Consider the following 57671-nt stretch of genomic DNA (forward strand, 5'->3'; position numbering starts at 1 on the left):
AGCTGCTTATTTACAAGCTCTTTGGAGAGATTTCCATCATGGATCATTACAATCTGCCCGTCATAATAGGTGGAAGGACTGCCCGGAAAAAGCTGTTGCAAACGTTCTCTTAAATAATCATCATAACGGCCTGAACCTTCATACCAGGTAAGATCGAACAGCAGCACAAGCAGCTGATTCCCGAACTTTAGTCCTGCACTCCGCATCCTGTCCTGAATAATCCGGTTGTCCTGAAGCTGTTCCTCTAGCAATGCGCAGATAAAATCTTCAACTTTTATATTTTTGGCGTTGCGATAGTAGCTATTTTTGCCCATCTCTTCGGCAAGTATGGTAGCGGTGATGGACAGCAGCTCGTTATCTCTGGCGCGAAAAGGATTTGTGCATCCTAGAAGCAATACATTGCCGATTTGTTTGCCGGCTACTTTTATTTTGGAGATCAGTTTGGAGTTTGATGTTTCCTCGCAGGTTACCTCATAAGATTCATCGCTTTGTTTCCCACGCTGGACACTGTTCATTTTGCTCACAGCCGCAATGAAGTCGTAAGAGCAATAACCTTTGCGGATATTATCACTCCATATGTAATCGTCGATATCGGAAAGGTCAGAGTGAGCTACAATTTTGAAGCTGCAATCAAATACAATGACGGGATTCTGCAGTAGCTCGGCAGCTGTCTGTACGATAGCTGAAAGGCCTGCACCTGAAATGTATGCAGTAAACAAAGATGCGGTATAATGCTCCATTTCGATTTTACCTGATACTTGCTCATTTAAGGAAACATCCATTCATATCGCCCCCTGTTTCAATAATAGTGCAATATGCACTATAAAGAAGTGATTTTTGGTGCTTGTAAATATATTCACAAAGTATTGGACGCCTTAAACTAAAGGTGGAGGTGCTAAGCAGATGAAATATGAAAAACTGTTTGCAGCAGGTAAAATTGGACGCCTTGAACTTAAGAATAGAATTGTATTGCCGGCTATGGGAACGTCACTGGCTGCGGCCAGTGGTGAAGCATCGGATGAAATGATTGCTTTTTATGAGGAACGTGCCGCAGGTGGCTGTGGTCTAATCATTACGGAAATTACGCGTGTGGATAATGAGACCGGAGTAGGTACACCGAACCAGCTGAATGCAAGTGACTTGCTGTTTGTGCCGCGTCTGGAGAAACTGGCAAGAGCTGTGCATCGTCATGACAGCAAAATATTCCTTCAGCTCCAGCATCCGGGCCGGCAAAATCACGGACGGCTTATTGGAGGCAAACAAATTGTTGCTCCTAGCGCAGTGATGTCTTCAGCGATTGGGGAAATGCCCCGGGAGCTGTCTACTGAAGAGGTAGAAGAGTTAGTTCGTAAATTTGTGTTCGGAGCTTATATAGCTAAAACAGCAGGTATTGATGGTGTGGAGATCCATGGTGCCCACGGCTATCTCGTAGGACAGTTTCTGAGCCCACTTACCAATCTGAGAACTGATAAATATGGCGGTTCACTGGAAGGTAGAATGTCATTCCTGAACGAAATTGTGCTTGGCATCAAAAAGACCTGTGGCGCAGGATTCCCTGTATCGGTGCGAATCGACGGCGATGAATTTGTCTCAGGCGGGATTACACTGGATGAGGCTATCCAGACTGCGAAACATCTGGAAAGCATCGGAGTGGATTGCATAAATGTAAGCTCCGGCACTTATGAATCATCCAATACGATCATTGAGCCGATATCCTACCCGCAAGGCTGGAAAAAACATCTCTCCGCAGCCATTAAGCAAGCGGTGCAAATTCCAGTGATTGCTTGTGATGTGATCCGTAAGCCTGAATTTGCTGAGAGTCTGCTACAGGAAGGAAATACGGATTTTGTAGCCCTTGGAAGAGCCCAACTGGCCGATCCGGAGTGGGGTAACAAAGCGGCAGCAGGCAAAGAAGCAGAGATAAGAACCTGTATCTCTTGCCTGTACTGTATTCAGGAAGTGATGGAGTGCAAGGTAATCAAGTGTGCTGTCAATGCCAGAGTGGGCCGTGAGCTTGAATTTGCAGAACCAACAAAAGATGGCGCTGGCAAAGTAGTAGCTGTGATCGGCGGGGGTCCAGCAGGTATGGAAGCAGCACGGATTCTGGCGCTCAGAGATTTTAAACCTGTATTGTTCGAAGCCAGAGATGTGCTAGGCGGCAGCGTGGAGCTGGGAAGCCGGCCACCATTGAAGGAGAAGCTGAACTGGTTTATTGATAATATGCAGCATCAGTTAGAGGATCTGGATGTTGATGTCCGTCTCTCTACGAAACCTACGCTGGAACAACTGAAGCAACTGAACCCTTATGCGGTATTTGTTGCTGCTGGGGCACAGCCTATAGTGCCTGTTATTCCGGGAGTAAAGAAGGCAGCGGTCTGCACCGTTGTTGACGTACTTAGTGGGTCAGTTGTGATTAAGAACAAGCAGGCTGTGGTCATCGGCTCCGGCATGACAGGGCTGGAAACGGCTGAATATTTAGCCGATATGGGAAATCAGGTCACGGTGGTGGAAATGCAGCCGCGGGTTGGTCCAGATGCCTATCTGCCAAATCTGATCGACATTGTGACTAGACTGAAAAAGAACGGCGTGGAGCTCTTAGCATCAACCAAGCTGGTAGAAGTGCAGGATGGCGCGATTGTGCTTGAGAATACGTCCACGGGGGAAACTTCGCTGAAAAAGACGGATGCTGTTGTATTATCCATTGGTGTTACACCCGATCGCTCATTTGTTGATGAGTTGAAGCAGGTACTGCCTAATGTGAAGGTGATCGGCGATGCAGGCAAGCCAGGCCGAATCGGACAGGCCATTCAATCTGGATTCGAAACGGCTTTTGTGCTGAACTAAAGGGTTACTAATCTAAGGAGGGTTCATTCATGGTGAGTTTTGTGAAAAGTTTCGCAGATATGCAGAAATACGGAGGCAAGCCAACCACCTTTTATGATGCAGAGATGCTGACGGTGTATTGGGAGACCAAACCAGAGATTATCGAGCGTTTGTTGCCGAAGCCACTGAAGCCAACAAGCCGGCCGCTGGTAAATGCTTTTATCGCCAATTACCCAGCTACGAACTTTTGTCCACCTTATCGTGAAGCTGGATTGTTCGTTCTAGCGGACTATAACGGACAATTAGGCAACTACTGCCTGTCGATGCCTATTACAAGCGATATCGGGATGGCTATGGGCCGGGAAGTATGTGGGCTGCCTAAGAAAATGGCCGATGTGCGTATGAACACCTCAGAAGATGGCATTGATGGGGCAATCGGCCGGCATGGCATTGACTTTTTCAACGTAAAAGCCACTATGGATGGACACTTCAATGACAATGGAGCCGAGAAGATTCTGGAGGAATATTACGGCAAAGATATCCCTTTGTATAACATCAAATATGCCAATGCAATTGACGGAAACGGCTTCGATCTGATGCCAACCTTGGTCACACAGCGTTTAGTAAGTGAGGTTAAAGTCTATAAAGCGGCTGAAGCCTCTATCACCTTCCAAGACTCCCCGCATGATCCTTGGAGTGAGCTTGAAGTTGTGAATATGCTGGGCGCGGTTTACACCGTCAGTACAAATGTGCTTGAAAAAGGTAAAATTCTGGAGCCTCTGAATCCAATGGAGTATCTTCCATACTGCTATCTCCGCTGGGACTGGTGGGAGAACAATTTGCAACCTGTTTCCTCAGTATAAGCCTACGTGTTTGAAGTGAGTTTGTGCGAAATGAAACCGAAGAAGGATCGGCTAACTAAACATTAGGAGGAATTAGAATGACTAACCTTTTTGATTTGACGGGTAAGACAGCTATTATCGCAGGAGCATCCAGTGGGATCGGGGTACAATTCGCAGAGATGCTTGCTGAGCAAGGAGCAGACATTGCTATTTTGGCCAGAAGATATGACAAGCTTGTAGCAGTAGCCGAGGATATCCGGGCTAAATACCCTGAACGCAGAATAATTCCTATCGAGTGTGATGTAAGAAAAGAGGACCAGATTATTGTGGCTGTTCAAAAGGTTATGGAAGCCTTTGGCAAAATTGATATTCTGTTGAATAATGCTGGTGTGGTGGATGCGGTTCCGATTGAGGCGCTGGAAGAAGAAGCTTGGGATCGGGTACTGGATACGGATTTAAAAGGTGTTTTCCTGATGTCGAAACATGTGATCCGGCATATGAAGGAACGGAATTACGGCAAAATCGTCAATACAGCCTCAATGCTAGGCCTTACAGCTTCTGCTTCGGTTCCTACGCATTCTTACAATGCTGCTAAAGGTGGAGTGATCCATCTGACAAGAGGGGTGGCGGCAACTTACGCTAAGCATGGTATCACTGTTAATGCGATTGGACCAAGCTTGTTCAAAACTGAAATGACTGAGAATACGTTATTTGCAGAAAAAGCGCTAAAAATGTACAACGCAGTGTGTCCGATGGGGCGCCCTGGTAATCCGGGAGAATTAAACGGCGCCGTGCTCTACTTTGCTTCAGATGCTTCCAGCTACACTACAGGTCAGACTTTGTTTGTAGATGGCGGCTGGACAATTATATAGAGTTCATCTGGGTGCGTTCTGGGTCCGTAAGCTCAGGGAATCATTGTAATTCCAAAAAAAGGGTATCTCAAAAGCCATGAAAGGGTGGCTGGGATACGCCTTTTTTTGCGTTGTACGATGAGCGGTGCTCCGCCAGTAACAAGAGAATTGCTGAATTTATCAGAAATTGTCGTTAATTTGCCTTAAAAAGTAGACATGACTACCTATGAGTGAGAAAATAGCATGTAGAGTTAGTAATAACTAAAAAGGACGGGATAACATCATGACAATTCGTTTCGGGGTCATTGGAACAAACTTTATTACAGACCGCTTCGTGCAAGCCGGCTTGGAGAATGAGGAGTTTATCCTGACAGCCGTGTACTCTCGCACAATGGAGAAAGGTCAGGCCTTTGCTGCTAAATATGCGGGAGCTACAATTTATACGAATTTGGAAGATATGGTGAAAAGCAAAGATGTAGATGCTATATATATTGCCAGCCCAAATTCTATGCATGCAGAACAAGCGATTATGTGCTTAAATCACGGCAAGCATGTGCTCTGCGAGAAACCGGCTGCATCCAACAGTACGGAGCTTAAAGCTATGATTGAAGCTGCGCGCACAAATGATGTGCTACTGGTAGAGGCGATGAAATCGACCTTTATGCCGAACTTTGGAGTGATTCGTGATAATTTGTATAAACTCGGCCAAGTTCGCCGTTATTTTGCAAGTTACTGTAAGTACTCCTCCAGATATGATGCCTACCGGCAGGGGACTGTGTTAAATGCGTTTAATCCCGCTTTTTCCAATGGCTCGTTAATGGATCTTGGAGTGTACTGTTTGTATCCAATGGTAGTGCTCTTTGGCAAGCCTCAATCAGTACAGGCAGTGGGTGTCATGCTCTCGTCAGGTGTGGATGGTGAAGGAAGTCTCATTATGAAGTATGACGATATGGATGCGGTAGTTATGCACTCCAAGATTTCCGACTCCTATCTGCCAGCTGAGATTCATGGAGAGAACGGTACGATGGTGATCGACAAAATCAATGAGCCTTATCAGGTGAAAATTTACTATCGTGATGGTACAGTTGAGGAGCTTACGTTGCCTCAGGTGTTTGAACCTATGTATTATGAGGTGGAAGAATTCATCAACTTGATTAAGAATGGTGAACGGGAGAGCAGAATTAATACTCATGAGAACTCCATGGCCGCAGCAGAGATTATGGAGGAAGCCAGAGCACAGATCGGTCTCCGCTATGCCTCAGATTTATAATAAATAGAATGGGGAGCAGGACTTGAAGACTTTTAAAAAGGTTTATATTGAGATAACAAGCGTCTGCAACCTCGCCTGCAGCTTTTGTCCACAAACCGCCCGGACGAAAAATTTCATGAAGCTTGATACGTTTAATACGATATTGGATGAAATTAAACCACACAGCAATCATATTTATCTTCACGTCAAAGGGGAGCCGTTGCTGCATCCCAAGATCGGTGAACTGTTGGATGCTGCTCATGCCAAAGGGTTCAAGGTTAATATTACAACCAATGGCACGTTAATTCATAAAGCCGGACCTAAAATTCTTGGTAAGCCCGCACTGCGTCAGATGAACTTTTCTCTGCACAGCTTTGATGGGCATGAAGGGTCAGAGAACCGTGAAGGCTATCTTTCAGAGATAATTTCTTTTGTACGGGAAGCCTCAGCGCAAGGGGTTATTATTTCTTTCCGCTTGTGGAATTTGACGGAGGATAATCTGACGAATCTGGAGAGAAACCGTAACCGTGAAACCCTTGCCCTGCTGGAGGAAGCCTTCAACTTGGATTTCAAGATCGAAGAAAAGGTTGTGCCTGGCAGTGGTGTCAAGATTGCCCCACGCATCTACCTTAATCAGGATCATGAGTTCCGTTGGCCAGCGCTGAATGAGCCGGAAGATGACGGAAAAGGGTTCTGTCATGCCCTGCGGAGCCAAGCGGCAATCCTTGTGGATGGCACGGTTGTGCCATGCTGTCTGGATGGTGAAGGAGTAATTAACCTAGGCAACATCCATGAAACTCCGTTCTCAGAGATTGTAGAGGGGGAGCGGGCGAACAATTTATTCTATGGCTTCTCACGTAGAGAAGCGGTGGAGGAGCTGTGCCGCAAATGTGGGTATCGGCAGCGGTTCGGAACCTAATGATTGGAATGCAAACAGAACCGGGACATGGCTATTTCATGAGTCCTGGTTCTGTTTTTTAATTAACGGGATTGTATATATATAATAATAGGTCTTTATAGTCTCCACTTTGGAGCGAAGGAGGAGCATATGCTGAAATCACTGGAAGCCATCGCCTTATACCGTGAAGGTGTGCAAGATCATTTGGAGGATCACCTCTGGCTGAAGCTTATTGTCCAAGCGGAGGAGCAGATTGTAAATTTGGAACGTGTGGAATCTCTGGAGGAGCTGGATCGCAGGAATCCCGTACTGGACTATGTGGAACGTAGCTTGCAGATTCTGGACCAACTTCCCCGTTCTATTTGGATAAAAGAGCTGGTGGAAGAAACGTTAATTTGGTCAGAAACGGCTAAGGGAGGTACAGCAAAGGAGCGGCTGGTTTGGCAGGAGGAAGGGATCAATTGTTTTGTACATAATTTAGGTTCCGCACAGTTATATGAGAGATATTTAGGGAGGGCTGTCTCCGAGAAAGGTGCGATGATTCAGCGGCTTATTGAGACTCATGGACTTATAGGACAGCAAATTCGCGGAGAAGTGCCGCCGGAAGTCAATAAGCCACTCCATGATATAGTGGAAGATCAGCTGCTGACCGCGGAGGAACTGGAACGCCTGCTGACCGTGCTCAATCATTGCATCATCGGAGCTGTGTCTCCCGAGTTATGGCAGAATGTGCAGCATGAAGTGAAGCAGCTTATTGAGCTGATTTCTTCAGGCAATCTTGCTAGTCCTATGCCGATGAAGGAACGGCTGCGCAGAATGCGGCTGGGTCCGATCTCTAGAGGAGAGGATTTCACTACGGAATGGGCTAAGCTGACGCAGGAAGGTTTCCATGCTGAACGGTTGGAGTCATTAAGTAAGATTACCTTCTGGTATGTGGAATCTGCACTACAGACCTTTTCGCTGGAGCAATTTCTGAAGGTGATGGTGCTTGCTGCCCAGAGGGCGCAGAATCAATCCTTAAGCCATATCAGCTTCGAGCATGTCATGAACAGCATTTACTACGATTACAAGGGTGTTAAGAAGACCAATGTTTATAAGAAGCGGATTATCGAAAAATATTTAGCGGAGCTTACATGGAAGGATATCGAGCAAGGGACTTTGCCTGCTGAGAACCCTCACCTACTCTTGCGGCAATATTCTAAGGAACATCTGCCAGACACGGTATTTTTTCAATTCCAATTCTCGGCAGCGGCAGAGAAGCTGATCGAATTTTGTATGGAAGCTGAAAAATCACCCTTGTATGAACGTGCTGTATTGCTGTTATTCGATCTATTCGAGCTGCGCAGGGATGCTTTTGACCGTTTTCATAATGAAGATACCTACTTAAGCCAAATGAATAATACAGCAGATTATAAAGCTGTAATTCTAGATCATGTCACTGGACAAAAAGTGCTGGATATCGGTCCGGGCGGCGGTGTGCTGCTGGATTTACTGGAAGAGCGTATGCCCGAGGTTACTCCTATCGGCATTGATATATCAAGCAATGTAGTGGAAGCCTTGCGACAACGCAAGCAGCGGGAAGGTCGCCACTGGGAGGTGCTGCAGGGAGATGCGTTGAACCTTAAAGATTTCGTGGAGGCCGGAACGGTGGACACGGTAATTTTCTCTTCGATTTTGCATGAGCTATATTCTTATGTGCCGCTAAATGGTAATAAGTTCAATCACGACACCGTCTCCGCAGCTCTGCGAAGTGCCTTTGCTGTATTGTCAGCTGGCGGGGTTATCATTATCCGCGATGGGATCATGACTGAACCTGCATCATTGCTGCGGAGAGTTCGCTTTCTGGAAGAGGATGGTCTGGTGTGGCTGGAGCGTTATGCGAAGGATTTTGCTGGACGTCAGATTCAGTTTCAGAGATTAGGGGAACAAGAAGTGCTCATGCCCGTTAATGATGCCATGGAATTTTTATATACTTATACCTGGGGCGAAGAGGCTTATATTCACGAAGTCCAAGAACAGTTTGGTTATTTCACCCCTACGGAGTTTGCCTCATTTATTGAACAGATTTTAGGAGAGCAGGCAAAGATTGAGGTCTTGCGACATTACTTGCAAGAAGGTTATACCGAAGCTCTGCGTGATAGAGTAAGGTTCATGGATGAGAGCGGACAGGAAGTGGCGCTGCCGGACAGCACCTGTTTTATTGTGATTCGGAAGGAATAGCCGAAAAATACATCAGCTGCATCTAAAAAAACAATCGGCAGACCCTCTGATGCGGAGGAGATCCGATTGCTTTTTTATATAGAGATTCTTGCCCTTGTTAGATTAGCACTTCTAGCTGCGACTTATCAGATTCTTCGGCTAAACGTTGAATTTCTTGATAGGTAGCTAATTGTTCTGTCCGCTCATTGGTGTTCTCTTCAGAAGGTTTAATTTCTGTTGATCCTGCTTTATCGATCTGATCTTTAATTTTATCTCCCGTGTCTTTCATGGCATCGCCTAACGTTTCGTTCATTTCCGATAGTTTAGTTTCGATTTTGGATAACTGCTCCCGTTTGGCTGTTGCGGAATGAGTAGAACGAGCCTCATCCAGCTCTATTTCCTTGGTCAGAACTTTTGCCTCGCCACGCATCTTAGTGTGGGTAGAAGAAACTACCTCCATTTGGCTAACATCTTGGCTTACAGAAACAATCGTATTCAATCTTTCGTTCTGTATCTCTTGCTCGGTTTTAGGTTCATCCTTTGGATTAGCTTTTTGAGCATCTTCTAAGTTCTTTTGTTGCTCTTCGAAGCTGTATTTTGCAATTTGTTGGTCAATCGTTTGGAGCTGCTTGTCGAACTCCTTAAGTTGATCTTGAATAGATTCGAGATTATGTGAACTTTTGGTAGTTCTTTCAATCAGACTGTTCTTACTGTCGATGATATTTTGTTTTTGTTTAAGCAGGGAGTTAACCATTCCGTCCATTTTGGATTGATTTTGAAAAGCAGCCTTTGCAGATTTACTTATTGATAATTTATCTCCATTACCATTACCACTAGTATTGCTGTTTGATTTCATAGTTTTATCATTAGTTTGGTGACTAACAGATACATTAAACCTCGTTCCCATAGATGCGGTCATATTCGTTATGTGCATGGTTCATTATCCTCCTACGACGATAAGATCTATCTATAATATATCGGTAAATCAGCAGCAATACTTAATAAGGAGAGCTGTTAGCCGCAGCGTTGTTTGATGGACGCTTAACAGCTTCTTTGTCCAAACTATCCCGGAAGAGGAAGATATTTTCGATTCCAGGCTTTGTAATGTCTATTTACCGGTGAATTTTTGTCGAAAGTTAGAGGGAGAAATGCCTTCTTTCTTGGAGAAGCAGGAAGAGTAGTAAGTAATATGATGGAAGCCAACCTCTTCAGCGATGCGGGCAATGGACCAGGAAGTTTGAATTAACAGCCGTTTGGATTGTTCTAGACGATAGGACAGGAGATAGGCCATAGGGGTCACACCGTATATTTTTAGCATGTTTTTGGCGAGATAGTTGGGATGATAGTTAAGTTCTTTTTGAAGTAAGGAGTTAGAGACATCACGAGTATAATTTTGCCGAATGAACAATTCAATCTTCTCGGCAAGATGAATGGCGGTTGCATCGGATGCCTCGGCCAGATCACGGTCCAAGAATTGCAGGAACTGTTGAAAGGAGGCTTGGCGCTTCCAGTTGCGCATCGACTGGGGTTCTTGTTCCAGATGGAAAAAGAACTCTAATACCTCCATTGCCTTCTCTGATATTTCCGTATACTTCGGAATAAAGATCGAGCATACATCGCAGTGATTTAAATAAGCTTTTTGTTTATGGCTTTCGATGAGCTCGCTCTGATTTTCCAGACATTCGTTCATATCCTGACACTCGATCCAGCTGCCGAAGGTTTGGAAATGAATCCAGATGATTTCTGTTTCGATAGGACAAGGGGCAAAGCCATAGTGATGGGCATCTGGACGAAGGATGAGGAATTCTCCTTCCTTTAGCTCCCAGTGCACCTCGTTCTCGGCGATGGGCAACATCCCCTTTTTAACAATGATTAGATCAAATACGCCGATGCAATTACGACTGATATGATAGTCTCCAGCATTGTAGTGAGCACGACCACAGTCTATGAAATAAGGAATAGGCGGTGTGATAAAGCTAAGAATCGGTGAGTTCATCGCGAGCCTCCAATTGGAATCCATCGTTTTTTTATGATGTAGATGAAACTAGCCTGCACCTTTCCTGAACTCCGAAGGCGAGCATTTCATCGCTTTACGGAAAACCTTTATGAAATAGCTTACATTATCAAATCCGACCTCGAATGCGATGTCGGATATTTTTCTTTCACTTTGTTGCAGTAGATCGGCAGCCTGGCGAATCCGGTATGAGTTGATGTAATCGACCGGCGTTTTACGAGTCATCATTTTGAAGAAGCGGCAGAATTGCCCCTCGCTCATGGGAATAAGCTCTGATAGATCACGGGTACGGATCGGTTCCTGATAGTTATCTTGGATATAAAGGATCACCTTTTTAAGGCGGTTAATTTTGGTGGTATCAGCATCATCCGATTGGCTGCGGTTCTCAAATCGGCCCTCTGCGGTAATCTTGGAAAGCATGATTAGCAAAGTTCCTTTCATAAAGGTCTCAAATCCGGGCATTTTATTAGCGTATGCCTCCATCATTTGCTCCAGATGATGAAGCAGCTCCTGCTGCCAAGGGACATCGGGTGTAATATGTCTCGGAAAGCTCTGGCGTTTCTCTTGCAGTGGCAAAATCGCGTTTTGCTGGATCGTATCGTACTGGGCGCTAGCCAAAAGATCAGGCAGAAATACAAGCGCACAGAATTTGCAGGGGGTGTCTTCGTTCAGCACATAGGCGGCGTGTATATCGCCAGATTCGATAAATACCGCTTCGCCCGCGCGGAGTGGAAAATATTCTGTGTCTACTTGGAACAGAATTTCTCCTTCTAGCAGCATAAAGAACTCTGCTTCTTCATGCCAATGTGTATCGAGTACATGCGTTCCGGATGGAAGCTCTATCCAATAAGCAGCGAGTGGAAACATACTATCTCCATGAACTCTGTTTTCTTTTAGCAAACTCTGAGTTGTACGGTCCATATAAAGGCCTCTTTTCTTAAAAAACATCAAAATAGTGTTATAAATGAGCTATATAGTATTAGTTTTGTTCATTTTTTATCGGTATAATGCAACTATAAACACCAAATTGAAAGGTGGCAAGTACACAATGAAATTTACTGATGGTCTCTGGCTGGTTCGTGAAGGTATCACGATTAACGGCGCAGTTCAAAATTATGTTGTAGAAAAGACTCCCGAAGGATTAACAGCAATTACACAAACGACTCCAATCACAGGGCGCGCAGCAACGCTGAATTCAACCCTGCTTACTGTAAAATTCCATTCCCCGCTTCCAGGCGTGGTAGGCATTAAAATAATTCATCATGATGGTGTACAGGAACGTGGTCCGGTTTTCGAACTGACTAAAGGTACTGGCGATCATGTGAAGATTGAAGAAACGGATCTCGAAACCGTGCTGATCAGCGGCGGACTTCGTGTAGTGATTCGCAAAGGCGAACAATGGGCGGTGGATTTCTATCGCGGCGAAGAACGTATTACAGGCAGTGGCTTTAAATCCATGGCTTACATCACCGACCAAGACGGTAACACGTACATGCGTGATGAGCTGGATCTCGGCGTAGGCGAATTCGTATATGGTCTGGGCGAACGTTTTACCGCTTTCGTGAAAAATGGACAAACCGTTGATATCTGGAACAAAGACGGCGGCACTAGCTCTGAGCAAGCTTACAAAAACATTCCTTTCTACGTATCAAGCAAAGGTTATGGCGTATTCGTGAATCATCCGGAATTGGTTTCCTATGAAATCGCTTCAGAAAAAGTGAAAAAAGCCCAATTCAGCGTAGCTGGAGAAAGCTTGGAATACTTCGTGATTGATGGACCTACCATTAAAGACGTTATTAGTAACTATACTGCTCTTACAGGTAAACCAGCGCTTCCACCAGCATGGACTTTTGGCTTGTGGCTGACAACTTCGTTCACTACCAACTATGATGAAGAGACTGTAAATTCCTTCGTAGAAGGTATGGCAGAACGTGATCTGCCGCTGCATGTATTCCACTTTGACTGCTTCTGGATGCGTGAGTATCAATGGACTGATTTTGAATGGGATAAACGTGTATTCCCAGATCCAGAGGGCATGCTGAAACGCCTGAAGGAAAAAGGCCTGAAGATCTGCGTATGGATCAACTCTTATATTGGTCAACGTTCACGCTTGTTTGAAGAAGGCAAGAAAAACGGCTACCTGATCAAAAAGCCTAACGGCGATGTTTATCAATGTGACCTGTGGCAAGCGGGTATGGGACTGGTGGATTTCACTAACCCTGCGGCTTGTGAATGGTATGCCGGCTACCTGCGTGATTTGGTAGATATGGGCGTAGACAGCTTCAAGACAGACTTCGGTGAGCGGATTCCTACAGATGTAGTTTATTTCGACGGATCTGATCCGATGAAAATGCACAACTACTACACTCAACTGTACAACAAAGTTGTATTTGAAGTATTGGAAGAGAAGCTTGGTAAGAATGAGGCAGCATTGTTCGCACGTTCTGCAACTGCTGGCGGCCAACAATTCCCAGTTCACTGGGGCGGAGATTGCTACGCAGATTATGAATCCATGGCAGAAAGCCTTCGCGGCGGTTTGTCTCTGGGCTTGTCCGGTTTCGGTTTCTGGAGTCACGATATCGGTGGTTTCGAGAACACTGCTCCGGCACATGTATTTAAACGCTGGTTAGCTTTTGGACTGTTGTCCAGCCACAGCCGTCTGCACGGCAGCACTTCGTACCGTGTGCCTTGGGCGTACGATGATGAAGCTTGTGATGTTACCCGCTTCTTCACGAAGCTTAAATGCAGCTTGATGCCTTACCTGTATGATGTGGCTGGGCAGGCTGCAGAGCATGGCTGGGCTTCTATGCGGGCGATGGTTATGGAATTCCCGGAAGATCCAACATGCGAAGTGCTCGATCGCCAATACATGCTGGGTGATTCCTTGCTCGTAGCGCCTATTTTCCAAGAAAACGGCGAAGTGAAATACTATCTGCCAGCAGGTCGCTGGACTCACCTGTTATCTGGTGAAACTGTACAAGGCGGATCATGGCGCAAAGAGAAATATGATTTCTTCAGCCTGCCACTGTTCGTTCGTCAGAACTCCTTGCTGGCAATCGGCAGCATCGACAACAAACCGGATTATGACTTTGCGGATGGCGTGAAATTTGGCCTGTATTCACTTGAAGAAGGTACTACTACTTCTGCAACCGTACGTGATCTTAAAGGTGCTCCTGAATTGACTGTGAAGGCTGCCCGCAAAGGCAACAGCGTAACAGTTACTGCAGAAGGAAGCGGTAAAGAATTCTCGCTTTCCCTTAAAGATCTGGGAGCTATCGCTTCCGTAGAAGGTGCAGAGCAAGTGGATGAGACTACAGTGAAAGTAAACGCAGGTGCAAAATCTGTATCGTTTACCATTACACTGAAATAAGATGATTTCTTAAAGCATATTGATATAGCCATAACCTCTCTTGTAGACTGGGTGAACGATCCGTTCCCTGGTTTATAGGAGAGGTTTTAGTGTTACAATCTTAACTAATAACGGGGGAAACGTTATGAATACTAATTTAATTAAGGGAAGTGGAGTTTTGAATCAGACGGACTATACCTCTGCTACGGTTCTTTCAACCGCCGCTAATTTTATTATGAATAGGCAAGAACCTTTTACACATACCTTCCGGACTTATATTCGTTTACGGGAAAACGGCCCGGTGCAGCTGAAATTTTGGCATAGCAATGCGGTGGATTCCACCTGGGACCAAGGGCTTGAAGCTTCGGGCAGTGAACCTGGGGGCAGTTGGGTGATCGAATCGGCATTTATCGCGGATGGGGGCACTGAGCCAAACGGAGCTATTATTGAGCATACACAACATGCTGTCACTTTTGAAGGCAATGTCTCCAAGTCAGTAGCGGCCGGTGAATGCTTCTGGAGTGATGAGACAAGCATCAACCTACCTGATGGCCATTACTTAGCGTTTACATGGACGATTAAGACAACTACTGCGGGCAAATCCATTCCTTTCAACGTAGAAGGGATGCTGGCAACCGCTTATGATGCGCCCGGAAATCTGGCTGCACAGGAATCAGCCGATGGGTTTACAGAATCTGACAATCTTTTGGTACTGCCAAGCTATATCGGATATAAGAAAGCTGTGAATAAGAAGCTAGTATTTTTGGGAGATTCGATTACTCAAGGTGTGCGGACATTAAAGGACGGATACGAATATTGGGCAGCGAGAATTGCGGATGGTCTTGGTGCAGAGATTGGTGTATGGAATCTCGGCTCAGGCTGGGCTAGAGCGTATGATGTGGCTGCGGATGGCCCTTGGCTTCACAAAGCTAAACAGAGTGATGAACTGATGATTGTCCTCGGCGTAAATGATATTGATATTGGCTGCCGCTCTGCAGATGAGTTACTTGGTGATCTGACAACTATTATTGCTAAGATCAAAACAGCAAATGCTGATGCTAGTATTATTCTAAGTACGGTGCCGCCGTTTAATTTTCAGGAGGCAAGAGAAGAGACTTGGCGTAGAGTGAATCATGAAATCCTGACTAACCCACCCGCTGGAGTAGACCGTGTGTTTGATATAGCAAGCCTATTATCGTTGCCTGCACCAGACGATCACCGGATCAGACCGGAATATATGAGTGGACAAGACGACCCGCATCCGAACGGCATAGCCGGTAAGACGGTTGCGGACGCCTTTTTAAACTGGTATTGATCAACTCTTAAATGTGTCCCGGTAGTCCTTAGGTGAAGATCCAACCTGCTTCTTAAACACTTTACTGAAATATTTAACATCATGAAAACCGACCATTTCGGAGATTTGGGCCAGCTTCAGACGAGGATTCTGCAATAGTAGTTTAGCTTTATCTATTCGAATATTAACAATAAAGTCGGAGAAGTTAATCCCGTATTCCTGTTTGAATCGGCGGGAAATATATTCACGGCTAACAAAAAACTTTCCGGCCACTTCCTGTAAGGACAGGTCGGAAGCGTAATTAAGCTCGATGTATTTGACGATATCATGCATCGGATTACGTTCTTTAGCTTGTTTCAGGGCGATTACTTCGGCCAGCTCCTGCATTAGGGTATACGACCAGTCACGCCAAGCGAATAAGGAGAACGAGTAACCGTTCGTATAAGGAGCTGGGTGAAGCTGGTCGGCCTGTTCAAGCTCGGCCAGTGCGCCTTCAGCTTCAGGGCCTAACATTTCCCGTACCAGCTGGGAACGAAATAGTAGAGCATCATTTTTCCATGAGTTTAGGATTTCTGGTGTCACAACTCCGCCTCGGCTAAGCTCATCTACCCAGTGCTGCGCAGCTGTTGATAATATCTCTGGACTTCCGCTGATGACTGCCATTTTCCAATCTTCCTTGACGTCAGCAAAGTTCGTTGTTGATACATTACCGCGAACCTCTGCTTTGGCGATCTCTTTACGATCTCTGAATTCTTCGGAGGAAGAGGAGAAATGGCAGTAATCCTCATGAATTAATAAGTTTCGGCGTTGTAAGGCCTCTGCCACCTCTGCACGCTGATAAGGTAACTGCTTAGGTAAGTTGCCGATGCTGCTGATTCCAAAATGCATTCGGACCTGCAAGGTAGAGTAGATGCCATGATTGATTCTGCCTATTAGCTCGACCACAGAGGTTTGAATATCCCACAGAATAATCGCAATCTCCGGAGGACCTCCCCAATAACGAAAAGCAACACCCTTATGCGGACTGTGCAAAAATTCATTACAAATATTGACGATAGCGTAGTTCATTAGCTCGGTGTCTCCGCCAAAACGTTTAATCAACGGATTGTTACCCGCATCTGTCTGCACCAATATTAACCGAGCGGAATGGATGTTTTCCGGAATGATACCATCATTGCATAACCTCCGCAAAGATAAATCAGAATTGATCGGATCATCAATTAGTGCAGATAATAGCTTTTCCCCATAAATGGGCTTGAACTCATTAAGCTGAATACTCTGTTTCTGCCGTTCGCTTCGGTCGTCTTCTTCTGAGCGCCAGGCTGCAACTGCTTTAGCTACCGCTACATTGATTGCCTCGGCTTCGATGGGCTTCAGGATATAATCAATCCCGCCATGCCGCACAGTCTGCCGTACGAACTCAAAATCATTATGTCCGCTGACCACAATAAACTTAGTGTTGCCGGCGAATTCGTTCACCCAGGTCATTAACTCTATCCCATTACCTGATTCCATCATCATATCCATAATGACTAATGCTGGTTTAGCCTGCCGGATGATCTCGATGGCTTCATTTCCATTTCCGGCTTCCAGAATTTCATCTATTTGATGGGCGTCCCAGTCGACAAGCAGTCTGACTGCCTTTCTAACTCTTGCCTCGTCATCAACAATCAACGCCTTCATATCTTTTCACGCTCCGCTATAATTTCAATTTCCAATTTCACTACTACTCCGCCTGCTCTAAGGTTATCCACAGTTAAAGTGGCACTATCTCCGCACACAAACTTGAGTCGAGCCAGAACGTTCGGCAGACCAATACCTGATCCTGTAGCTTCCTTGGTTTGCTCTGTATTTCTTAATAAATCTATATCTGTTCTAGTAGGATGCTGTAGCTTCTGCTTTAAAAGATCTAACTTCGCTGAAGGGATCGCATTTCCGTTATTTTGGATACAGATTTCCATCCGGTTGTCATCCACTCTTGCTGCGGTGATTTCAATGAATCCGTCACTGCGGGAAAGATTAAAGCCGTGTTTGAAATAATTTTCTACAATAGGCTGTAAAATCATTTTCGGCATAAACGTCTCTAAAAGTGATTCCTCCATATCGTAGCGGAAACTGAACTTATTTTCAAAACGTTCCTTTTGCAGTTCAATGTAGGCTTTGACATGATCCAGCTCATCCTTAACAGTTACGATCTTCTCCTCATTGTACATGCTGTAGCGCATCATTTTGGCTAGAGCTGAAAGAAGTGAGTAAATTTGGGGCACTTTAAGCTCTAAGGCCAGCGTGCCAATGATCTGTAACGTGTTATTCAGAAAATGCGGGTTGATTTGTGCCTGCAGTGCCCGCAGTTCATTGGTCTTATTGGACAATTCCAGCTTGTACTCTCTTAAAATCAGGTTGTTGATCGTGTCCATCATACTGCGGAATCGCTCGGTAACCACGCCAATCTCATCTTTGCCCATAGGTTGAATTTCAACATCAAGATTACCGGTCTGCACCTGATTCATGTAACGAGTCAACTGCTTGATAGGAGCCGTGATTCGAAAAGAGATCAGGGTCGTTAACGTGGCAATTGTAATCAAAAGTAGAACAAGGAGGAATATATTGATCGCTGCCGCCTCGTTAGCTTCCCGGAAAAGATAGGACGTAGGAATCTGCTTCACGAGGGTCCAATTTAAACCTTGGGTTTCGATTCTTTGGTAAATAAACACAGCATCTTCCTCTTCAAAATACCCTTGCGAGCTTTGATTCGTGGCGATTTGCTTGTTGTACCAAGAAGCGTGTAGGCGCTTGCCGTATTCCTCACTGTTGCTTCCGTATACAATCCTGCCATCGCCATCCAGCAGCCAAATGTTCTCCTGCTTCTGATCATATAACTGGCTGACGATGTCGGTAAGAGCCGTTAGCTTAACATCGATCGACAGGAAGCCGAGTGGGGTGGTAGTGGGAATCCTTTCAATTCGTCTATGCAATGTGAACACAGGCTCCGGTATGAGTTGCGGGATAGGTGAAGTTAGGCCATAGCTGTGACTTATATGTGTACTTTGTATAAACACAGGAGAACTGCTAGTGATCTCTGAGTCGGCATAAGGGGGGATACCCTGCCAACGTTTGGGTGTATTTTGGGTGAGCAAAGTGGCTTTTCTATCCTTTACACCGTAAAGATACACCTGGGATATATCTGGCATGGATGAAGAAATGTAATTTAGAGAAGAATAAATTCGTGTATTTGCTGCCATATCCTCGTATCCCGCTTCGAGCAGTCTGTAGAAATCTGAATCTGAATAGACGATAAGGGAGAGACGATTGATCTCCTGAATCAGACTTTCGATGTTTCTATTGCCTTGAAAGAGGAGGTTCGTATTCTCATCTACTGCCCTTGTTCTTAGGGATTGAGTGCTATAGTGATAGCTAATAAACATGGTGGTCATAATACAGATTAACGTTGGCAGTAGGATAAAAACGATCAATTTTGTGCGAATCGTGTTCCATTTCATCGAAATTTGTCACATCCGATCAATATTTTACACCTGAAAGATCACTTTAGTAGGTGTGAGGTACCCTGAAAAAAACAGATAATATGTGTATAAAGCATAAACAAGTAAGTGAGCAAAAGAAAGGGGGGGGCAATAAATGCGCGGCACTAAGTTGTCCCAGTTAGGTCAACAGCTTTTTTTCGTTGGTCCGGCAGTTTTGTTTTTTACCTTAATAACGATTATCCCATTTTTGATGGGGATGTATTACTCTTTCACAGATTGGAACGGTGTATCCGGTAATGTAAGTTGGGTCGGATTTCAAAACTTTTCCACTATTTTCTCAAATGACCCTGACTTCTGGTCTTCCTTTTGGTTCACGGTAAGATTTACGGTGTTAGGTGTGATTTTGACTAACGTGGTAGGTTTCTTCTTAGCTTATCTGTTAACTAAACCGTTAAAGACACGTAACATGCTTCGGACTATTTTCTTTATGCCGAACGTTATCGGGGGATTGTTGCTTGGTTTCATCTGGCAATTTATCTTCATCAAAGGTTTCGCCACTATGGGCGACCTCACAGGATGGTCCTTCTTTAATCTTCCTTGGCTCGGTGATGCCACAACAGGATTCTGGGCGATTGTAATGGTCTTTGTTTGGCAGTCTTCCGGTTATCTAATGGTTATCTACATTGCCTCGTTGAGTAACGTATCTAAAGAAGTACTAGAAGCGGCTGATATTGATGGTGCATCCCGTTGGCAGGTGCTACGCAATATCGTAGTTCCGCTAATTATGCCTGCTGTAACTATCGGATTATTCTTGGCCATTTCCTGGTCATTCAAAATGTTTGACCTTAACTTGTCCTTGACGAAGGGCGGACCGTTCAAATCGACGGAATCCGTTGCTATGAATATTTACAATGAAGCCTTCCTGAACAATCGTTACGGGCTGGGTACTGCAAAAGCGCTGCTGTTCTTTGTAATTGTAGCCATCATTACTCTGATTCAGGTCCGTATCACGAAGAGCAAGGAGGTTGAAGCGTAATGAAACCTACGGAAAAAAAGAGATGGAATATTGGTACGGAAGTGATAATGATCCTTCTGGCGCTGCTCTTTCTCTCTCCATTCTATTTCTTGCTCGCAAACTCGGTGAAATCCTTCGGTGAAATTCTGAGTGATGCGGCAAGCTGGCCAAAAGTATTTATGTGGTCGAACTATTCAACCGCCTGGAAATTAGCCCGTTTCGGTGAAGCATTCCGAAACTCGGTTATTATCACAGTGATCAGTGTTATTCTAATCTCTCTGTTCAGTGCGATGGCATCTTATCGTATGGTTCGGGCGAATACGAAATTCAATCAGTTCTTGCTGCTTATCTTTGTAGCAGCAATGGTAGTTCCGTTCCAAACGATTATGATTCCTATTCTGAAGGTCGTAAATGTTATTGGAGTAAATAACTCTTTCCTTGGTTTGATTATCACGAATCTAGGAATCAGTGTTCCGATGGCGATCTTCCTGTTCCACGGCTTTATCAAGTCCGTTCCTCTTGAAATTGAAGAGGCGGCTACAGTAGATGGATGTAATCCTATTACCGTGTTCTTCCGTATTGTGCTTCCTTTGCTGAAGCCAATGGTGATGACAACAATCGTGCTAAACGCACTTGGAATATGGAATGACTATCTGTTGCCATCCTTGATTCTTCAGGCACCAGAGCTTCGGACCATTCCACTAGCGACTTTCTCCTTCTTTGGTCAATACACCAAACAATGGGATATGGCACTTCCGGCTCTCGTAATCGGGGTCGCACCAATTATCATTTTCTACCTGTTTATGCAACGTTACATTGTTGAGGGAATAGCGGCTGGCTCGGTGAAAGGTTAACACCGAGCCCTCCGTTCCAAATATTTTTTAAGCAGTCCACTATTTTAAGGGGGAATATATAATGAAGAAGAAACACTCCGCAGTTGCTCTATCAGCAGTAATGGCAATGAGTTTAGCTCTAACGGCATGTGGTGGTAATAATAACGCTTCTAGTAACTCACAAAATGGAAGCGCTGGCACAAATTCAGGTGAAGTGAAGACCGTTAAGATCTTCCAATTCAAAACTGAAATCGTAGAAGGCCTCAATGAGCTTAAGGTAGAATTCGAAAAAGAATACCCTAACATCAAGCTGGATATCCAAACAGTTGGTGGTGGTGCGGACTACGCAGCAGCATTGAAAACTAAATTCGCTTCCGGCGATGCGCCTGATATTTTCTCCAATGGTGGATATGCAGAAATGGAACTTTGGGGAGACAAGATGGAAGATCTGTCCGACCAACCTTGGGTAAAAGATCTGATTCCTATGGCTGCAGAGCCTATGACTAAAGATGGCAAAGTATACGGTATGGCAATGAACCTTGAGGGTATCGGTATTGTGTATAACAAGGACTTGTTCGCTAAAGCGGGAATCACTGAAACTCCAAAAACATTGTCACAGCTTGAAGAAGCGGCTAAAAAGCTGCAAGCTATCGACGTAACTCCTTTTGGTAATGCATATCAGGAATGGTGGCTGCTAGGTAACCAAGGGATCAGCGTAGCCTTTGCACAACAAGATAATGTAGATGAATTCATCAAAGGTTTGAATGAAGGAACTGGTACAATTGTAGGCAATAAAACGTTTGAAGAGTGGAGCAAGTATCTCAAACTGACTTTACAATACGGACAAAAGAATCCTTTGACCACAGATGCTAACACTCACCTGGCAATGTTCGCAAAAGGCGAAACTGCAATGATGCAAGAAGGTAACTGGGCACAAACTCTTGTTGATAACATCACTCCTGATATGAACATTGGTATGTTCCCTATGCCAATCAATGAAGATGCTGAGAAGAATGACAAAATGACTGTTGGTATCCCTGCGAACCTTGTAGTCAACAAAGAATCCGGTTCTAAAGAAGAAGCCAAAACGTTCTTGAACTGGTTGGTAACTTCCGATATGGGTAAAGAGTACATCGTTAAAAAATGGAAATTCATCCCTGCTTTGTCCACAATCGAAGCAACACCTGAAGACATCGGTATGCTTGGAGCAGACGTATGGAACTACGTAAAAGAAAACAAAGTTTATGGCCTGCAATCCTCTAAATTCCCTGATGGTGTAACGCAAGAATTTGCCAGCGTGATTCAACAGTTCATTGCTGACAAGGTTGACGTTAACGGTTGGATGACTGGTATGCAAGCTGCATGGGACAAGCTTAAAAAATAACTAAAGCACATTATAGAGAAGATTTAATGGATATTAGTGGTTAACAGAAGCGCTCTCCGTATACCTCATCAATTTGAGACGGGGAGCGCTTTTTTTGGGAAACAGGGCTGATTATCAAGGGATGGGGAGAAGCGCCAATGAAACGATATGATCATGTTCAGATGGGTGTGGACTATTACCCGGAGCATTGGGATGAATCCATGTGGGAACCAGATATCAAGTTGATGAAAGAAACAGGTGTTAAAGTAGTCCGGGTTGCTGAGTTCGCATGGAGCCGACTGGAGCCAACTGAGGGGAATTACCAGTTTGAGTGGCTGGACCGTGCGCTGGACCTTTTTCATCAATATGATCTGCAGGTTGTGATGGGTACGCCAACAGCTACACCGCCAAGATGGTTAACGACGAAATTTCCGGATGTGCTTCCGGTGTTTGCTAATGGAGAGATTTTTCACCCGGGGGTACGTGGACACCGCTGCTATAACAGCACATCGCTGCGTGAGTATGGCAGCCGTATTATTCTGCGTCTTGCCGAACGTTACAGTGAACACCCGGCCGTCATAGGCTGGCAGACTGATAATGAATTTGGCATGTTGGATTGTCATTGTGACGCTTGTAATACTGCTTTTCGAGCATGGGTACAAGCTAAATACGGAACACTGGCTGAGGTCAATGCAGAATGGGGAACCGTTGTTTGGAGCGGGGAGTACAGCGATTGGAATGAGCTTACCGTGCCGTTGGGCGGATCACCTCATCAGAATCCATCTTTTCTGCTGGACTTTCAGCGGTTTCAGTGGGATTCGGTGGTAGCGTTTCAGACAGCGCAGATCAATATTTTGCGTATGATTTGTCCAGAGCATTTCATAACCCATAACTTTCACAGCTATCCGCAGCGTCTCGATATGTACGCAGTGGGTGCAGATCTGGACGTGGCTGCGTTTGATTATTATCCGAATACTTCGCCAACCAAACAAGAGACAACGCCTTATAGCGGAGCACTTTCATTGGACGTAACCCGTGGCATCAAACGCCAAAACTTCTGGATCATGGAGCAGCTGAGTGGATCTCCGGGTTGTTGGATGCCGATGTGGCGAACCCCTTATCCGGGACTAATTCGTGCCTATGCATGGCAGGCGATTGCTAGAGGTGCGGATACTGTTGTTCATTTTCGCTGGAGAAGTGCAACTTCAGGAGCAGAACAATTCTGGCACGGGCTGATTGATCACAGCAATGTTCCCGGACGCAGATTAGCGGAGTTCACGCAGCTATGTCATGAGGTTAATGGGCTGAGCGGCAAGCTCCAAGGAACGATGCTGAAAAACGAAGTGGCTATCCTCCATTCTCATGAAGAGAAGGCTGCGCTGGATATTCAGCCGCAGGCAGAGGGCTTTGATTATTATGAGAACATTAAGCAGATTCACCGGGCGGTGACCAAGCTTGGCATGGGCTGCGATGTTATCGACCTCAGACAACCGCTTGATGGATACAAAGTAGTGATCGCTCCAAATTTATATTTGCTGGATGAGGAGATCGTACGTAATCTGGAGGATTTTGCCCTCGCTGGCGGGACCTTGCTGATCACCAACCGTAGTGGCGTCAAAAATATAAACAACATCGCAGTCATGCAACCGCTGCCTGGGCAGCTGAGCTATTGTACCGGCGTTGAAGTGCTTGAGTATGATCCGATTGGCGTTGAAGCACATGTCATCGTGGATGGGGAGGGTAACCCATATGAATGTACGCAGTGGTGCGACATCCTCCGACCTGTAGTGGCCCAGCCGATTGCCTGGTATGGTGATGACTTCTATCGCGGCACACCCGCTGTAACTGTTAATTCCTTCGGCAAAGGTCAGGTTTATTACTTTGGAACCCATGCGGATGAGCAATACTGGACAGTTCTATTGGAGAACCTGGCTAAGGAAAAAGGGTTGTTACGCTTTGAAGGATTGCCAAACGGAGTACAAGCCTCCGTGCGGACTGGAGATCAGGGAAGCTTCTTGTTCCTGCTTAACCTGAGCCGCGAGTCGGTGATCGTTCCGTTGCCACGAGAATACAGCAGCCTGCTGGATAATAAGATTCGATCGGGAGAGCTCCAGCTCGAGCCGTATGGCGTTGAGGTGCTGGAGATTTGAGTGGTTTTGAGTAAAGAGATTTTGGAGTGGGTTTGGGAGTGTGGCAGGAGAGGGGAAAGTGGAGAGGGGAATGTGTGGAGTAGGGTGAAGTGAAGGTTGGTGAAGATGGAGTGGGGGATGTGTGGAGTAGGGTGAAGTGAGGTTGGTGAAGATGGAGTGAGGGATGTGTGGAGTAAGGTAAAGTGAGGTTGGTGAAGATGGAATATGGGATGTGTGGAGTAGGGTGAAGTGAAGGTTGGTGAAGATGGAGTGGGGAATGTGTGGAGTAGGGTGAAGTGAAGGTTGGTGAAGATGGAGTGAGGGATGTGTGGAGTAGGAATAGTGAAGTAAGTGGAAGTGTGGAGTAAAAAATGAGTGGAGTAGGGCATGCAGAAACTTCAACAGAAGCACAACAGAAAATAGTTGCACTTCGTACACTTATTTGAAGTGTTGGAGTATTTAATTGGTTTTAGTTGCACTTTGTGCAGCTGAAAATTGGCTTATCCCGCTGCAAGGCCATATTCCGAGAATATAGTTGCACAGAATACACTTATATGGATAATTTCTGCCGTGCAGGCTATTTTAAGTGTACAAAGTGCAATTATTTCGTCTGACTTACTCATACTGACTGAAGAGAGCTGCACCCCAACATAGCAGATTTTCACAAGGACTCCACCATGTGCAGATCTGCACGATCCATCTCAGAGGTGCCGTACACTCGCAGCCAAATGCACCCAGCCACCGTACCGTACCGCACTTCACCGTACCGCCCATTTCTACACAATAGTAGCGCATACCATACTCTTACTACGTTCTAGCCGCATATTCCCAGCGAGCAATTTTTCCACAGTAGGCGGGGCATGTTTAATGCAGGCGTCTAAATTGCTCCGGCGTAGTCCCGGATTGCTTGCGAAATGTGGCTACATAATGGCTGACATCGCGGAAGCCGACTAGCTGGGAGATAGCTTTTACCGTAAGATCGGGTTGGCTTACGAGCATTTCTTTGCTTTTGCGGATGCGTAACCGTACGAAATAGGCATAAGGCGAGAGTCCGAAAGTTTGGACGAATAGGTTGTTAAGATAGCGCCCAGATACGCCTAGTTCATCGGCTAGATCGTTCAGTCCAAGATCAGGATCGCCATAATGGCTGTCCATCCATTTTAGCAGTGGCTGCAGCTTATCTACATTGCGGGAAATCGCCGTATTATTTTGAAGCTGGCCATATTTACTCAAAGTAAGCAAAAAACGATAAGCATCTGTGGAGGCGCCGAGACCAAACATATCCTGATAGGCATCATGACGATCCAGCATTTCCTTCAGCAGATTTGGGAGAGGCGCTTCATTTTCCCAACGGTAAAAAGAATTACTATTCATCCCAAGCGTCTCCAAAATAGAGTGTGCCGAATCGCCACCAAACGTTAGATAATAGGTGCCCCAGTTTTTGGTGGAAGCCTCATAACGATGGGGTGTATAAGGAAGTAGTAATACGCCGCTGCCTTCGGGCAGGGAAAAGGTTTTATTGTCAAAATGGATGATCCCTTCACCTTCTGAGGTTTGAAGCCAATGATACGTGTCATAACCATCGGGGCGGGATACTTTTTCCTGATCATGATTGTGCCCCATACTGTCTAAAGTGATTGGCAAGTGCTGTCCACCTTCATGGACGAATACGATCCTGCGATGCATGATTTCGGACAATGTTATCCTCTCCTGTTAGTTCTATATTCTTATATGTATGAGATATTATTTTATATTTAAAGGGCAACCTTAACCATTTACAATAGATATATAATTATACTATAAAGGGTGTGCGAAGTGTGATTAACGATAAATTACCTAAAATTTGGTACGGTGGAGACTACAATCCGGAGCAATGGGATGCGCCAGTATGGGCTGAGGATGAACGGATGTTCAAGCTGGCGGGAATTGATGTTGCCACAATTAATGTGTTTTCCTGGGCTTTAATCCAACCTTCCGAAGATACTTATGATTTCTCCTCATTGGATGAATTAATGGATAGACTATATAAAAATGGAACTTATGTATGTCTAGCTACAGGAACAGGAGCACATCCAGCTTGGATGGCTCATCGTTATCCTGAAGTGACCCGTGTCGATGTGCAGGGCAGAAAACGTAAGTTCGGCGGACGTCATAACTCCAATCCGAACAGTTCAGTTTACCGCAAGTATGCAGCGAAGCTGGCTGGTAAGCTGGCAGAACGCTACAAGGATCATCCGGCACTGGTAGCTTGGCATATTTCTAATGAATATGGTGGCTATGATTATTCCGAACAGTCCGCTGCTGCCTTCCGTGTCTGGTTGAAGGAGCGTTATGGTTCGCTGGATGCTTTGAACAAGGCTTGGAATACACGCTTTTGGGGACATACGTTTTATGATTGGGAAGAAATTGTGGTGCCAAATGAGCTGAGTGAAGAATGGAACGGTAACCGTACTAACTTCCAAGGAATCTCGTTGGACTATCGCCGTTTTATGTCTTATAGCTTGCTCGAATGTTACAAAATCGAATACGAAGCGATCAAAGAACACAGCACCAACGTACCTGTTACAACGAACCTGATGGGCTTTTATCCGGAGCTGGATTATTTTGAGTGGGCCAAGCATATGGATGTAATTTCTTGGGACAACTATCCTTCACTGGACACACCGGTCAGCTTTACAGCAATGACACATGATCTTATGCGTGGATTAAAAAATGGCCAACCGTTCATGCTGATGGAGCAAACACCGAGCCAGCAGAACTGGCAACCGTACAACTCTTTGAAACGTCCAGGCGTTATGCGTCTATGGAGTTACCAGGCTGTAGCGCGTGGTGCAGATACTGTGTTGTTCTTCCAACTGCGTCGTTCGATAGGGGCTTGTGAAAAGTATCATGGAGCGGTAATTGAGCATGTGGGTCATGAACACACACGGGTATTCCGTGAATGTGCTGAGCTGGGTAAAGAGCTCGAGCAGCTTGGAGATCAACTACTGGATGCGCGCAGTGCAGCTAAGGTAGGGATCATCTACGATTGGGAAAATCGTTGGGCGCTTGATCTCTCAAGCGGTCCGTCGGTTGCCTTGGATTACGTGAATGAAGTCCACAAATATTATGATGCGCTGTATCAGCAAAATATCGAAGCCGACATGATCGGGGTCGAAGAGAACCTGTCCAAGTATGAAATTGTTATCGCACCCGTAATGTACATGGTCAAGCCAGGTTTTGCAGAGAAGGTTGAAGCTTTTGTAAAAGCGGGCGGCACATTCATTACAACTTATTTCAGCGGTATTGTTAATGAGAACGACCTCGTGACGGTTGGAGGTTATCCAGGCGAATTGCGTAAAGTGCTTGGAATTTGGGCAGAGGAAATCGATGCATTACTGCCAGGTATGAGCAATGAACTCGTGCTGGATAAAACGTGGGGTAGCTTGAGTGGTTCTTATAAATGTGATCTGCTCTGCGATCTGATCCATGCCGAAGGGGCAGAAGTTTTGGCAGAGTACGGTTCTGATTTCTATAAAGGAATGCCTGCATTGACTGTGAATAAATTTGGCGAAGGTAAAGCTTATTATGTGGCGACTAGCCCAGAAGCTGGATTCCTACAAGGATTCTTAGCGAATCTATGTGCCGAAAAGAACATTCAGCCGCTGGTAACTGCACCGGAAGGTATCGAATCTGTTCAACGTGTGAAGGATGGCGTATCTTACTTGTTCTTACTGAACCACACTGCCGGGGATTTAAGCGCGGATATTGGGGCAGCTGAGCGTACTGATCTACTGACAGGTAATGTAATCAGTGGTTCAGCAGTTGTACCGGGTCGTGGAGTATTGATTTTGTCGGACAAAAAATAGTTGAGTCTCGTCTAACCTATATAAATTTGAAATCCCCACTACAAAACGCTTTTTGAAGCTGATCGTAGGTGGGGATTTTTTTCTGTTATTTTTTGGTAGTTTAGTCGCTGCTCTTTTTGCCTTCAGCCATCCCTATTGGGTTTCCGCTGCTTAAGGTAATGCTCTCCGCCACAGTGGAATCTGATTTAAGCGTATATTGGATAATGTCATCAGCTTTCAGGTCAGCTAAGCTGATCGTGTTCTCCTGACGCGTGCCATTGTCGAAGGTAACCGTTACAATTTTGGTATCAGCATCAATTGTAATATCTGTGGTTTCCTCGGAGAAGGTTTGCTGCATCCCGCCGCCCTGTGGTCCACCACCTTGTCCACCGCCGTCAGGGGCTCCGCCTTCCGGTATTCCCCCCTCTGGAGGTGTACCGTTTTCTGAGCCTTGATCACCTTCGGGTCTTTCCGGTGGAGTACCAGCCTGGCCGTTCTGCATATCGGCTCCAGCCGTATCTCCAGTGCCTTGTGCGGGCGGGGAAGGCATTTCTGACGTATAGATTGTAATTGTGTTGTCGCTAATACTCTTAATCTTGCCGAAGTTCATGGACATGCCGGGTCTGCCGTTTTGTTGATTGCCGTTTCCTTGAGATTGCTGTGCCTCAGTGTTATCTGCGGGTGTTGTGCTCGCTTGGTTATTAGTAACAGCTGTTCCTTCGGACTCCGAATTGGTGCTGCAGCCAGCCAATAGTAGAGAAGCGAGTAGACTTCCTGAGATCATAATCGGTATTAATTTCTTCATTTATTTTCTCTCCTTAATAGTTTTAGATTGATTAGGAGAAATATATCAGACGGTTCTGAAAGGTTGCTTAAGATCAGCTGAAAGTTTGCCTAAAGAAATAGATCATGTAAATGCTATATAATAATCATATAAGTGGGATAAAACTCTACAAAGGTAAGTCATGGTAAGAGATAACCAACGTTCAGGAAAGAGGCAGTACATGAAGAATTTACTCGTAACAGGCTACCGTGCGCATGAGCTCGGTATTTTTGACAATAAGCATCCGGGAATTCCTTATATCAAAAAGGCGCTGTCTAACAGATTAAAGCCGCTAATTGAAGAAGGCGTCGAATGGATTATTACCCCCGGCCAGTATGGTGTCGATCTTTGGGCTTGTGAGGTGGTATGTGAACTCAAGACTCAATATCCTGAATTGAAATTGGGGATCATTACGGCGCATACTGGACAGGAAGAGAAGTGGAAGGAAGAGAAGCAGGAGGAATACCGACGTATTATTGCGGGTGCGGACTTTTGCAGGGCGGTCAGTAATGCCCCTTATGACGGCAGCTGGCAGTTCAGGGCCAGAGATGACTTGTTGTTCCGCAAAAGTGACGGGATATTGCTCTTTTATGATGAGGATGCGGCGGAAGGCAGCCCGAAGTTTTTTAAAGAACGAGCGCTGAAGCTGCATGCAGAGGGGGACTACGAGCTGTTTCTTATTCATTCTGATGAGATTCAAAATATTGCCGATGAAGAAAATCAGCGAGATTATGAATAAAGCTACGAACGAAGACATCGCGAAATAAAAAAGCCCGAATCGGCATTGGGAAATCACCGTTACGGGCTTTAATTTCTATTTGAACGAGAGGCGGAGAATAGGATGAGTGAGGTCAATCAAGCAGATATTTGTTATGTTATTTTGCTTAGCCCGACGAATCAAGACCGTAGAGACATGGAGATTATTCGTGGTCATGTTAAGCATTTACAAGAGCTGGACCGTAAAGGACAATTAGTGCTGTGTGGTCCCTTTAGTGATTGTCCTGGCGGTATGGTTATTGTAAGAGCGAACTCACGCGAAGAAGCCGTTCTCCTTGCCGAAAAAGATCCTTACGTGCTGTCTGGCATTCGTAGCTATGAAGTGCGTACATGGAGTCTGTCCCATGAGGGAAACAGGCATTTAGGTATTGTTCCGCTCCAGGAATAGGTTTAATCAAATGAAGCTTTTTAGCGAAGGTACTTTTCGCACTTTGTAATGCTGCTCATAGGCATAGGCTAGCTTGATAAGCGTAGGCTCCTGATAAGCTTTTGCTGAGAAGGTTACACCAAAGGGAGCGCCGGCCGAAGTGTATCCAGAAGGAACGACGATGGACGGATATCCTGCTCTGGAAGTAATTCTGGCGCCAAAATCGGCAGGGAACAGCAGGGCATCCAGATTGTATTCTTTCATAGTGGCATCGATCCCTTCTTCCTTGCACAGCTTCAGGTCAGTCGCTCGATGGCGTAAATATTGAGCTTCGCTTTGTGTGCCGGAGGAGGTATATTCCGCATCTATTAATGTAGCTTGACCAAATCTCAAAGTCTCCACAGGGTGTGCATGATTAAAATCAATAATATCCTTCAAGGTTCGCATAGGTGCTCCGGGGCCCAAATGAGACAAATAAGCATTCAGTGCTGTTTTGAATTCGTTTAATACCACCGAAGAGTAACTAATTTCGCGGGCGGTCTTAATATCCGCAGGATCAATGATGGTCGCTCCAAGCTCTCTCATCCTGTCGACGGAAGCGTTGAACAAAGCAAGCTGCTCATCTGTGAGCTCCTCAAAATAATAATCACGTGGTATCCCAATTCGAGCGCCCTGCAAACCATTCGGATCAAGGAATACAGTATAATCCTCGTGGATTCTACCTGTATTTGTTCCCATAGCTGCATCGCGTTGATCCTTGCCCAGCATGGCGTTTAGCAGTAACACGGCATCATGAATGGTTCTAGCCATAGGGCCTGCGGTGTCTTGTGTATTGGAGAGCGGCAGGATTCCTGAACGGCTGAGCAGCCCCACGGTTGGCTTAATGCCGATGATGGAGCCCAAATTACCGGGATTAAGAATCGATCCCGAAGTTTCTGTGCCAACAGAGACCGTACAGAAATTACAAGCGACAGCTACTGCTGAACCCGCACTAGAGCCGCCGGTTGGCGTAGAAATATTGTAGGGGTTAAGGACTTGCCCGCCACGGGAGCTATAGCCGGAGGGCATGCCGTTCGTCATAAAATTGGCGAATTCGGTCATATTGGCTTTACCCATAATAATGGCGCCGGCTTCACGCAGCTTGGTAACTATAAACGCATCTTCCCCGGCAAAAGAATTCGCCAAAGCCAGCGATCCCGCACTTGTATGCATTTTGTCCCCAGTATTGATGTTATCTTTCAATAACACAGGTATCCCGTGCAGGGGGCCGCGTGGGCCATTAATTGCCCGTTCCACATCCAGAGATTCTGCGATAAACAACGCATCAGGATTAATCTCCAGTACAGAGTTAATCGTCAGGCCGTTTTTGTCGTGATCAGCAATGCGTTCATAATACATGAGAACTAGTTGTTTTGACGTAATTTCTCCGGCTTCTAATGCGGCTTGGATGTCCGGTATGGTGGCCTCTACGATTTCAAAACTCATATGCGTTCACGCTTCTTTCCCTCTAGGATATGGCTTCTCCTTCATCTAACCATAATTTGGGTGTCGTTGGTAGTTTTCTTTTTAGACTTACATTTTGATTGGCCATTTGATATATTCAGGTGTGCATTGTTTTTTTTTTATTTTTCTAGATTAGGAGCTAAATTAAGAACATGAAAAACCACAACTTTGCTTCAAAAATTATCACTTTTTTTGTGGTGATGATAAGTTTTGCTGTTTTATCTTCAAGTCAAGCCTTTGCGGAAGACAGTGATCTCAAATGTTATTTGGACGGTAAGCAATTACATTTTAATGTAAGTCCTATACTGAAAGATGGAGTTACATACGTACCTATGCGGGCGATCTTTGAAGCTTTAGGCGCAACTATTAAATGGGATAATCATGCGAAGTCAGTCTCAGCGGTTAAAGGGGATATTAACATTTTTTATCTGGTCAAGGAAGGAAGAGTAATTGTAAACGCCAAAGAGCATGAGCAAGTCTTAAAAGGTATCAATTTTCAAAATAATACACTCGTCCCTTTAAGATTTATTAGCGAAGTGTTGGGTAGTAGTGTCACTTGGGATGAAGGTACAAAATCTATTTACATAACCTCACCAGTTGCCGAGGAGAAGATTATTGCCCCGGTCAACAGAACAATTTCAGTAGGAAGCCAAGAGCAATCAAAATCGTTATCAGATGAGAGAAACAGGTTTGTTATAAACGTAAAGCACTACGGAATTAAAAATAATCAGTTGTATAGCTTGCTCGAATTTTCTAACATGGATAATAAAGACATCTCAATAAATTTTAAGTCTGGTGATCAAAAAATCATAAAGACATTCTCAAAGGAAAAGGACCCCATGCCGACTCTGAAAATTGAAAATTGTACGGAAGTAACCCATAAAGTAGTTATCGATAATATTGGCGGGAATATATATAAAATCCCTGAATTTTCAGTTAATCAGGCATGTGTCAGTTCCAACCAATCCCAACAAGATGCGCTTGATGTATGGCGGAACGACAATTCCGGCCTCTCGGAATTAGGCAGTAACCTCGTATCTATCCGTAAATATATTCAAGATCAGACGGGTGGGCTGCAAAACTTTGTGATCCCAGCCAATAAAGCTGAACAGCTGATCTTGGTCGCCCCAGTTGGAGGGAAGGATAGGTTGGTTGTGGAGGGCGGTTATTTTGTAGGAGGTCTATCAAATAAGACTATAGAATTCCAACTAGATTATGAAGTGGTTTCCGAGCTCGATTTGGATATTTATAGTTACATATATACGGAACCTGTATATTAAGGATCGTTTTATTAGAAAAGAGGTGTCCGAACGGCCAAAATAAATGGCTGCTCAGACACCTCTTTTGTTGTGAGTGTGTAGATTAAAGTCTGACAATTACTCCTGCGCTGCTGTAAATCCCTCTTCCGCTAAATATTCTTTAGCTTCCTCAAGCGTTTCAAACGCCATCTCCAGATTGAGGTCGGCATAGACATACCATAAATCATCCTCAAGCTTTAGGGTTAGGGTTTGGCCCTCATCATTAGTCCAGAGTGTATCGGCAGTTGCCGCAGCCTTTTTCTTTCTTTTGCTGGCTACAGGAGCATCAGGAATGTAAATAGACAGTGAGGTGATGGAGGCATCCAGCAAACTGCGCAGCTCGGATTCCGAGTAGTCGCGAATATTCACGAAGCCCTTATCGTCTGTCTCGTAGCCCCGCAGTAAGCCTGCGAACACATAGCCATTACCATTTGGATGCAGGTGAAAAGCCACGGTTTTCTTATCATGCTGGCTTTCCTCGTAGTGATAGTTCACGCGCCCAAGGGATACATTTTTGCGTTCCAGCTGGGGGTAAGAGTCGAGAATCGCTAATTTTTGTTCAAAAGTAAGCATATACAGCCTCCGGTTTTCGGTGTGATTGTGCACATGATTATACCATGTCGATGGATCGTAGACTATTTTTTAATCATCAAGCGGCAGAGACAGCACGAAGGTGCAGCCTTTGTCTGAGTGCTCCTCAAGCACGAGGCTTCCGTTCATAGATTCGGCCAACAGACGGCTGAAGGTTAGGCCGAGTCCTAGACCACGCAGTGTGCTCTGCTTATCGCTGCCCCGGAAGAAGGCTTCGAAGACATGCTCACTATGATTGGATGAGATGCCAAGCCCATTATCTTGAACACGGATTTCGGCAAAGCCATGACCTTGCTGCTCCAGCAGGTCTATCGTAAGCTGCACCTTTCGATCCGGAGCTTTGGCTTGTACGCTGTTATTAAGTAGATTGACGATAATCTGCTGGATACGAAGGGAGTCCCCACGCAAAAATAAGGGATTGATCGGCATATGGAGCACGGGTTCAGCAACATCTTCCGCCTGTGTCAGTTTCCATTGATATACGATTTCTGATAGTAGTGGTACGGCATCGAGTCGGTCGTGACGAACGGAAACCATTCCTGCAGTCAGGGCATTGTAATCCAGAAGGTCGGCTACCATTCGCTGCAACCGCCCAGCCTCCAGCAGGGCAATATCCAGAAATTCCACAGCTTCATCACCTTCAACGACCCCTTCGCGGACGGCATGCACCAGGCCTTTAATAGAGGTTACGGGTGTTTTCAACTCATGGGAGACTCCGGCCAGCATTACGGCTCGAGACTGCTCAAATTGCTGTAACTTGCCTGCCATCTCTTCAAAAGACATCATCAGCTCATGAATTTCCCGCTCTTTAGCATCCTTATCTAGAACGATATCATAACGGCCATGGCTGATTTGAGCCGCTGCCTCGACTACCTTCTGAATGGGTTTTGCCAGTTTACGAGATAAGAGGTAAATGGTTAGCCAACTTAAGATGATTAGAAACAGCAGCAGTATGGAGAAAAATATGATCTCCTCCTGTGGAATATGCCGCAGTGATTTTTTGGATTGCAGGACAATAACCTGTCCCAGTGTTTTGTCATCCGAATTTATGGGAGCCACAGCAGCTTTGAACTCCGGACTGCGGGAGTCGTTCAAGCTATCATTTAGCTTATATCTCATTTCCTTGTCAGTTAGAGGTGGCAGGGAGAATAGCATTTGACCTTGTTGATCAGTAATGATCACGCACATCTCTATGGTTAACTTGAAAAACCGCTTCCGGTCTTCGATCAGTTTTTCGAGATTTTGGCTGATTTCAATGGAGCCTTCCATATTTAAGCTGCGATCTGCAATCTCCTGTGCCAAAAGCCCCGCAGTCTGCAGACGATTGCTCATAGCCTCCTGACGGATCCACCATAATGTAGCTAAAGCTGTGAGGAGCAGGCCTACACTAATAATGAGCAAATAACGTATCGTCCAGTAAGAAAGGATAGAGGTACGTTTGGCGTTGTTTCTCTTTAAGTTGTCCATAATTGATATCCCGTCCCCCTTAGGGTACGGATTTCCCCCTCACTAGTTGGCCAGTGCGACAACGCTTTGCGTAGTCTTTTGATCGACAAATCTACCGCCCGGTCGCTTCCTTCATAATCCATTTCCCATACAAATTCTATTAATTGCTCACGCGTACAAATCTGATTAGGTCTTTCAGCGAGAAATAACAGCACTGACATATCCCGAGGACTAAGACTCAGCTCAGCCCCATTTAAAAAGACAGCACGTGCTGTGAAGTCGATAAACAAACTGCCATAATGCCGTTTACGGCTGCCATCAGACCACTGCGAGGGACGGCGTAAGACAGCGTTCACGCGTGCTACCACCTCCTCGGGAATAAAAGGTTTAGACATATAATCATCCGCACCACCGTCGAGGCCGGCTAGCCGGTCATTGATCCCATCTCTTGCCGTCAGCATGATCACAGGGCAGCTGCTTTTTTCACGGATGAGCTTAAGCAGTTCAAAGCCGTCCATGTTTGGCAGCATGATGTCTAGTAATACTAATGAAGGAGGAGATATAGCAAAAGACTCCAGCGCAGCGCGTCCATCGGCTACACGGGTGACTTGAAAGCCTGCTTTTTTCAGATAAGCACTGAGGACCCTAGAGATGGCTTCTTCATCTTCTACAACAAGAATGGATTTCGTCAAATTGGAGTACCTCCAGTCCATAAAATTTACGACAAGTTTAACACATCATAGCCCGTTCTGCTCTGACTTCTTCCCGACATATTGCTTTGTTAGAATGAGGGACGAGCTTGAAAGCATACAGAAATTATGAATATTGGAGGGAACAGGATGAAGAGAAAAAGAATAGCCTTGATCGCTGCAGGAGTTATTATCGTAGGAGTAGTCACAGGTTATACATTACTGGATAAATCGCTGGGCAATAATGTAGAGATCGAGTCCGTGATTCCAAATCAAGCAACCACAGCAGATGCTGGAGAGACAACAAATAACACTGGAGCATCAGCAGGGGTGGCGGTCACAGCCGAACAATTAAACGGGGATTGGACCCTTGCGGAAACCTCTAAAGTCTATTGGTCAGTGACGACCTCTAAAGAAACAGTAAACTTCGTAGACAACAAAGTTCAGGGTACCTGGAAGGTAAATATAGAGGATTCTACTTCGATGGCCGGGGAAGGGACAGTGGATATGAGCGCTCTGGATTCTGGCAATAGCCAACGGGACGAGCATGTAAAAGGAGAGGATTTTCTATCCGTAACGGAATTTCCACAATCCACGTTTGTAGTGAAGTCATTTTCGGAGCTGCCGGCAGAATGGACTGAAGGAGCAACTGTGCCTGTTGAAATGCAGGGGACGCTTACCGTAAAAGGAGTAGAAAAGGACGTCACCTTTCAGTCGCAAGCGGCGTATAGCGGGGGACAGTTGATGCTGTCGGGAACGACAACAGTGGCCTTTTCTGACTTTGGTCTAAGCAATCCCCACACCGTTGTACTGGATACAGAAAATAATCTTGAGGTTCGTTTGGAGCTTGTGCTGACAAAATAGTAGCTCTTTCGTAAGGATAACGCTGCTGTGAAATTTATAGAGAGACTGTACTGAAGAGATTTTCCCAGGCCGTGTTGGCTTTTGGGAGAGTCTCTTTGGTTTGGAATGAATTGTATGTTTTAATAGTAGTATCTGTCGAATAACTAGCAATAGTGGAGGTGTTCTTTGTGATCAAGGTGGCGGCAGCAATTATACATAATGAAGAAGGGCAGATTCTTATTGCCCGGCGGCGGCAAGGTAAATCGCAGGCAGGTCTGTGGGAATTTCCTGGTGGCAAAATAGAGCAGGATGAGAGCATCGCAGAGTGTCTGCAAAGAGAGCTTCAGGAAGAGATGGGGATCACAATCCTTCCCTATGAGAGCTTTGGCATGAACGAGCATAACTATGGAGAGATAAAGATCCAATTGATTGCTTGGAAAGCGCGGTATCAGGGAGGTGTAATTGATCTGGTGGATCACGACGAACATAGGTGGGTGCTTCCGGCTGAACTGGATCAGTTCATGTTTGCTCCGGCAGATCTTCCTTTTGTAGAACGTCTAGTGATGGAATCAAAGCCGGATTGAAGGGAGATATAATATAATATAGAAGAAAGGAAGAGCTTAAATGCCTGTATATGAAAAGCTAGTGCGTGACGGCATCCCCGATTTGATAGCTTCTCAAGGTAAAGATTTTAACACAAGGATATTAGAGTCCAAAGAATACATAACTGAACTACGCAAAAAATTGCAAGAAGAGTCGAAGGAATATTTACAGGCAGCAAGTGATGAAGAAGCTCTGGAGGAGCTTGCCGATATGCTGGAAGTAATTCAGGCTCTGGCGGAGACACATGGGAGCAATAGCGTGGAGCTGGAGAAGCAACGTGCAGAGAAAGCTAAACGTCGCGGTGGATTTAAGAAGGGGATATATCTGATTGAAGTGGAAGGAGAATAACGGGGAGATTATTTTTCCGCACAAGGAGGGTAAAACGTTGTTCAAAACCAAACTGACGATGATCTTAAGCAGTGTGGTGGCCTTGATTCCTGTAGCTATTTATTTATTCCTTTATTCCAAAATGCCGGATACCGTGCCGATTCATTATGATGGGAACATGGCTGATCGATTTGTAAGTAAAGCTAGTCTGGAGGTTATTTTGCAAAGCGGGCTGGGTTGTTTAGGATTCGTAATCATGAAGCTTTTACAATTCCTTTTGCAAAAAGCGTTTATTCAAAGCTCTAACGAGCACTCAGCGGCCTTGAGCAAGATCTGGAATATTGCTATTTTGGTGGTGACGGTGGTGTTTGCTGGCATCAGTTCCTATACATTCATTAGAATGGTCTGATAGAATTAAAGAGACTTAGCAGAAGGATTAGGAGGAACATGCAAATGAAAATGGACAACGCTTACAAGGTGAGATGGGGAATTATTAGCACAGGCTGGATTGCTCATCAATTTGTTACTGATTTGGCGCATGCCAGTAATGGTGTGGCTTATGCCGTTGGGTCAAGATCTCAGGAAAGTGCCGATGAATTTGCTAAAAATCATGGGATTCCGCATGCCTATGCAACCTATGAGGAATTGCTGAATGACCCGAATGTAGACGCGGTATATATTGGAACGCCGCATCCTTTTCACAAAGAAAATGCTTTAATGGCGCTGCGTGCAGGCAAAGCTGTCCTGTGTGAGAAACCTTTTACCGTAAACAGCGGTGAATTGGAAGAAGTTGTGGCCTATGCTAGAGCACATAAGCTATTCCTGATGGAGGCAATGTGGAGTCGCTACATCCCGGCGATTGTGAAGGTTAGAGAATGGATTGCTGAGGGTAGAATCGGTGATGTTCGTTTGGTGAAGGCAGACCTAGGGTTTCGTACCGACTGGAACCCGGAAGGCAGATTGCTGAATCCGAAGCTGGGCGGGGGGGCGCTGCTGGATGTGGGGATTTATCCGGTTTCTTTTGCCTCCATGGTGTTTGGACCTCATCCTGAGTCTATTTCCAGCACAGTGCACATAGGTGAGACTGGAGTGGACGAGCATTTCTCGATGCTGTTGTCATATGGTAACGGGAAAACCGCTTCGTTGAACGGTGGTATTCGTCTTAACATGTTGGAGGAAGCGCATGTGTTTGGCACAGAAGGCCGTATTATTGTAGAGGGTACATTAGTGAACCCGAAATCGGCTGCGCTTTATATAGGAGATGAGAAGATAGAGAGCTTTGCAGATGACCGAGCTTCTATTGGATATTGTTTTGAAGCGGAGGAAGTAGGACGTTGTCTTCAGGCAGGGCTTACAGAGAGTCCGGTGATGACATTGGATGAATCGTTAGCGATTCTGAAACTGCTGGATCAAGTGCGTGCACAGTGGGGGCTTAAATACCCTGGAGAGTAATTAAAATATAAATTAAACACCCCTCGGCGCAGTGCTACACAAGTAGCTCCGAGGGGTGTTGTTATATTAACTAAGCTGCGCTAGTTCTGATTATTGGCGTTTTTGCCTGCCTGGACCCAGACGGCCACTTCAACGGTACGCTTCGCTTGATGAAAAACAGCGTCACGGATCCGATCCTGATCTTCGATCATTTTACCGTCTCCATCTACACTGACACTTGTTCCGTAAGGGTTGCCTCCCGCACCAAATGTGACTGGATCGGTATAACCGGGTGCTGCAACAATGGCTCCCCAGTGATACATCGACGTATAGAGTGCCAAAATCGTAGCTTCTTGTCCACCATGCGGGTTCTGTGCTGAGCTCATGGCGCTGACGACTTTGTTTACTGTTAGTCCTTTGCCCCAAATGCCACCGGTTGTATCAATGAACTGCTTCATCTGGGAAGCAATGTTACCGTAACGGGTTGGGGAACTGAAAATAATCGCATCCGCTTCGACTATATCGTCGGGTGTGGCAACTGGGATATCTTTTGTTTTCTCAGCTAGGGCTTTCATGGCTGGATTTGCTTGAATTTTGTCCTCGGGGACGAGTTCCTGCACCTTCAGCAGTTTTACCTCAGCTCCTGCTTTTTCTGCGCTTTCCGCGGCCCATTGTGCTAGCTGGTAGTTAGTTCCTGTGGCACTGTAGTAGATGACAGCTAATTTGATTTTTGGCATGCTGTAGTCATTCCCTTCGAGTGTAGTTCCATACTATTAATTACCCTAATGGTGTCTTTATAACCCAGAATGAAATCAATCTATTCGAACTGGACAGACAGATGTCCACTTTGCCTGTGTATACTAAGTTCAATCACAGGAAATGAGGGAGAATGGATGAATACTTATTTTGTAGAGAAAGCAAAAATGACCTTGGCGGGGGTTAGCATACGCACAACTAATGAAGCAGAAATGGGACCTGATGGAGGTTTGTCGCAGCTGTGGGAAACTTATTTTCAGAGTAATGTTGCGGGGCAGATAGCTACGGTAAATCCTGAGTATATCTATGCTTTGTATACGGATTATGAGAGTGATGCGAGCGGAGCGTATACCGTTGTGATCGGGCATGAAGTAGCTGAGGAGAGACATTTAGAGGGAAGTCAGCTAGAGGAAGGCGAGCTAGAGGAAAACGAGCTAGTGGAAAGCGAGCTAGAGGAAAGCAAGCTAGAGGAAAGTCAACTAGTGGAAAACCAGTTCACCTATGCGGCTGTACCGGAGAGCAAATACATGGTTTTTACGACGAAAAAAGGTCCGGTATTTGAAGTAGTCGCGCAAGCGTGGGGGGAGATTTGGGCGTACTTTAAGGAGTCTGGGGAGGTAAGAACTTACACGGGGGATTTTGAGATTTATGATTCACGGAATTTTGACCCTGCTGACACGCAGGTTGAGATTTATATTGCGATTGAATAGATAGGGGAAAAATGGCTTTAAGTGCTTAGTGGGTTAAGTGCTTAAGAGGGAGATTTTTTAGGGAAAAGTGTTATAGGAAAGTGTTTAAAGGGAAGTATTTTATAGGGAAAAAGGGATTTAAGGGAGTTGCTTCTGATAGTAGTATCAAGCAGCTTGCGAGAGAAAGGGGGGCTGCCGAGAGGTAGTCCCTATTTTTGCTGACGGCCAGGTACCGGGGAGAAGGGTTACTTGACGGTGGAAGAGAATATGACAACTTAAAAGAAAAATACATTTGAAAAGAATATATACATCAGTAAAAAATAATGAATAACGACTCTTCTCTCAACTGGGGATGTGTTGTTAATAATCCTTGCTGAGGCTTGCATTTAGGCACGGGGGGAGACATAAGAAAAGCCCTAGAGTATATATACTTAACTAATATGTCTGCGGAAAAATATACGGTAAAAATCCCGTAGATTTGCTGGATTGGGCTCAAGTGGCGGGGATGTACGGTAAAAATCCCGTAGATTTGCTGGATTGGGCAGAAGTGGCGAGAATGAACGGTAAAAATCCCGTAGATTTGTTAGATTGGGCTCAAGTGGCGCGAATGAACGGTAAAAATACTCTACATCAGCTGCATAGCGTCGAATTAGTCAGAAATAGGAGCAAAAATGCTCTACATTAGCCGCCCCGAGCCAAAGTAGCAAGAAAGAGAGGCAAAAGTGCTCTACATTAGCCGCCCCAAGCCAAAGTAGCAAGAAAAAGAGGCAAAAATGCCTTACATTAGCCGCACCAAGCCAAAGTAGTAAGAAAGAGAGACAAAAATGCCCTACATTAGGCGCCCCGAGCCAAAGTAGCAGGAAAGAGAGTCAAAAATGCCCTACATTAGCGGCAAACGCCGCTTGGACCTAGTCAAAGTTAGTTTGATGGAGGAGCTAGTGGAACTGTTATTGTTAGTGGAGTTAATGCGCTTAAGGAACTGATTCAGTTGGTGAAACTAACGGAGTTGATAGAGCTAATGTAACTGTAGAAGTTAATGTAGTCGGCAAAGCTAGTTAGTTAAGCAAATGTGGTTGATGGAACTGAGGTGATTAGTGAAGCTGCTGTAGTTCATGTAGTTCATGTAGTTCATGTAGTTCATGTAGTTCATGTAGTTCATGTAGTTCATGGAACTCATTGAGTCGGCGGATCCGATAGAGTTGAGTAGAGATGACCAATTAGCCAACACACAAATATACAGAAATGGAGAATGCCAAATGGGAAAACAATTCACCGCTATACTACCTGTACATGAAGCGTTTATTCTTCGGCAGCACCTATTTTTCGTAGGGTCAGCGCCGCTTTCAGAAGATGGGCATGTTAACCTTTCGCCGAAAGGACATGATTGTTTTCGGATATTGTCTCCTAATCAGGTGGCCTATCTAGACATGACTGGCAGCGGTAATGAGACGAGCGCGCATCTGCTGGAAAATGGAAGAGTGACGGTTATGTTTTGTGCGTTTGAGGGGCCGCCTAATATTTTAAGACTGTATGGAACAGGGGCTGTGATTTTGCCTGAATCAGGAGAATGGGAAACACTGTCCCCTTTGTTTACATCTCTGCCTGGAGCTAGACAGATCATTTTGATAGATGTTCATAAAGTACAGACTTCCTGCGGATTTTCAGTCCCATTCATGAGTTATGCGGGTGAGCGGGATACGTTGCAGCGTTGGTCTATCCAAAAGGGCGAGGCAGGCCTGAAAGAATATAGACAAGAGAAAAACACTAAGAGTATAGACGGGCTACCCACACCTCTTGGACAAAAAAACTGACCAGAGAGGGAGAGGATTTCCCATACTTATGGTCAGTAGAAGGAAGGCACAAACCATAGGGTTGCTTACTTAAGTCATTAAAAGTTGTCTACTTCGAATAGGGATGTACATCCAAGTCGTTCAAAGTTGTCTGCTTCGTATATGTACACCCAAGTCGCTATAGTTGCTTGACTACCATTATAAATGTTCACTAGGTGGATACAGTGTATGCTATAAACCATTACATTCGATCTCATTAGGCAAAGTATTAAGCTAATTGAACGCGACAAGTAATTCCTTAATCCGTAATCCTGTAATCCCGTAATCAAAAAAATGAAGGACATAAGGGTGACGATTCATTTGGCATCCCATTGGAGGGTTTTTTAGAGTGTCTTTCCCTATTTAATAGTCTATTAAACTTATTGCTTTTACTGTTATTTCTATCATCGCATGCTCGTTTATTTAAACTTATAATGAAGGCGATGGGATGGGCTGCTTTTCCATCTATCATCGTTTACATTCTCATGTAGAAGTTATTTTACGTAGATTAATAAACGGACAAAGGAGATACAGCATGCTGCCATCACTCACATTTCTTAATCGTCAATTAGAGGGAATTTTACGCAATAAATTTGCACAGGGGCATCAAACATCGGGTTATTTAGCCAAGCTGGAACAGCTTCCCGCAAGCTATGATGCCTATCTGGAATTCGCTCATAGCTTGGTTGCCATCCCAATGAGGGAAGATTGGCCTTACTATGAACCAAACGATTTACAAGAGATATGGCAGGAATGCGATCCGGCACGACCTTTAGGCCAGGTCGGCATCTTGAATCTTAAGGATAGCTCCAAGCGTGTGGAGGCGGGATTCCTCGCTTCAGTCTGTGGTTCAATGCTAGGCAAACCGATTGAGGTAAACCCCAGCTTGTCGGAATTGCGTAAAGCTTTAACTTCTGTAGGGGAATGGCCACTGAATGATTACATTTCTGATGAAGTTCTCCATGCTTTGGATCGTCGACATTGGTCTTGGTTTGAGACGACGCGGGGGCGAATTCGTTATGTGGCACCTGATGATGATATCAATTACACATTAATGGGAATGATGGCGTTAGAACAATTTGGCGATGGTTTTACGAAAAGAAATTTAAGAGATTTATGGATAAATCATCTTCCGATAAGTACTACTTGGGGGCCGGAGAGGACCATCTTGCTTCGATCGGGGATTAGCTATCTGGAGCATGATAGAGAACTATTCAATCATTCTGAAATAGAGGCTTGGCCCGACTTCATGGTGCAAGATACAGAACTATGCGGAGCAGCGATTCGCGCAGATGCTTACGGTTATGCCTGCCCCGGTCAACCCGCTCTTGCCGCTGAGCTAGCTTGGCGTGATGCAAGTTTTACACATCGCCGGACGGGGATCTACGCCACGATGTTCATCGCCGCTGCGATTGCAGTTGCGCAAGTGCTGCGCGATCCTATTAAAATAATAAGTACTGCACTGCAATTCGTACCTAGAAGGAGCCGATTCTATGAGATTACTCAGGATTGCCTGCAGAGGGTAGCGAATGCAGATAACTGGCTGGAAGCTTATCAGAGCATTAACCATAAGTATGCAAATTATAGTCACTGTCAGGTTTATCAGGAAATAGGTACCTTAATTAATACATTTCGATTTGCAGACAATGTCGGTGACGGGATATGCAAGCAGGTGATGCAAGGCAACGATACGGATAGTTTTGGAGCAACAGCAGGCTCTCTGCTCGGGGTTTATTTCGGTTCTGACAGCCTGGAAACAAGATGGCTTGAGCCTTTCCAAGACCGGATTCATACGGGATTATCTAATTTTCATGAGCAAAAGCTATCCCGTTTGGCTGAGCGGATGGGGCGTTTGCCAGAGCTGTTGCATACTCACCAACATCGAATTGAACCCAGCGAGCTCTATGTAAACGAGAACACCGATTTAAACCTTTGAATTTGATTTCATCAAAAAAATGGTTAAGATATCTGTTACTACGGTTCACAATTTTATTTCCTTGGAGTGTTTGTGGGACCTATATAGAAGTGCTTTAGAAATTAAAAGTGCCAATTGAGTAGCTGAGTAAAAGTCACCGTGCTTAATGCAATACGACATTATCCCGTAACAGGTTACTTTTTGATTTTTTTCATCTATCCATAGACTGCTAGACAAAAAGACACCAACCCCCGGTTAGTGTCTTTTTGTCTAGCAACAGGTACTGCTAACAATGGCAAATTTGCTTGAAGATGTTACATCAAACGTAGATCACATAAGGGATGATGCGTAACCAATGGTGTGAAAGCGTCTAGAGCAGATTACTTGAAAGTTCAATGGATTGTTAAAAACATCTACAATAGGTAAATTAACGAGACTTAGACTACAGGATAATTACGAATGATTAACGAGCTATGTGATCTTCATGGCATTACGTACCTATTAACCATCGAAGCGCTGTCCAACGCTAGTGCTATAAGTGGTGGAGCTTACAGGATCGTCGAGCCGACACAAAGACAAGGTTATCCCGTATGCCGTATCCTGTATCCCAAATCCCTACCGCCCAAAGCTCATGCTACCTACGGATTCCACTATAAACACAGGCACATATTGCTCGCCCATGTCTGTTCCAACGAGCTCATATCCATTCTGATATTGGCCACTAACTAACGCGTTACCTGTAACGGAACCCACTTCTCCTTGGAGCAAAATATAAATCCCATCCGAGTAAGCAAGACTATTGCCGAAGTTATCTACGATGATCTCACAATGAAAAGAGACCTTTTCAAAAGGATGAGTGGTCAGATCCGCAGCTGAGATTACAGCATACTCCTGAACAATCTCCGCGAATTGATAGCTGCCGTCTACTTTACGGTAAAGTGCCGTTTGCCCGTCAACACCGTCTCCAAGATCCGCATTAGGCACGAGAATAGAGTCATCGGACTGCAGTTCATAACTATCACCAGCTAAAGAAAATAACTGCGAAATACCATTCGATTTCATCTCATATGCTGTGAAAAGGGTGCGTCCACCTTCAACCTCAGATTGGGCTAAAACTACAGGTACACCTGAAGAGGTTGCCAACTGTTCATTAAAAGTAAGACTGCGCAGACTCTCGAAGCGTGGCAAGCTGTTTCCGGATAATGTGACCACATTGTCGTCGTTATTCATCGCGGCATAATAGAGCACGCCACTATTATCCGTCCCGGCAACGATCACTTTTGTGCCCAATAGTCCTTTGCGGGAGATGGCGTTGTTGTATTTGTCTTGCTCTTCACCGCCAGGAAGGAGGCGAACAGGCTCTGCGATATTCCAAGCCAGCCTAGTAGCGGCAATGTTTGTCGAAGTATCTTCTAGCGGGGCAAGATCTCCGTATAATTGTATCGCTTCAGCATATTGACCTTTAGTAGTCAGACGGTTGGCATTTTTTAGTAGCTTAGCCTTACTAGTATCGATCAAAGTCAGCACCTTGGATGAAGTGATGCCTGCCGATCCTGCAAAATTACGATAAGCTACAGCATGCCCAGCAAAAGCTGTGATATTGTCACCTTCAAGATCCTTGTTCAGGATGATCTTCCCGCTGCTTTCTGCTTGTTGAAGTACCCAAGGAGCTTCGTAATTATGCTGGCTATAAGCACTCATCAGGGACAGGGTGCTTTCCAGCATGCCGGTAAAGTTTCCTGCTCCTGCTAAGGATTTTAATATAGCTGTGTCATGGCTTTTAAACTTTGAGGCTAGTAAATCCTCTTTGGAAGCTGCACTTCCATAATAAGCATCAGGAATCTGCAAAAGATTCCATTTGAAGTTCTCTTCATTACTCACCCCTCCGCTCTGGTTCTGGGCAAGCTCGGCAAGGAACAGCTCCTTAAACTGACGGAAATAAGAGGTGAACTGGTCTGAAATGCCTGAGGCCGACGATAACTGGCGATAATAGGATTCATAGGGACCGCCTGGCTTCATATATGTAGCTTTTAAACTGAGCAGAGCTTGATAGCTTTTCATAAATCCGGCAAAATCCTTAGTCGCTGCTTCCTCCTTAGTAGAGGCTACCAAATCATTCAGAACTTTGCGGATGTCTGTGATTGGAGCTAATTCATCCAGACGTTTTGCGACTCTTTCTTCCTGGTAATCAATGGAATAGTTGGCCGCTGCTTGACGGTACTGATCCTCTGCATTAATCAGATCCCCGGCAGCGTAGAGACGGTCGGCTTCTTTGGTGATTTGTATTTTATCTGCGATGAGAAAAACCTTCTGTCCAAGCAGCACAAGCATGCATATACACAAAATGATCATAAAGTTTCGCAGGGTTATTAATTGTTTGAACGTCATATAGAGTAGCCTCTTTTTTCAAAATATAAGAAAGCCTAAGAAAGTATAAGTTTTACGGTATACATCATCCTTATATTTCTTTGAGAAACGCTTGGTTGTCATCAATAAGGATGTTTGCTTTATATTGGTTCATCTTAGCTTTCAGGTCTATTGGACCTCCGGGTCCCAGCGATATTTGGCTTCACGAATGTCAGCTACCCTGAGGTCTAAGCCGTTCCAAGGTTCATGGGGATTCGCAGCAATGAGTTTGGACAACCGCAAGAAACGGTCCTTGGGCAGATCTTGCACGTATCGGCCAATCATATTGGAGTAGAGCAGGGCATAACGCTTCATTCTTACCGCCGCTCCTGCAACGCTCGTAAGGATGGTTAAGCCGTTAGCCATCTGGCGAATCTCCACTTCATAGTTCTTCACGTAGCGTAGTGTACGATCCTTAATGAGATCGGGACGGACTTTAGCGATCTCGCCGATATATTCGGCTAGCAGTGGTTCGAAGTCTTTTAGAAGAAGCTGCTCCAGTTCTAGATCCATATCCTTGCGGAGTAAAAATCCATGCAGCAAAGCCACTCGCTGCCGCGCGATCCGGTCGCCGCGAAGCAGGATGGAGAGCTCCCGCAGCTTCTCATAGGCAAGAACATCATCCTCACGGAGTACGGAGACAGCTTCCTGACGGTTGACCTCCAGCCCTTCCTTGATGATGCCGATCCCACGACCAAGCAGCTCATTGAGAGAACGAAGATTCTCGTTCTGCCTTACTTTTCGCTGCGTATAGTACAATAGTCCAGCAAGCACAAGACCCCCGGCACCACACAATATCATTTGTTGGATGCTATTTCCAAAATAGACAGAGGCTAGTGTGAGCAGTAAGATGAATAGTAGGCGGGTATGCATCTTCCGTCTGGCTAGTGATGCTGCGTGCTGCTCTACAGCAATAAGTGAGGCTCTGCCACATTTGCTACAGCGGTCTTCGCCAAGAGCGGTATACCGCCCGCATTGGCGACAGATGCGCAGCTTGTCATAAGCGTAACGCGGGGCCTTGAAAGGCCGGAAGGTAACGGGTCTTTTCTTATTCACGGCCTTTATCGCCTCCGTTCAAAGCGGCTAGCAGTCGATCGTTAATATCATCACGTGTCAGTGGTTTGCGCTGATGTGCGGCATAAATGGAAATCTGAATTACGGCAATTAGGAACGTAATCCCAAGAATGACGTATGAAATCATGGAACAATCCTTTCTCATGGACGCTCTGCAGTCCAGATGGCTTTTAGAATGATAATCTTCTATGCATCAATGCACTGGGTCCGGCGGTCCTAAAGTTGAAGTTTACAAGGTTTAATTATATCATAATGGCATGCTATTTACAGATTTTAGCGATAGTGCTGAACCTGTCATATGTGCCTAATATAACACAAGAGGAGCCCTATTTATGCTTCGTAAATATCAAAGTATTAGAACAACCAAGACTCTCTTTCTACGTATCTTTCCGGCATTGCTCCTGGCTCTTTGTCTAGCTGCCTCGCCTTTTGCAGCTGTTAAGGCCTATGCGGCAACGTCGGCGCAATCTCACATTGACGCTGTGCTTCTTATTGATGTCAGCAACTCCATGAAGACTAGTGACAAGAACAAAATCGCCAACGAAGCGATGAAAATGTTCATAGATATGTTATCCACCCAAGGTGATAAAGTAGGTATTGTTGCCTATACCGACAAGGTGCAACGGGAAAAGGCCCTGCTGCAAATTAGCTCGGAGAGCGATAAGCAGGATTTGAAGGATTTTATTGATGGTTTGGACCGAGGAGCTTACACCGATATCGCTATTGGCGTAGAGGAAGCTGTAAAGGTTCTGCAGAATGGAAGTGACCCTTCCCATGAGCCTATCATTGTAATGCTCGCTGACGGCAATAACGATTTCAACAAAGCGACAGGCCGGACGCAAAGTGAATCAGATAAAGAGCTGAAGGCGGCCGTAGAGGTTGCCAAAAAGAATGGCTATCCCATCTATACCATTGGACTTAATGCAGATGGCAAGCTGAATAAACAAAGCCTCGCCGACCTGTCCAACGAGACGGGTGGTAAAGCATTTTCGACGGACTCAGCAGACGATCTGCCGCAAATCCTGAGTGAGATTTTTGCCAGCCATTTGAAGCTGAAGGTAGTGCCTGTGCAGTCGATTACTGCAAATGGCGATTATCAGGACGTGACCGTCAACGTGCCTAACGGCAGTGTTTTGGAAGCCAATATCTCAATTATGTCTTCACAGCCTGTGACAGCGAAATTAACGGACCCGTCAGGGAAAGAAGTTGCGATCCCCTCAAACAATGTCCTGCTGTCCAAGTCTTCTACTTATAGCTTGATTAAGCTACTGTCACCGGAGGAAGGAGATTGGAAACTTCAGGTTAAAGGTGTGCCAAAGGATAAGTTTGATATTAATCTAGTCTTTAACTATGACCTGGAGCTTAAGATCGATGCGCTGCCATCAGCAACCTATAAAAAGGGTGATAAAATCGACATCACCTCGCATCTGTTCAGCAACGGTACTCAGGTAACACTCAGTAATTTGTATCAAGATATGAAGGCGGTACTGCTTGCTACAGATATTGATACAGGTGATGTGCAAGAAATCGAACTGGATAACTCCGGAGCTGTCTTCAAGGGTACCTTTGAGGTAAAAGAAAGCCATAACTACGAGTTGAAGGTACGGGCAGAGGAAAGCAGCTTTTATCGGGAAAGTGCACCTGTCCAGATCAGCGCGAAGACAGGCGGAGCAGCAACAACAGCACCTTCTACAGGGACTGGCAACGAAGAACCCCTGAAGGAAGCCTCATCCAATACCCTGTATTACATTATAGGGGGCATTCTTTTAGTGCTGGCAGCGGGTGCAGCATGGTATGTGCTGAATAAGAAATCGGCACGTGGTTTTGTTGGACAGCTGGTAGTAGAGGTTAAAGACAGCAATACGGGTGAGAAGACCTACCCACAATATAAGAAGCTTGCAGGCTTCAAGGGCAAGTTCACCCTTCATCAGCTGCTGCAATTGGCGCCTGAACTGAAGGAGAGCGAAACTGTTATTTTCACACCGGCTAAGAATGACAGATTGCTGTTACGCAGCGGAGAAGGTGTTACTGTGGAGAGATCCGGACGTGCTGCGGATGCTTCGCGTGGTCTTGAACTGAAGAGTGGGGACCGCGTTTCAGTATCTCTACAGACGGTAGATAAGACGATTTATCTGGAATATTTAGTATAGTAGGCAATGGCAATATATGCCGCAGAAACAGTTTTGCTGCAAGATATCTGAAGTACAGCTTCCGCAAAACTTTTAGGAGGATAAGCATATGAAACCAGTAGTAAGAGAGCATATACAGCAATTGGATGTATCACTAGGCGGCGGGATTGTCAGCGATAAGATCAGGGTGGATACGATTGATAATCCGATCCTGATCATTGGACTAGGCGGCACGGGCATTGATGCTCTGCTGCGTCTTAAATATCAGATTAACCGCCGCTTTAAGCTGCCGGAGGATCCGATATCCAAGAAGAAACGGGACAAGCCGGATAATGTGGAATTTCTAGCTTTTGAGACGAATGAACAGGATCGTGGAAAAAAATACAAAGGCATTGGGCTGGACCCGCAAAATGAATTTGTACTGTTGGCGAATGCCGAAATCGGCGGATTGTTGCAGAACCGCAGTATCCTCGATTCCTATATTACGGATTGGCTGTCACCTGAGCTGAGTATTACAGATGGTATGAATGGTGCTGCTGGTGTGCGGCAGGCTGGACGTCTGCTTTTGTTCACCAAGATTAATCAGGTTGTAGGCGCGATTGATAAGAAGATCAAGACGTTATCCGTAGGCACTAACAAAAAGCTGATGGTCTTTCTCCTGACAGGTCTGTCGGGCGGTACAGGCAGTGGGGCTTTCTTGGATATTGCCTATATCGTGCGCGGTATTATTGAACGTGACTATGGATCAGCTGGTATTGACCGTGTGAACACACTGGGGTACCTCTTTACACCTGACGTGAATTTGTCTAATAAAAGTCTAAGCGAGCACACGCGTGAATATATTCGCAAGAACGGTTATGCAGCGCTAAAAGAGCTGGATTACTGGATGAATGTGGACAGTCGTGGTGAGCGATTCCAGCAGCAATACGGTAATATTTTGACGGTAAATTCACCGCTGCCTCCATTTAATCTATGTCATTTGATCTCTGCAACGAATACCGAGGGTAAGCTGCTGGAGAATGCGTACGATTACTGTATGAACGTAACGGCGGAGAACATCACGAACTTTATGGCGAGTGAAGAAAAACAGTCTGGTGAAGAATTCGCCATCCATGACTATATCAGTAATATCCGCACTAACATTGCGCAGATGAACAAGACCTACCCAGCTAACTATGAATACAACATTATCGGTGCCTCGTCCGCTGTGCTTCCGATTGAGGAAATGACGACTTACCTGGCTTTCCGCTTGTTTGATAAAATGGAAAAAATGTTCCAGCAGGCGCCAGGTCAAGAGGATGTAGAGAAATTCGCACGTAAGCTTGGAATTGATCTCGACAGTATGATCAAGACGTTTGAATCCCGTGTGCCTGAGCCGTTGCCAGGCTACGAGAACAGCGAACGCTTGAGCCATGCCAATGTTGTTAAGAATCAAGTGGTAAGCATGGATACAGAGCTGGAGCAGAACTTCCTGGCTCGTGCCCGTGAAGAATATATCAAATCGAAAAAGCAGCTGCCTGGCGAAATTGTGGGACGTTTCAGTGAAGAGCTGGAGCGCATCTTCCTGCATCCAGAGCAAGGACCGTTCTACGTTTCCCGCTTGCTGTATACCGAGAAGGGCTTCTGTATTTTGAAGCTGATTCAGTCTTATATTGAGGCTTTACGTGAAAGCTTGTTGCGTTTGCCACGTGATATTGAGACGGCGCAGGACAGTGCGGATGAGAAGCTGAGCGATGCCCGCAGTGCTTTTGTCTCCAAAGAGAAGAAGAAAAATGCCTATATTGAGGCTAAAATCAATGAGTATTGGCTGCACGCCGATGTAGAACGCACTGAACAAATGATTCAATTTTACGAGGACTTATATGAGCTATTAAACGATGAGAACAGCCGGATTTACGGTGTGTTTACAGAGATTCTTAGTGCGCTTAGCTCGATTTTTGCCAAGAACGGGGACATCCTTATCAATGGCGAAGAGCAGGCAGACTATAAAGGAAACAAAACTTATTATTGGAACATTGTGAACGTGCCGGATATTTCGGCGACCATCTCCAAGATCATGGATCAGAAGGACGGCGACGACCTGATTCGCGACTTCACCCGTGAAATGCTGAAGCATTCCGGACGTTGGGTCAAAGAGCAGGAGATTGATATCGTTCGCTCAATTTCGGAATTCCTTAGCGATAAGTTTGGGGATCTGATTACCCGTTCGATGGAGGATTTCCTTGTGATGAAATTCGGCCATGAAGAGCCGCTGGATAAATTCGTTGAGCGGATTATTGCCGGTAAATTGGACGAAGAGGCTGTGCCTACCTTCCACCTTAGCAATAGCTCAGGCAGCTTACATTTCCCATCATGGGGTTTCGTTTCCGTGCCTGTTAAAGCGCCGGGTATCCTAAAAGGGATTCGTAATTATCAGAATAATGCGCTTGGCAAATCGCAATTTACGATCAAGGAAAGCCAAGTGAAAAATCGTATTTTCTGGCTTAATACACGTAATGGTGTGCCACTTTTCGTATACACGCCGCTGCGGGTGTTTGAAGAAAACTATGAGCGGACCATTCTCGACAAGGAAGGGATCGGCCGCCATCTCGTGATGACGGATAAGAACAACTGGACGTACCTGCCTTCTCCGATTCCAGAAAAATCATGGGGCGACACTTACGTCAATTCTCGTGTACGTGATTATAACGCTAGAGTGCGTGCAGACTTTGCAAAAGCGCTGGCAAGTGGAGTCATTATTGAAAAAGGTGTAGATGAGAACACAAGTAACAGATATTCTGTTGTGTTCACCAAACCTTTTGATCTGGACGCCATTTTGAACGGTTTCGATATGCAGCTGCAATCTACACGCCCAAATCTCGGTGAAGTGAAGAAGGCGGTTGATGAGCTGAAGAGCCTGCGTGAGAAGGGCTTGGAGCGTGAAGGCCTTAAAGATATCTTTGGCAGCATCAACAAGGACATGGCGCAGGAGAATCTCATTCGTTCACCGCAGCTGATTTCACGTGTTCGTGTGGAGCTGGCTAAATATGCTGAACTGACTGCCAAAGCCGCTGAGCTTGAAGGTGTGCTTCATCAATATCTGGACGAAGATAAGTGGATGGATCAGTTCATTGAAGCTTTGTATACGGACAGCATTATCAAAAAAGGCGCACTCTACGTTTATGACCGTGATGAAGAAGAGGACGCTTGGGAGCCGTTTGCTAATTTGATGAAAGAGCGCAGCTACGTAGAGTATGCCGTGTATCGGCACTTCCGGGAGCTGGATGAGAAGAGCCGCAGCGTACTGCTGCGTAAGGCCGCACGTCGTGCAGGTGAAATGACTGCCGCTGAAGACGTTACCCCGCTGCTCTATAAGCTGGAAGGACTGTATGTATCATTCCTGGAAGCACGCGACAGCTTGGAGTACGAACGGGTAGAGTATGAGAGCGGCGATGAGATGTACGGATTCTACAAGAGCATGACTAGCAAGCTCGGCAGTATCCGCAGAAAGTTGAAATAGGCCTATGATCAAAACACAGGCATTATCTTATGGTGAACAATATGCGGTACAGGAAGAGGCACAGCGCAGCAAAGGGGATGGACGCAGCAGCATCCATTACCCTGCCCTGTTTCTGTTCGTAGGCGACAAGGTTGCTCCGGCCATCGGTCCGGTGCTGGATAGCTGCGAACGAAAATGGGATAACGCCGGCGGTGTTATGGCATTACATGCTGTGTCAGGTGCGGCAAAAGAGGGAACAGACGGAAGTATAAGTGGATCTGTTGCGGGAGGAAAAGACCGGGTGCTGGCCATGGCCTTGCCGGAAACGGCAGGGTCAGATCCACGCACTGTGCGTCATGAACTTTACCGCAAGTTTCATGAGGATACACGTTATCTTGCTGAAATGAATAAAGTTATCCGGCGGCTGAGCAACAGTATAGCGGATTATGGACGTCTATATTCATCTTTTGACGTCATCCATCTCTCTATCATTACGCGGGTTGATGATCCGCTTAATGTATTGCTGCCGGAAATTACACTGCTGGCTCGTGCTGTACTCGGCCAGTCCTTTAAGTCCGTACAGACAGATCTCTACGCTCTGATCAATGAGCGGGAGCAAGGGGATAATTTTGGATATTCCAGCTCAGTAGGGCTGGCTTTTCTGCGTGAATTGGACAGAATGCAAGCTACGGACTATAAGTTTAATGCGCCGTTACTTGTGACGGAAGACGGTCTGTCGATTCCAGTTGCCCATGGTCCTTCCGCATTATTTGACCTTGTGTATCTGCTCTCCGATAAGAATGAGCGCGGTATGATGTCTGCACACGGTATGGATGACAACTACGAGATTATTTCTCATATTAGTCTGCTCAAAAATCGGGTCCGCCCGGCTTCTGATCAGGCTACTGGTCATGGCGGATATAACAATATGACCTTCAAAAGCGGCATCAGGGGCAGCACTGGAAGACAAGGCTACGCCTCTGCTGGCTTTTCCGGGGTAAGAAGACCTAATGTTCAAATTGCTTTGGCGGTGCTGTATCATGCGTTCCGGCGGCTTGTCTCCGATATGCGTGAGGGCAGTTCGTGGACTATACGTGAACGGCAGGCGTTGTTAGGGCTGGACCCTGACAGCTTGCGGGAACACGCGGTACACCTACTTCCGGAGAAAGACGGCCTGAATGAAATGACGGGGTTAATGAGTCACGGACGCCCTACCTATAATGAACTGAAGCAGCTGTCACTTCGTGAAGCTGAACGGCAGTTGTTCGGTGACGGGGGCGAAGCTTATTTCCGCAATAACTTTGTGGCAGAGTCAAACCGGAGAGTAGAGGGAATGAATCCATTACGCCAATGGCGCACTATGCTGGCGGCACAGGAAACATCTACGCCAGCGGTAAGCTTTTATCAGCTTGCGGAGTGGACGGCAGATCGTGATGAAGCCGGAAGTGTGCTCCATCTTTTACGTCAGCATATGGCAGGCCTGCGTTCCGCGATTCTCTCCATGCAGGAGGAGCTTGAGGACCTTTACGCAGAAAGCGTGGAGCGCCAGCCGTTCCAGCGTGTGCCGCTTTTTGATAAAAGAACAGTACGTAACTTCATTCATTATTTATTCTCAGCCGTATATGGCAAAAAATATGAACTATTGGGCCTAGAAAGTGAGCTTGCCCTATGCAGTCGTTTGGAATCTGCACTTGAGCAGCTTCATATGGAAAGTATGGCCCGTGTGAAAGCTATGGAGACTTTGGAGGAAGAATTGCGTATTACTGTTATGGACAGCATTGGGCGAACAAACGAAACAACGGGCCAGAACGTAATGGAATACTACCGCGTAGTCACAGAAGAAGTGATGAAGGATATCGAAACCCGGCGTGGACCTGGAATATTCTTCAGTGAGAAGTACATGGGCAGTATCTCCAAGCTCTTAGAACAAGGGAAAGAAGCTGTGATTGAGCGTTTGATTGATATTTGCCGCCGGGAGCTGCTGACAGCAGAACCTTTCAATTTATCTTTTGAGGAAGAGCTTCTGCGGCGTGCAAATGTTGCGGCAGCCTATGAGAATCGTCAGGTTCTATCGAGGGAAGAGCTGTTCAAGCGCTTGTATCATAATTTAGAAGAGGGCGCGGCCATTAATGTTCGGTTATTCGAATATACGCAAGAGCATCGTCATGAGGAGAAATATTTCTTCGGAGACAGTTCATCAGAGTTTCTACGCTACGCCTTTGGAGTGGATGAGACAACCCGGATTTACCGGTTAGGATTCGTGCATGAGCAGCGGAGGAGCGGAGTGGAGAAGCTAAACCTGATGGGCGGCTTTCATTTAGAAGACCTGCTCTATTATCGCAACGGTAAGGTCTATTATGAGACTTATGCTCAGAATGGCTATCAGCTCCATGGGCTGAGTGAAGATCAGCTTCCTGAGATGCGCTGATGGCGTAATAGATAGGTACCCTCACTTTGAGTCCCTTTATTGCCTTGGTGCAATAGAGTCATCGGATATAACGCTTAATTAGATTTCTGGGATAGGGACATTTCTCCTTATTTCCACTGCACACTATGCAATAGAATAGAAATAGATGTTTCTCCTATTCCATTCTATTGCACAAAGTGCAATCTGGGGGATGATAACACATCCGGGTAGCCCGTTTATCAGGCAGCATAACCCCCGGAATGTTTAAAGGATAAGAGTACAATTCAGATTTTACCCGGAAAGGAAGTATAACGATGCAGAGAAAAATCAATCTGCTGCTGCTCTTCTTCAGTCTGATCGGCGGCGGGGTCGCCTTTCTTTTTGGCGAATGGCTGCTAAGCTGGTATAACGATCTGCCTTCCATCCTGCTTGTGGGTATTTATTTTGCCATTGTGGCGCTGGGAGTCGGTGTAGGCTGCCTGCTTGCAGAGATGATCTCGCCACGACTGAACGGAGCTTCATGGAAGCAGCGCTATCTGGGGTTATCGTGGAAGCTGCTGCCTCTGATGATTGTTCTTGCACTTGGTGTTGGAGCCTTAACGGAGTTTGTTTATGAGCTGAATTTTGGCGGAGCCAGACCAGTTAAGAATGTAGTAATGGCTATCGATGACTCAGGCAGTATGACACAGAGTGATCCCGATAATAGCCGGTATTCCGCAGCAAAAGCGTTAATTACAAAAATGGACACTGACAATAAGGTAGCCGTGGTGACCTTTAACAACGAAGCTGTAGTTGTCCAACCTTTAACGCCACTTTCAAATTCGGAGAATCGTGAGAAGGTGCTGACTGCAATCGATAATCTGCAGCCAACCGAAGGCGGTACGAATATTAGCGGTGCGGTCTCGGAGGCACTCAAGGAGATTGACAGTGACGGCAAAAAAGACCAAGGAGCCATGGTCATCTTGTTGTCTGACGGAGTGAGTAATTTCGATACCACAAGAGAGTTGCAGGCTTATGTAGAGCGCGGCATTGCCGTGAATACCATTGGTCTGGGCTTGAATGATCCAGCAGGCACTCAGCTGTTGCAGGATATTGCGAGAGTGACAGGCGGACACTATTATGATGTCAAGGATTCAGCCCTACTGGGCGATGTGTTCCAGCAGATCTATGACCGTCTGGGAGATCGGACGCTGCTAACTGAGCGCAGTGATTCAACGGCAGACAGTCCTTATTATGCTGCGGTTCGTATTTTGTCATTGATGTTGATGGGGGCTGCAATTGGATTAGGTCTGGGAATTATGTTTGATAACCGTCATTTGGCTAAAAGCTTTGGGATTGGCGGCGTAATATCAGGCTTGATCGCAGGACTGATTCTGGAATTTGGACTTAGCGGTGACTCCTTTACAGAAAGTCTTATTCGTCTTCTGGCTGTTCTTATATTAGCTGCTATTATTGCATTATTTACAGGCGTCATTCCGGTAGGAGAAGGACGTATTTATCGAAATAGAAGAAACAATAACGCAGCGCCTGCACCAGCATCGGATAACTTTCCGGGTCGGCGCAGAAGCCGGAACAGCAAAGGATTCTAGTGTAGCGGAAAGGGGTTTACAGTAATGAGGTACGCCGAGGTTAATGCTTCCGCTCCGGGAATAACGGATGTGACATCCCAAGTGGATGACCGATTCTGTACGCTGAGATGGCGCTGGCCGGACGGCGTGCAGGCGGTGTACATCCACAAAACCTCCGCAGAAGCGGCTGACATGGGAACCGGAGATGATCCGCCGATCGGGATGAAGCTCTACACTCGTGAGGAATACAAATCTAACAATGGTTATCGTGATCGATTGGATGAGATCGGATTGATATCCTATACGATATTTGCTCGTCTTGCTGAGAACGGTGAGACTGCCCTGGTGAGGCAAAATGATGGTGTGAACCGGGTGATGGTCAGTGCAGGCAAAGCCCGGATCTATTATTCCATTCAACAAAAAAAGGCCTTATTCGGAAAACAAAAGACCGTACATATGGCGATTACGGCAGAAGTGCCCGTGGCACGGGATGTCCTCTGTTATGTCAAGAAACGTGGAGGGCATCCTGCAGGGAAAGAGGATGGTATTCTCTT

Annotated in this window: 46 protein-coding genes (2 of these 46 cut by a window edge); 30 read left to right on the plus strand and 16 right to left on the minus strand. The window is 45.7% G+C overall.

Features of this window, described 5'->3' with window-relative positions:
* On the minus strand, nucleotides 1-782 hold the 5' portion of the coding sequence (locus tag MHI32_RS04610; RefSeq protein WP_340011964.1) for a helix-turn-helix domain-containing protein. Its footprint begins 493 nt before the window's first position; the window shows 782 of its 1275 coding nt (coding positions 1-782); its start codon is at nucleotides 780-782; its stop codon lies beyond the left edge, outside the window.
* Nucleotides 783-903: 121 nt separating this feature from the next.
* On the opposite strand from MHI32_RS04610, the gene MHI32_RS04615 reads away from it, so the two are divergent.
* From MHI32_RS04615 to MHI32_RS04640, 6 genes are all read left to right on the plus strand, one after another.
* Entirely contained in the window at nucleotides 904-2844 is a 1941-nt protein-coding gene (locus tag MHI32_RS04615) for an NAD(P)/FAD-dependent oxidoreductase (protein WP_076219701.1), read from the plus strand.
* A 29-nt stretch (nucleotides 2845-2873) separates the two neighbouring features.
* Nucleotides 2874-3686 carry an acetoacetate decarboxylase family protein gene (locus MHI32_RS04620; RefSeq protein ID WP_081386450.1) on the plus strand — a complete coding sequence of 271 codons (813 nt, stop codon included), beginning with the start codon at nucleotides 2874-2876 and terminating at the stop codon, nucleotides 3684-3686.
* A 77-nt stretch (nucleotides 3687-3763) separates the two neighbouring features.
* Nucleotides 3764-4537 carry a glucose 1-dehydrogenase gene (locus MHI32_RS04625; RefSeq protein ID WP_036680744.1) on the plus strand — a complete coding sequence of 258 codons (774 nt, stop codon included), beginning with the start codon at nucleotides 3764-3766 and terminating at the stop codon, nucleotides 4535-4537.
* Nucleotides 4538-4799: 262 nt separating this feature from the next.
* On the plus strand, nucleotides 4800-5786 hold the full coding sequence (locus MHI32_RS04630) for a Gfo/Idh/MocA family oxidoreductase (protein WP_038568824.1): 987 nt from the start codon (nucleotides 4800-4802) through the stop codon (nucleotides 5784-5786).
* Nucleotides 5787-5808: 22 nt separating this feature from the next.
* Complete coding sequence (locus MHI32_RS04635; protein ID WP_076282120.1) at nucleotides 5809-6684, plus strand: radical SAM/SPASM domain-containing protein; 876 nt, start codon at nucleotides 5809-5811, stop codon at nucleotides 6682-6684.
* 129 nt (nucleotides 6685-6813) lie between these two features.
* The gene (locus MHI32_RS04640; protein WP_340011965.1) at nucleotides 6814-8883 is read left to right on the plus strand and encodes a class I SAM-dependent methyltransferase; all 2070 of its coding nucleotides are present in this window, start codon (nucleotides 6814-6816) and stop codon (nucleotides 8881-8883) included.
* Nucleotides 8884-8980: 97 nt separating this feature from the next.
* Here the strand turns inward: MHI32_RS04640 and MHI32_RS04645 are convergent, their stop codons facing one another.
* The 3 genes from MHI32_RS04645 to MHI32_RS04655 form a co-directional block, all read right to left on the minus strand.
* Complete coding sequence (locus tag MHI32_RS04645) at nucleotides 8981-9796, minus strand: hypothetical protein (protein ID WP_340011966.1); 816 nt, start codon at nucleotides 9794-9796, stop codon at nucleotides 8981-8983.
* 174 nt (nucleotides 9797-9970) lie between these two features.
* A complete protein-coding gene (locus tag MHI32_RS04650) occupies nucleotides 9971-10858 on the minus strand; it encodes a helix-turn-helix transcriptional regulator (RefSeq protein WP_076129612.1) in 888 nt (295 codons plus the stop codon).
* A 48-nt stretch (nucleotides 10859-10906) separates the two neighbouring features.
* Complete coding sequence (locus tag MHI32_RS04655; protein WP_076129611.1) at nucleotides 10907-11797, minus strand: AraC family transcriptional regulator; 891 nt, start codon at nucleotides 11795-11797, stop codon at nucleotides 10907-10909.
* A gap of 127 nt (nucleotides 11798-11924) precedes the next feature.
* On the opposite strand from MHI32_RS04655, the gene yicI reads away from it, so the two are divergent.
* Together yicI and MHI32_RS04665 are read left to right on the plus strand one after the other, a co-directional pair.
* Nucleotides 11925-14246 carry an alpha-xylosidase gene (gene yicI / locus MHI32_RS04660; RefSeq protein WP_076129610.1) on the plus strand — a complete coding sequence of 774 codons (2322 nt, stop codon included), beginning with the start codon at nucleotides 11925-11927 and terminating at the stop codon, nucleotides 14244-14246.
* A gap of 124 nt (nucleotides 14247-14370) precedes the next feature.
* Nucleotides 14371-15540 carry a GDSL-type esterase/lipase family protein gene (locus MHI32_RS04665; protein WP_076307168.1) on the plus strand — a complete coding sequence of 390 codons (1170 nt, stop codon included), beginning with the start codon at nucleotides 14371-14373 and terminating at the stop codon, nucleotides 15538-15540.
* Here MHI32_RS04665 and MHI32_RS04670 read toward each other — a convergent pair whose 3' ends face one another.
* Nucleotides 15541-17202: a helix-turn-helix domain-containing protein gene (locus MHI32_RS04670; protein ID WP_340011967.1), complete on the minus strand. Its 1662-nt coding sequence runs from the start codon at nucleotides 17200-17202 to the stop codon at nucleotides 15541-15543. It abuts the gene before it with no gap.
* On the minus strand, nucleotides 17199-19019 hold the full coding sequence (locus tag MHI32_RS04675; RefSeq protein WP_340011968.1) for a histidine kinase: 1821 nt from the start codon (nucleotides 19017-19019) through the stop codon (nucleotides 17199-17201). Before MHI32_RS04675 ends, MHI32_RS04670 begins: the two co-directional genes overlap by 4 nt.
* A gap of 136 nt (nucleotides 19020-19155) precedes the next feature.
* On the opposite strand from MHI32_RS04675, the gene MHI32_RS04680 reads away from it, so the two are divergent.
* From MHI32_RS04680 to MHI32_RS04695, 4 genes are all read left to right on the plus strand, one after another.
* A complete protein-coding gene (locus tag MHI32_RS04680) occupies nucleotides 19156-20037 on the plus strand; it encodes a sugar ABC transporter permease (protein WP_036680772.1) in 882 nt (293 codons plus the stop codon).
* Nucleotides 20037-20870 carry a carbohydrate ABC transporter permease gene (locus tag MHI32_RS04685; protein WP_036680774.1) on the plus strand — a complete coding sequence of 278 codons (834 nt, stop codon included), beginning with the start codon at nucleotides 20037-20039 and terminating at the stop codon, nucleotides 20868-20870. The genes MHI32_RS04680 and MHI32_RS04685 overlap by 1 nt, the downstream gene beginning before the upstream one ends.
* Nucleotides 20871-20931: 61 nt before the next feature.
* Entirely contained in the window at nucleotides 20932-22233 is a 1302-nt protein-coding gene (locus MHI32_RS04690; protein WP_094902687.1) for an extracellular solute-binding protein, read from the plus strand.
* 137 nt (nucleotides 22234-22370) lie between these two features.
* Complete coding sequence (locus MHI32_RS04695; protein ID WP_340011969.1) at nucleotides 22371-24362, plus strand: beta-galactosidase; 1992 nt, start codon at nucleotides 22371-22373, stop codon at nucleotides 24360-24362.
* 843 nt (nucleotides 24363-25205) lie between these two features.
* On the opposite strand, the gene MHI32_RS04700 is transcribed toward MHI32_RS04695, so the two are convergent.
* Nucleotides 25206-26039, minus strand: coding sequence for an AraC family transcriptional regulator (locus tag MHI32_RS04700; protein WP_254848824.1), 834 nt, complete (start codon nucleotides 26037-26039; stop codon nucleotides 25206-25208).
* Between the two features lie 119 nt (nucleotides 26040-26158).
* On the opposite strand from MHI32_RS04700, the gene MHI32_RS04705 reads away from it, so the two are divergent.
* Nucleotides 26159-28189, plus strand: coding sequence for a beta-galactosidase (locus tag MHI32_RS04705; protein ID WP_036680780.1), 2031 nt, complete (start codon nucleotides 26159-26161; stop codon nucleotides 28187-28189).
* A 100-nt stretch (nucleotides 28190-28289) separates the two neighbouring features.
* Here the strand turns inward: MHI32_RS04705 and MHI32_RS04710 are convergent, their stop codons facing one another.
* Nucleotides 28290-28973: a hypothetical protein gene (locus MHI32_RS04710; protein ID WP_340011970.1), complete on the minus strand. Its 684-nt coding sequence runs from the start codon at nucleotides 28971-28973 to the stop codon at nucleotides 28290-28292.
* Nucleotides 28974-29172: 199 nt separating this feature from the next.
* Here MHI32_RS04710 and MHI32_RS04715 point away from each other — a divergent pair, with 199 nt between their 5' ends.
* Nucleotides 29173-29730, plus strand: a complete 558-nt coding sequence (locus MHI32_RS04715) for a DUF1273 domain-containing protein (protein WP_036680784.1) — start codon at nucleotides 29173-29175, stop codon at nucleotides 29728-29730.
* Between the two features lie 102 nt (nucleotides 29731-29832).
* Nucleotides 29833-30156 (plus strand): YciI family protein, encoded by a 324-nt coding sequence (locus MHI32_RS04720; protein WP_051491142.1) that lies wholly within the window; start codon nucleotides 29833-29835, stop codon nucleotides 30154-30156.
* 6 nt (nucleotides 30157-30162) lie between these two features.
* On the opposite strand, the gene MHI32_RS04725 is transcribed toward MHI32_RS04720, so the two are convergent.
* A complete protein-coding gene (locus MHI32_RS04725) occupies nucleotides 30163-31620 on the minus strand; it encodes an amidase family protein (protein ID WP_340011971.1) in 1458 nt (485 codons plus the stop codon).
* 170 nt (nucleotides 31621-31790) lie between these two features.
* Here MHI32_RS04725 and MHI32_RS04730 point away from each other — a divergent pair, with 170 nt between their 5' ends.
* Nucleotides 31791-32918, plus strand: coding sequence for a copper amine oxidase N-terminal domain-containing protein (locus MHI32_RS04730; RefSeq protein WP_340011972.1), 1128 nt, complete (start codon nucleotides 31791-31793; stop codon nucleotides 32916-32918).
* A 96-nt stretch (nucleotides 32919-33014) separates the two neighbouring features.
* On the opposite strand, the gene MHI32_RS04735 is transcribed toward MHI32_RS04730, so the two are convergent.
* The 3 genes from MHI32_RS04735 to MHI32_RS04745 form a co-directional block, all read right to left on the minus strand.
* Nucleotides 33015-33509, minus strand: coding sequence for a hypothetical protein (locus tag MHI32_RS04735; RefSeq protein ID WP_076099543.1), 495 nt, complete (start codon nucleotides 33507-33509; stop codon nucleotides 33015-33017).
* A gap of 69 nt (nucleotides 33510-33578) precedes the next feature.
* On the minus strand, nucleotides 33579-34994 hold the full coding sequence (locus MHI32_RS04740; protein ID WP_076129601.1) for a HAMP domain-containing sensor histidine kinase: 1416 nt from the start codon (nucleotides 34992-34994) through the stop codon (nucleotides 33579-33581).
* The gene (locus tag MHI32_RS04745) at nucleotides 34982-35665 is read right to left on the minus strand and encodes a response regulator transcription factor (RefSeq protein WP_340011973.1); all 684 of its coding nucleotides are present in this window, start codon (nucleotides 35663-35665) and stop codon (nucleotides 34982-34984) included. Before MHI32_RS04745 ends, MHI32_RS04740 begins: the two co-directional genes overlap by 13 nt.
* A 147-nt stretch (nucleotides 35666-35812) precedes the next feature.
* Here MHI32_RS04745 and MHI32_RS04750 point away from each other — a divergent pair, with 147 nt between their 5' ends.
* The 5 genes from MHI32_RS04750 to MHI32_RS04770 all read left to right on the plus strand — a co-directional run bounded on the left by MHI32_RS04750 (nucleotide 35813) and on the right by MHI32_RS04770 (nucleotide 38887).
* Complete coding sequence (locus MHI32_RS04750) at nucleotides 35813-36526, plus strand: YceI family protein (RefSeq protein WP_076129600.1); 714 nt, start codon at nucleotides 35813-35815, stop codon at nucleotides 36524-36526.
* A gap of 167 nt (nucleotides 36527-36693) precedes the next feature.
* Complete coding sequence (gene mutT / locus MHI32_RS04755; RefSeq protein WP_076185009.1) at nucleotides 36694-37089, plus strand: 8-oxo-dGTP diphosphatase MutT; 396 nt, start codon at nucleotides 36694-36696, stop codon at nucleotides 37087-37089.
* A 40-nt stretch (nucleotides 37090-37129) separates the two neighbouring features.
* Entirely contained in the window at nucleotides 37130-37456 is a 327-nt protein-coding gene (locus tag MHI32_RS04760; protein WP_076129598.1) for a nucleoside triphosphate pyrophosphohydrolase, read from the plus strand.
* A gap of 37 nt (nucleotides 37457-37493) precedes the next feature.
* Complete coding sequence (locus tag MHI32_RS04765) at nucleotides 37494-37844, plus strand: DUF1648 domain-containing protein (protein ID WP_081391932.1); 351 nt, start codon at nucleotides 37494-37496, stop codon at nucleotides 37842-37844.
* A 50-nt stretch (nucleotides 37845-37894) separates the two neighbouring features.
* The gene (locus MHI32_RS04770; RefSeq protein ID WP_076308991.1) at nucleotides 37895-38887 is read left to right on the plus strand and encodes a Gfo/Idh/MocA family oxidoreductase; all 993 of its coding nucleotides are present in this window, start codon (nucleotides 37895-37897) and stop codon (nucleotides 38885-38887) included.
* A gap of 80 nt (nucleotides 38888-38967) precedes the next feature.
* Here the strand turns inward: MHI32_RS04770 and wrbA are convergent, their stop codons facing one another.
* Nucleotides 38968-39603 carry an NAD(P)H:quinone oxidoreductase type IV gene (wrbA, locus tag MHI32_RS04775; RefSeq protein ID WP_340011974.1) on the minus strand — a complete coding sequence of 212 codons (636 nt, stop codon included), beginning with the start codon at nucleotides 39601-39603 and terminating at the stop codon, nucleotides 38968-38970.
* A 156-nt stretch (nucleotides 39604-39759) separates the two neighbouring features.
* Between wrbA and MHI32_RS04780 the strand changes: the two genes are divergently transcribed.
* The 4 genes from MHI32_RS04780 to MHI32_RS04795 all read left to right on the plus strand — a co-directional run bounded on the left by MHI32_RS04780 (nucleotide 39760) and on the right by MHI32_RS04795 (nucleotide 44076).
* Nucleotides 39760-40332 (plus strand): effector binding domain-containing protein, encoded by a 573-nt coding sequence (locus tag MHI32_RS04780; RefSeq protein ID WP_312149557.1) that lies wholly within the window; start codon nucleotides 39760-39762, stop codon nucleotides 40330-40332.
* 484 nt (nucleotides 40333-40816) lie between these two features.
* Complete coding sequence (locus tag MHI32_RS04785) at nucleotides 40817-40996, plus strand: hypothetical protein (protein WP_340011975.1); 180 nt, start codon at nucleotides 40817-40819, stop codon at nucleotides 40994-40996.
* A 571-nt stretch (nucleotides 40997-41567) separates the two neighbouring features.
* On the plus strand, nucleotides 41568-42122 hold the full coding sequence (locus tag MHI32_RS04790; protein WP_076308981.1) for a pyridoxamine 5'-phosphate oxidase family protein: 555 nt from the start codon (nucleotides 41568-41570) through the stop codon (nucleotides 42120-42122).
* 553 nt (nucleotides 42123-42675) lie between these two features.
* Nucleotides 42676-44076, plus strand: a complete 1401-nt coding sequence (locus MHI32_RS04795) for an ADP-ribosylglycohydrolase family protein (protein ID WP_076129593.1) — start codon at nucleotides 42676-42678, stop codon at nucleotides 44074-44076.
* A gap of 594 nt (nucleotides 44077-44670) precedes the next feature.
* Here the strand turns inward: MHI32_RS04795 and MHI32_RS04800 are convergent.
* From MHI32_RS04800 to MHI32_RS04810, 3 genes are all read right to left on the minus strand, one after another.
* Entirely contained in the window at nucleotides 44671-46443 is a 1773-nt protein-coding gene (locus MHI32_RS04800) for a hypothetical protein (RefSeq protein ID WP_340011976.1), read from the minus strand.
* 147 nt (nucleotides 46444-46590) lie between these two features.
* Nucleotides 46591-47517 (minus strand): hypothetical protein, encoded by a 927-nt coding sequence (locus MHI32_RS04805; protein ID WP_076194438.1) that lies wholly within the window; start codon nucleotides 47515-47517, stop codon nucleotides 46591-46593.
* Entirely contained in the window at nucleotides 47510-47662 is a 153-nt protein-coding gene (locus tag MHI32_RS04810) for a hypothetical protein (RefSeq protein WP_155986556.1), read from the minus strand. Before MHI32_RS04810 ends, MHI32_RS04805 begins: the two co-directional genes overlap by 8 nt.
* A gap of 205 nt (nucleotides 47663-47867) precedes the next feature.
* Between MHI32_RS04810 and MHI32_RS04815 the strand changes: the two genes are divergently transcribed.
* The 5 genes from MHI32_RS04815 to MHI32_RS04835 all read left to right on the plus strand — a co-directional run.
* The gene (locus MHI32_RS04815) at nucleotides 47868-49685 is read left to right on the plus strand and encodes a vWA domain-containing protein (RefSeq protein WP_340011977.1); all 1818 of its coding nucleotides are present in this window, start codon (nucleotides 47868-47870) and stop codon (nucleotides 49683-49685) included.
* 88 nt (nucleotides 49686-49773) lie between these two features.
* A complete protein-coding gene (locus MHI32_RS04820) occupies nucleotides 49774-53163 on the plus strand; it encodes a tubulin-like doman-containing protein (RefSeq protein WP_076129589.1) in 3390 nt (1129 codons plus the stop codon).
* 4 nt (nucleotides 53164-53167) lie between these two features.
* Nucleotides 53168-55570: a transcription initiation factor TFIID gene (locus MHI32_RS04825; RefSeq protein WP_340011978.1), complete on the plus strand. Its 2403-nt coding sequence runs from the start codon at nucleotides 53168-53170 to the stop codon at nucleotides 55568-55570.
* Nucleotides 55571-55863: 293 nt separating this feature from the next.
* Nucleotides 55864-57138: a VWA domain-containing protein gene (locus MHI32_RS04830; protein WP_340011979.1), complete on the plus strand. Its 1275-nt coding sequence runs from the start codon at nucleotides 55864-55866 to the stop codon at nucleotides 57136-57138.
* A 24-nt stretch (nucleotides 57139-57162) separates the two neighbouring features.
* Nucleotides 57163-57671, plus strand: partial view of a beta-mannanase gene (locus MHI32_RS04835; protein WP_076099551.1) — the 5' portion only. 133 nt of this gene lie beyond the right edge of the window; 509 of the gene's 642 nt are visible here — the first part of the coding sequence; its start codon is at nucleotides 57163-57165; its stop codon lies beyond the right edge, outside the window.

This window comes from Paenibacillus sp. FSL H7-0690 (assembly GCF_037980415.1).
Classification (GTDB): Bacteria; Bacillota; Bacilli; order Paenibacillales; family Paenibacillaceae; genus Paenibacillus_AQ; species Paenibacillus_AQ odorifer.

What these genes read in the sequence shown, in the direction of transcription:
- MHI32_RS04615 (WP_076219701.1), top strand. Translation starts at nt 904, where the DNA reads ATGAAATATGAAAAACTGTTTGCAGCAGGTAAAATTGGACGCCTTGAA.
- MHI32_RS04620 (WP_081386450.1), top strand. Translation starts at nt 2,874, where the DNA reads ATGGTGAGTTTTGTGAAAAGTTTCGCAGATATGCAGAAATACGGAGGC.
- MHI32_RS04625 (WP_036680744.1), top strand. Translation starts at nt 3,764, where the DNA reads ATGACTAACCTTTTTGATTTGACGGGTAAGACAGCTATTATCGCAGGA.
- MHI32_RS04630 (WP_038568824.1), top strand. Translation starts at nt 4,800, where the DNA reads ATGACAATTCGTTTCGGGGTCATTGGAACAAACTTTATTACAGACCGC.
- MHI32_RS04640 (WP_340011965.1), top strand. Translation starts at nt 6,814, where the DNA reads ATGCTGAAATCACTGGAAGCCATCGCCTTATACCGTGAAGGTGTGCAA.
- MHI32_RS04645 (WP_340011966.1), bottom strand. Translation starts at nt 9,796, where the DNA reads ATGCACATAACGAATATGACCGCATCTATGGGAACGAGGTTTAATGTA.
- MHI32_RS04650 (WP_076129612.1), bottom strand. Translation starts at nt 10,858, where the DNA reads ATGAACTCACCGATTCTTAGCTTTATCACACCGCCTATTCCTTATTTC.
- MHI32_RS04655 (WP_076129611.1), bottom strand. Translation starts at nt 11,797, where the DNA reads ATGGACCGTACAACTCAGAGTTTGCTAAAAGAAAACAGAGTTCATGGA.
- yicI (WP_076129610.1), top strand. Translation starts at nt 11,925, where the DNA reads ATGAAATTTACTGATGGTCTCTGGCTGGTTCGTGAAGGTATCACGATT.
- MHI32_RS04665 (WP_076307168.1), top strand. Translation starts at nt 14,371, where the DNA reads ATGAATACTAATTTAATTAAGGGAAGTGGAGTTTTGAATCAGACGGAC.
- MHI32_RS04670 (WP_340011967.1), bottom strand. Translation starts at nt 17,202, where the DNA reads ATGAAGGCGTTGATTGTTGATGACGAGGCAAGAGTTAGAAAGGCAGTC.
- MHI32_RS04675 (WP_340011968.1), bottom strand. Translation starts at nt 19,019, where the DNA reads ATGAAATGGAACACGATTCGCACAAAATTGATCGTTTTTATCCTACTG.
- MHI32_RS04680 (WP_036680772.1), top strand. Translation starts at nt 19,156, where the DNA reads ATGCGCGGCACTAAGTTGTCCCAGTTAGGTCAACAGCTTTTTTTCGTT.
- MHI32_RS04685 (WP_036680774.1), top strand. Translation starts at nt 20,037, where the DNA reads ATGAAACCTACGGAAAAAAAGAGATGGAATATTGGTACGGAAGTGATA.
- MHI32_RS04690 (WP_094902687.1), top strand. Translation starts at nt 20,932, where the DNA reads ATGAAGAAGAAACACTCCGCAGTTGCTCTATCAGCAGTAATGGCAATG.
- MHI32_RS04695 (WP_340011969.1), top strand. Translation starts at nt 22,371, where the DNA reads ATGAAACGATATGATCATGTTCAGATGGGTGTGGACTATTACCCGGAG.
- MHI32_RS04710 (WP_340011970.1), bottom strand. Translation starts at nt 28,973, where the DNA reads ATGAAGAAATTAATACCGATTATGATCTCAGGAAGTCTACTCGCTTCT.
- MHI32_RS04715 (WP_036680784.1), top strand. Translation starts at nt 29,173, where the DNA reads ATGAAGAATTTACTCGTAACAGGCTACCGTGCGCATGAGCTCGGTATT.
- MHI32_RS04720 (WP_051491142.1), top strand. Translation starts at nt 29,833, where the DNA reads ATGAGTGAGGTCAATCAAGCAGATATTTGTTATGTTATTTTGCTTAGC.
- MHI32_RS04725 (WP_340011971.1), bottom strand. Translation starts at nt 31,620, where the DNA reads ATGAGTTTTGAAATCGTAGAGGCCACCATACCGGACATCCAAGCCGCA.
- MHI32_RS04730 (WP_340011972.1), top strand. Translation starts at nt 31,791, where the DNA reads ATGAAAAACCACAACTTTGCTTCAAAAATTATCACTTTTTTTGTGGTG.
- MHI32_RS04735 (WP_076099543.1), bottom strand. Translation starts at nt 33,509, where the DNA reads ATGCTTACTTTTGAACAAAAATTAGCGATTCTCGACTCTTACCCCCAG.
- MHI32_RS04740 (WP_076129601.1), bottom strand. Translation starts at nt 34,994, where the DNA reads ATGGACAACTTAAAGAGAAACAACGCCAAACGTACCTCTATCCTTTCT.
- MHI32_RS04750 (WP_076129600.1), top strand. Translation starts at nt 35,813, where the DNA reads ATGAAGAGAAAAAGAATAGCCTTGATCGCTGCAGGAGTTATTATCGTA.
- MHI32_RS04760 (WP_076129598.1), top strand. Translation starts at nt 37,130, where the DNA reads ATGCCTGTATATGAAAAGCTAGTGCGTGACGGCATCCCCGATTTGATA.
- MHI32_RS04770 (WP_076308991.1), top strand. Translation starts at nt 37,895, where the DNA reads ATGGACAACGCTTACAAGGTGAGATGGGGAATTATTAGCACAGGCTGG.
- wrbA (WP_340011974.1), bottom strand. Translation starts at nt 39,603, where the DNA reads ATGCCAAAAATCAAATTAGCTGTCATCTACTACAGTGCCACAGGAACT.
- MHI32_RS04780 (WP_312149557.1), top strand. Translation starts at nt 39,760, where the DNA reads ATGAATACTTATTTTGTAGAGAAAGCAAAAATGACCTTGGCGGGGGTT.
- MHI32_RS04785 (WP_340011975.1), top strand. Translation starts at nt 40,817, where the DNA reads ATGTACGGTAAAAATCCCGTAGATTTGCTGGATTGGGCAGAAGTGGCG.
- MHI32_RS04790 (WP_076308981.1), top strand. Translation starts at nt 41,568, where the DNA reads ATGGGAAAACAATTCACCGCTATACTACCTGTACATGAAGCGTTTATT.
- MHI32_RS04795 (WP_076129593.1), top strand. Translation starts at nt 42,676, where the DNA reads ATGCTGCCATCACTCACATTTCTTAATCGTCAATTAGAGGGAATTTTA.
- MHI32_RS04800 (WP_340011976.1), bottom strand. Translation starts at nt 46,443, where the DNA reads ATGACGTTCAAACAATTAATAACCCTGCGAAACTTTATGATCATTTTG.
- MHI32_RS04810 (WP_155986556.1), bottom strand. Translation starts at nt 47,662, where the DNA reads ATGATTTCATACGTCATTCTTGGGATTACGTTCCTAATTGCCGTAATT.
- MHI32_RS04815 (WP_340011977.1), top strand. Translation starts at nt 47,868, where the DNA reads ATGCTTCGTAAATATCAAAGTATTAGAACAACCAAGACTCTCTTTCTA.
- MHI32_RS04820 (WP_076129589.1), top strand. Translation starts at nt 49,774, where the DNA reads ATGAAACCAGTAGTAAGAGAGCATATACAGCAATTGGATGTATCACTA.
- MHI32_RS04825 (WP_340011978.1), top strand. Translation starts at nt 53,168, where the DNA reads ATGATCAAAACACAGGCATTATCTTATGGTGAACAATATGCGGTACAG.
- MHI32_RS04830 (WP_340011979.1), top strand. Translation starts at nt 55,864, where the DNA reads ATGCAGAGAAAAATCAATCTGCTGCTGCTCTTCTTCAGTCTGATCGGC.